The organism is Kribbella sp. NPDC050820 (assembly GCF_040653975.1).
Classification (GTDB): Bacteria; Actinomycetota; Actinomycetes; order Propionibacteriales; family Kribbellaceae; genus Kribbella.
Genome location: NZ_JBFAHB010000056.1, coordinates 1 through 53866 on the forward strand (window position 1 = coordinate 1; position 53866 = coordinate 53866).

The window sequence follows — 53866 nt, forward strand, 5'->3', positions numbered from 1 at the left end:
CGGCCGGCTCAGGTCTCCGTCGACGGTGTCCCGGGTCTCCGGGCGGACGCCGACGACACTCTCGGCTCCAAGAGCGGCGAACAGGGCGTGGTAGACGTCGACGACATCCGGGCCGAGGGCCGACGCGGTCGGCACGACCACGATCCGGGCCTTCGATCCGCCCGCGGCCTCGACGAACTCCTGCAGCACCGTGCGCTTCTTCAGCTTGTCCTCGGCGCCACCGATGGCGAACAGGGCCCCCGGCCCGCTGCTCACCCCACCCTGCTGTTCAGACATAGCCGAAGGATAGGTGCTGACCCCCTCAGGAGCCTTATCCGGTCAGCGGCCGAAGGTGAGCCAGTTGAGGTTGACGAAGTCGGCGGGTTGGCCGCTGGTGAAGGTGATGTAGACGTCGTGGACACCGGTCACACCGGAGATGTTGGCCGGGACGGTGCGCCAGGACTGCCAGCCGCCGGTGTTGGCGATCGCGAAGCTGCCGATCGGTGGGTTGGAACGACTGTCCAGCCGGACTTCGACCAGCCCACTGACCCCACCTGCGGCGCCCGACGCGACACGCCCGACGAACTGGGTCGCCGCCGTACTGCCGAAGTCGAGTCCCCTGAACAGCGCCCAGTCGCCGTTGCCGATCTGCATCAGGTTCTGGCCGCCACCGGTGTCGGTCGTCGTCTCCACGCCCATGCCGGACTGCTGGCTGTTCGACTCGGCCTGGATCGTGCTGTAGGCGCTGCTACCACCGGGCGGCGGAGTGGTCGGGGGAGGAGTCGTGCCACCACCGCGTGACCAGACCGCGACGTAGTCCACGACCATCGGGTGGCCCGGAACGGTCTCCGGTCGCGGGGTCGGTCCGTTCAGCGCATCCGGGAAGGCGCCGCCGATGGCGACGTTCAGCAGGATGAAGTAGCCGGCGTGCGAGGTCATGTTCGTCCACGTGTCCGCGGGCAGCTGGCCCTGGCTGACCGCGTGGTACTGCTGTCCGTCGACGTACCAGCGCAACTGGTTCGGCGTGCTGCTGGTGTCCCACTCGAAGCGGTAGGTGTGGAAACCGGACTGGCAAGTCGAGCCCGGGCACGCGCGGCTGGCGCCGAGGCCGCTGGTCTCGTTGCACGGGCCGCCGGGGTTCACGCCGCAGTGCAGCACGCCCCAGACGGAGTTGATCCCGTTGACGTTCTCCATGATGTCGAACTCGCCGATGCCCGGCCAGTTCCAGTAGTTCCCCCGGTACGGCGCTCCGAGCGCCCAGAAAGCAGGCCAGTAGCCGAGGGCCGCGTTGCCCGTCACGTTCGGCATCTGGATCCGGCTCTCGATCGCGAGCACGCCACCGGACGGCGGCTTGAAGTTGCTGCGCTGGGTCTCGATCCGGGCCGACGTCCAGTTGCCGGCCGCGTCCCGGCGGGGCGTGATCCGCAGGTTCCCGGTGCCGTCGAGGGCCAGGTTGTTCGTGCTGCTCGTGTAGTTCTGGATCTCGCCGGTACCCCAGTTCGCGGGGCCGCCGGGGTAGCCGTGGCCGGTGTCGATGATCCAGTTGGCACTCGACGGCAACGTGCCGCTCGGGCCGTCGAAGTCGTCGCTCCAGACGGTCGTCCAGCCGGACGCGGGCGGCGGCACGCTGGCGTCAGCGGCGACCACTGCGCCGGTGACCGCGCCGGTGACTGCGCCGGCGACGAGTAGTGGGGTGAGCAATGCGGCGATCAAGGGGCGGGAACGCATAGCGACCTCCAGGGGTTGGTGAGGTCAATGTGAGCGCTCTCATGGCAACGTGTCAACAGCTCGTCACGGTCCGGATCAGAGCTGGCGGCGGTAGACCGTCGTACTGCGGCGGACCCGCATGCCGAGGTGTTCGTACATGGCGAGCGCGCCGGTCCCGGAGTGCGTCCAGAGGATGCAGTCCTGCCGGCCGAGCCGGCCGAACTCGGCGCAGGTCGCGTCGAGCATGGCGCGGGCGACGCCCTTGCGGCGCTGGTCCGCGCGGACGGCGAGCTGCTCGACGTACCCCTCTTCGGTCTCCGGCAGGTCGAGCGCGACGACGGCGCCGACGAGCTCGTTCCCGGCGTAGGCCAGCGTCGAAGCGTTCGGGAGGAAGGTCTCCCGGTCCACGGTCAGCCGGGCCCACTCGTCGTACGACTTCCGGCGCGGCTGGAACTCGGAGAACGCTGCCTCGATGAGCTCGTGCACTGCGTGCGCCTGCGCCTCGTCGTACCGGCTGATCGTGATGCCGTCCGGTGCCTGGAAGGAAGCCGCAGCCGCGATGGGCCGCTCCAGCAGCCAGTTGGTCGCGAGCACCTCGTAGCCGCGCGACCGCAGCAGGTCCGTCCCCGCCTTGTCTGCGTCGTCGACCGCCTGCGCCAGCCACTCGCTGCCCACCTCGCGCGACCGCGCCTCCGCCCACTCGACCAGCGCCGTACCGATCCCAAGACCCCGGTACGACGGATGCACGTCGATCTGACCGCGTTTGCCCAGATGCAGCCAACCCCATCCCGCCAGCTCACCGTCGGCGGCGTGGACGACGAGCGTGTCGCGCTCGACGTCGAGCTCCGGCCGCTGGAGATCCGCGGCGACCCCGTCCGGGACCACCTCGGCGCGGCCGTGCCACTGGATCTCGCCGGCGGCCAGCAGCCGGTAGATCGCCTCGGCGTCCGCGATCGTCGTGGATCGGCTCGTGAACCCCGGTGGCAACATGCCTCGATCATCCCGCACCCGCGCGGGAATCCCGCTCAGGCCGGGTGATCGGCGTCCGCGGCTTCCACTTCCTCGCGGCTGATGCCGAGCAGGTACAGGATCGTGTCCAGGTACGGCACGCTCACGTGGGTGTCGGCCGCCTCGCGGACGACCGGCTTGGCGTTGAACGCGACGCCGAGCCCGGCGGCGGCGAGCATGTCGAGGTCGTTGGCCCCGTCACCGATCGCGACCGTCTGGGACAGCGGCGTGCCGGACTTCTCGGCGAAGCGCCGCAGCGCGACCGCCTTGCCGGCCCGGTCGACCACGTCGCCGATCACCCGGCCGGTCAGCTTGCCGTCGACGATCTCCAGCTGGTTCGCCGCGGCGTAGTCGATGCCGAGGTCGGCGGCCAGCTTGTCGGTGATCTGGCTGAACCCGCCGCTGACGATCGCGAACTGGTACCCGAGCCGCTTCAATGTCCGCACCAGCGTCCGAGCTCCGGGCGCCAGCTGGATCGCCTCGTACACCTCGTCCAGCGCGGACACCGGCAGGCCTTCCAGCGCCGCGACCCGGTGGTGCAGGGACTCGGCGAACTCCAGCTCACCGCGCATCGCCCGCTCGGTGACCGCGGCGACCTCCTCCAGCCGGCCGGCGTGCCCGGCCAGCATCTCGATGACCTCGCCCTGGATCAGCGTCGAGTCGACGTCCATCACGATCAGCCGCTTGGCCCGCCGGTACAGCCCGCCGGCCTGGACGGCGACGTCCAGCTTCTGCCGGACCCCTTCCAGCGCGAGGACGGTCCGCAGCGCTTCCGGATCGACGCCGGAGACGGCGATCTCCATCGCGGTCACCGGGTAGCGCGCCATCCGGCTGATCCGGTCGATGTTCGCGCCGGTGTCGGCGATCCGGCCGGCCACCGCGGCCAGCCCGGCCGCGGTCAGCGGGTGCCCGATCACGGTCACCTGGCTGCGGCCCTCGCGCCGCGGCTCGTTGTCGCCGATCCCCTTCTTGACCGAGATGTCGACGTCGAGGATCGGTTCGAGCGCCTTGAGCTCTTCCTTGAGGGTCTTGTGGTCGCGCGGCGCCGACACCAGCACGCCGAGCACCAGGCGACCTCGTAGCACGACCTGCTCGGCATCGATGACCTCGACCCCGCGGGTGGCGAGCGTCGAAAGCACAGCGGAGGTCAGGCCCGGGCGGTCCGTGCCGGTCAGAGTGACCAGCAACGTCGGGCGATCGGGCGGTGGCGTCTCGAGCTCAGCCTGTCCTGTCATGGCACCACGAACGCTACCCACATCAGCTGTACGGCGTCGGTCCGGTCCATATCTCAGTCGTGAACGGGAGGCGCGCAGGCCGCGACCAACGCCCGGCGAGCGGCGGCCGCCAGGTCCGTCAGCGCGCGGCGGCGGGCATCTGCCTCGGCGCCGGTGACCGCCGCGCCGTCGTCCTCGAGCGCCGCGTCGGCGATGGCCAGACAGCGGCGAGCAGTCGCGGCCGTCTTCACGGCGCGCGGCTGGTACCCGGGCGCCAGGTCGTCGTTGCGACCGCTGCCGATCTTGCGGATGTCGATCAGCGCGTCCGCGATCTCCGGCTTCCACCGCGCCACGTCCAGCGCGGCCAGCGACTCGGCCGCGTCGATCAACGCCATCCGCAACCCGCGATCCGCCTCGCCGAAGTCGGCCGCCGGCGGACTCGTCGCCGCCATCACGGTCCACTGCACGGCCGGACCGACGTACGCCGGAACCAGCCCGATCTCGGGCCCGGTCAGTACGACGGCCTCACCCGACTCCAGCGCGGCTTCGTTGAACGGCGGCGGTCCGGCCAGGCCGATCGGGTCGCCGGGGACCGGCAGCGCGAGGTGTGCCTGGGTGGCGCCGGCGGCGCGCAGCAGGTTCAGCGCCACCGGCAACGTGGCAGGCGCGGGATGCGCGGCCAGGCCCGCGACGTGGTGCCCGACGTCGTCGCCGAGGATCTTCTGCGCGGCGGTGTCGGGGTCGCAGGCGCCGGTCAACATCGCGTTCGTCCACACGGTGAACCGAACCGAGGCGGAGGTCGTCAACACGCCCGCCAGTCTTGCACCACGTCGTCCGCCGGACGACATCAGCGGGCCGGGAGCGAGCGCGGCGGAGCGACCCCGTAGGTTTTGGGCATGACTGCAGTGGTGGAGCTGGCCGGTGTGTCGATCGTTCGTGGTGGGGCGCTGCTGCTCGACGGGATCGACTGGACCGTCGACGAGGCCGACCGGTGGGTGGTGATCGGCCCGAACGGCGCCGGCAAGACGACGCTGCTGCAAATCCTCGCGGCCCAGATCCACCCGACCGCAGGTGTCGCCGGCCTGCTCGGCGAGGTGCTCGGCGCGGTCGACGTGTTCGAGCTCCGGCCGCGGATCGGACTCACCAGTGCCGCATTGGCCGACCGGCTGCCGCGCGGCGAACGGGTGTCGGACGTCGTGGTCTCCGCGTCGTACGCAGTACTCGGCCGCTGGCGGGAGGAGTACGACGAGCTGGACCACCAGCGGGCCAAGGAGTTGCTGACCGAGCTCGGCATCGGCCACCTCGGCGACCGGACCTTCGGCACGCTGTCCGAGGGCGAGCGCAAGCGGGTCCAGATCGCCCGCGCGCTGATGACGGACCCCGAACTGATGCTGATGGACGAGCCGGCGGCCGGCCTCGACCTCACCGGGCGCGAGCAGTTGGTCCGGTCGCTCAGCTCAATCGCGACCGCGGTCGGCGCGCCGGCGATGGTGCTCGTCACCCACCACGTCGAAGAGGTCCCGCCGGGCTTCACCCACGCCCTGCTGCTCAAGCAGGGCCGGATCGTCGCAGCCGGCCCGATGGACGAGGCGCTCACCTCCGAGACCCTCAGCGAGACCTTCGACCTGGCCCTGTCCCTCAAGCAGGAGGACGGCCGCTACACCGCCCGAGCCCTCTGACCCGGGATCCCGCGGCGGACGGCGCGCGTCCAACAACCTGCTAGGAGCCCTCAACCTGGATAGGCTTGGCAGATGATGGATTGGCTGCGGGACAACATCTGGGCGGCGTGGCTGACTGCGGCCGCCGTCCTCGGTCTGGCCGAACTGGCTTCCCTCGACTTCACCTTGCTGATGCTGGCGGCCGGCGCGCTGACCGCCGCCGGGGTGGCGGCGATCTTCCCGGGGCTGCTCTGGCTGCAGATCGTCGTCGGGCTGATCACGGCCGCGGCCATGCTGGCGGCGATCCGTCCGCTGCTGGCCCGCAAGTTCCATCACGGCGGCGAGCTGAAGACCGGCTCGGCGCACGTCATCGGCCGCACCGGCACCGTGGTCAAGGAGATCCACCCCGACGGCGGCGGCTCGATCCGGATCGGCGGCGACCTGTGGACGGCCCGCCCGTTCGACGAGGTGTCGACGATCGCGCCCGGGACCCGGGTGGAGATCATGGCGATCGACGGCGCCACCGCCGTCGTCTACCCGGTCGGGGACTCACTGCACCAGCTCCCGAATCCGCAGCCGACGCACCAGGATCCGAAGCCCACCGATCCGCCGCCGAGCTGACCCGCGCCGTACCGTCGAGCATCCCGGTTGAGTGACCGGGTGGCCGCAGTACTGTCGACTGCAGAGGACGACAGAGATACCTGCGCGAACAGGCACCCGGCGCGCCGGGAACCGGTACGGCGAGTGGACCGTCGATAGGAAAGACTGTCCGTCCTGAGGGTTCTGTTCGAGTGGAGGGTCAAGTGACCGCGTTCCTCGTAGTGCTGGCAGTGGTCGCCTTGCTGGTGATCGTCACACTGATCAAGTCCGTCCGGGTGGTGCAGCAGCAGACCGTCGGGATCGTCGAGCGGTTCGGCAAGTTCAAGACCGGGTTGCAGCCCGGCCTGAACCTGTTGACGCCGTTCGTCGACAAGGTCCGGTACACCATCGACATGCGCGAGCAGGTCGTCGCGTTCCCGCCCCAGGGCGTCATCACCGAGGACAACCTGATGGTGTCGATCGACTCCGTCATCTACTTCCAGGTGAACGACCCGGTCCGGGCGACGTACGAGATCTCCAACTACATCCAGGCGATCGAGCAGCTCACCATGACGACGCTGCGCAACATCATCGGTGGCATGGACCTCGAGCAGACGCTGACGTCTCGCGAGGAGATCAACGAGAAGCTGCGGTACGTGCTGGACGAGGCGACCGGCAAGTGGGGCATCCGGGTGAACCGGGTCGAGCTCCGCTCGATCGACCCGCCCCCGTCGATCCAGGACTCGATGGAGAAGCAGATGCGCGCCGACCGCGACAAGCGCGCCGCGATCCTGACCGCCGAGGGTATGCGGCAGTCCGCCGTCCTGTCGGCCGAGGGCCAGAAGCAGTCCGCGATCCTCACCGCCCAAGGTGACAAGGAGTCCCGGATCCTGCGGGCGCAGGCCGAGCGGGAGGCCCGGATCCTGAAGGCCCAGGGTGAGGCGCAGGCCATCACCACGGTGTTCAACGCGATCCACGCCGGCAAGCCGGACCAGGGCCTGCTCGCCTACCAGTACCTGCAGATGCTCCCGTCGATCGCGCAGGGCGACGCCAACAAGCTGTGGATCGTGCCGAGCGAGATCGGCGACGCGCTCAAGGGGCTCGGCAGCGCGGTCGGCCAGGTGGCCGGCATCCCGCAGAAGGCCGAAGGCTCGTGGGAGGCGCCGGAGTTGGCCAACGGCGAGGTCCCGGCGATCGACACCGGCGCCGAACCGGATGCCGCCGTCGCCGAGGCCGACCACGCCGTCGCGGAGGCGATCGCCGCCGCGCAGAAGGCAGCGGTCAGCAGCCGCAGCCAGCAGCAGGCTCCGCCGTCGGTCGGCCAGACCCCGGAGCCCCCGGCTCCGCCGTCGGCCGAGCCGCCGCTGGAGCGCTGAGACAGCAGTACACAAAGCCCTCCCGGGTCGCCCGGGAGGGCTTCGTGCTGTCCGGGCGGATGGAACGATCGAAAGGTTGCCCGCTCAACGGATGGACCGATGAGCGGGGGAGCCTGTCAGGTGCGTAGAGTCTGGCAGCGATGACATGGTTCGAGGCGCTGTTCGTCCTGGTGGCGGGGATGGGCGCGGGCACGATCAACGCCGTGGTGGGGTCGGGCACGCTGCTGACCTTCCCCGCGTTGCTTGCCGTCGGCATCCCGCCGGTGCTGGCGAACGTGAGCAACAGCGTCGGCCTCGCTCCCGGTACGGCGGCCGGCGCGATCGGCTACCGGCGTGAGCTGGAGGGCCAGCGCGGCCGGATGATCCGGCTGATCCCGGCCTCGCTGACCGGCGGCATCCTCGGCGCTGTGCTGCTGCTGACGTTGCCCGATTCGGCTTTCCATGCCGTCGTACCGGTGCTGATCCTGCTCGGCTGTGTGCTGGTGGCCTTTCAGCCGTGGCTGTCGCGGTGGATCAGTGTGCCGTCGCACCACCACCGGGGTGCCTGGTGGGTGATTCCCGCGGTGTTCGCCACCGGCGTGTACGGCGGGTACTTCGGCGCCGCGCAAGGTGTCTTGTTGATGGCCATCCTGGGTCTGGGGCTGGACTCGAACCTGCAGCGGATGAACGGCTTGAAGAACGTGCTGGCGACGTTCGTGAACTCGGTCGCCGCGATCCTGTTCATCATCGTCGCCGACGTCGACTGGCTGGCCGCCGCCCTGATCGCGGTCGGTTCCACCATCGGCGGTTTCCTCGGCGCCCGCTACGGCCGCAAGCTCCCGCCGGTTGCCCTGCGCGCCCTGATCGTCTGCATCGGAATCGTCGCCATCGTCACGATGGTGTTCTGAGCCGCAGCCCGGCCAGCAACAGGTCCAGGCCGTAGTCGAACTGTTCGTCGCCACCCGTCGTCCGGGCCAGCTCCGGCGCGAGCTCGACGACGGACGGGAAGTCGCGGGCGGACAGCGATTCCATCGTCATCCGCAACCGCCGCCAGGCCTCCGGGTCGCGGCGCTCGGCGGCCATCTGGATCTCCCAGGACGTTGCCCCGAGCACGTAAGTGAACAACGTGGTGTGCGTCCGCGCCGCCGTCTCCGGGTCGAACCCGGCTCGCCGCAGCACGCCGAGCAACCCTTCGGCGACCCGCGCCGTCTCGTGACCGCTCAACGGCCGCCCGGACAGTAGTTGCGCCAGGCAAGGATGCTGCAACATCAGCAACCGCAGGCTCCGGCACACGAACCGCACCTGCTCCGGCCACTCCACATCCTCAGGTACGGCGGGCAGCAGCCCCATCAGGTGGTCGCGGACAGCGTCGTACAGGTCGTCCTTGTTGCGGAAGTACGTGTACAGCGCCATCGGCCCGACCCCGAGCTCCGCGGCCACCCCGCGCAGGCTGAAGCCGTCGGTGCCCTTGGACTCCATCAACTCCAGGGCAGTCCGGACGATCAGCTCCGAGCTCAGCGTGTTCCGCGGCGTCCTCGCCATGTGACGCACCTCCCTTCGACATCCATAACGTACAGTGTATAGTACGGTGTATGCGTGCGATAGAGATCACCGAGTTCGGCGGACCCGAGGTCCTCAAGGTCAGCGACGTCGCGGAGCCGGTCGCCGGCGACGGGCAGGTCCTGATCACGGTCGACCGGGCCGGCATCAACTACGCGGACACCCATCAGGTCGAGAACTCGTACCTGTCCAAGACCGTGCTCCCGCTGATCCCGGGCGGCGAGGTCGTCGGCACGACCGGCGACGGTCGCCGGGTCGTCGCGCTGGTCGGGTCCGGCGGCTATGCGGAGAAGGCTGTCGCGCACGCGCCGTACGCCTGGGATGTTCCGGAAGGTGTGACCGACGGGCAGGCGCTCGCCCTTGTTTTGCAGGGCACCACGGCCTGGCACTTGCTGAAGACCTCGACGCATCTGCAGCCGGGGGAGTCCGTGCTGGTGCACGCCGGAGCCGGTGGTGTCGGGTCCCTCGCCGTACAGCTCGCGAAGCTGTGGGGCGCCGGTCGGGTGATCGCGACCGCGTCCAGCGAGGAGAAGCGCAAGCAGGTGCTCGAGCTCGGTGCGGACGCCGCGATCGACGGTGAGCCGGAAGGGCTGAAGGACCGCATCCTCGAGGCGAACGGCGGCAAGCCGGTCGACATCGTGCTGGAGATGGTCGGTGGACCGACGTTCGACGAGTCGTTCGCGGCGCTCGCGCGGTTCGGCCGGCTGGTCACCTTCGGCGCTGCGTCCCGGCAGGCCGCTCAGCCGATCGACGCGAGCCGGTTGATGAAGGGCTCGAAGACGATCGCCGGCTTCTGGCTGGCCGACTGCTTCAAGGAGCCGGCGCTGCTCGGCGACCCGCTGGCCGAGCTGTTCGACCTGACCGCGAGCGGCAAGCTCCGCCCGATCGTCGGCGGCGAGTACGCGCTGTCCGAGGCCGCCACCGCCCACGAAGACCTGCGAGCCCGCCGTACCGTCGGCAAGCTCGTCCTCGACCCCACCCGCTGAACCCCCCAGGAGACGCAGATATGACGATCGCCGTAGAGAAGGTTCTGTACACCGCCAAGGCCACCGCGCGGGGCGGCCGGGACGGCAAGGTCGCAACCAACGACGGCAAGCTGGACGTCGTCGTCGCGCCGCCGGTCGAGATGGGCGGCAACGGCAAGGGCACCAACCCGGAGCAGCTGTTCGCTGCTGGGTACGCCGCCTGCTTCCACAGCGCGCTCAAGCTGGTGGCCCGCAAGGCCCGCCAGGACGCCGACGGCTCGACCGTCACCGCGCAGGTCGGCATCGGCCCGATCAACGGCGGCGCCGGCTACGGCCTGGAGGTCGTCCTCGAAGTCAGCCTGCCGGGTGTCGAGCGCGCCGTCGCCGAGGAGCTGGTCGCGAAGGCCCACGAGGTCTGCCCGTACTCCAACGCCACCCGTGGCAACATCAAGGTCGACCTCACGGTGGCCTGAGGTCAGTCCATCCGGGCCAGGGCCTCCTTGAGGAGGCTCTCGGTCTGGGAGATCGGCGCGGCCGCGATCGTGAGGGCTTCCATGATCGCGACGTACTCGTCGACCTCTTCGAGCTTGTCCAGGTACAGCGCGCTGGCCGCGTGCTCGATGTAGACGATGTCCGGCAGGTCGCCCTCGGGGAACCGCAGGATGCTGAACGCGCCACCCGCGCCCGGGTAGCCGAGGCTGCTGAACGGCATGATCTGCAGGGTGATGTTCGGCTGCTGCGCCCACATCATCAGGTGCTCGATCTGGGCCCGCATGATGTCCTCACCGCCGACCGGGCGGCGCAGCACGGACTCGTCGACGACCACCCACAGCCGGGCCGGGTTGGGCCGGTTCAGGATCTGCTGGCGGGTCACCCGCAGCGCGACCCGCTGCTCGATCTCCTCGGCCGGCAGGTACGCCTTGCCCATCTGGACGACGGCCCGCGCATACTCCTCGGTCTGCAGCAGGCCCGGGACGAACATCACCTCGTAGGTCCGGATCAGCGTCGCCGCGACCTCCAGGCCGACGTAGTTGGTGAACCAGCTCGGCATCACGTCGCCGTACCGGGACCACCAGCCCGGGTTGTTCGCGGCCCGGGCAAGCTCCATCAGCCGGAAGCGCTCTTCCTCGTCCTGCATGCCGTAGAGCTCGAGCAGGTCGCTGACGTCGCGCTCCTTGAACCCGACCCGGCCGAGCTCCATCCGGCTGACCTTGGACTCGGAGGCGCGGATCTGCCAGCCGGCGTCGGCGCGACTGATCCCGGCCTGCTCCCGCATCCGCCGCAGCTGTCCGCCCAGCATGATCCGGAGAGCGGTCGGTCCACCCTCGCCACCCGACACCGTCACTTGGTCACCCAACCCAGCACCCGTCCACGCACCCATTTCAGCCCGCGATGCTACCGCCTGTCCACGGCAACAGGCAGTAACCCGTCCACAGACTTCCTTGCCGCACCTCCTACAGTGGCCCGCATGGAGAACGAGATCAGCGTGGTGGACGCCAAGGAGCGCAGCCGGTACGAGGCGGTCGACTCCGAGGGCAACCTGATGGGCTTCGTCGACTACAAGCTGTACCCCGAGGTCATCAGCTTCTTGCATGCCGAGACGATTCCGGAGTTCCGCGGGCGCGGCGTGGCCGGGCGGATCGCCATCAAGTCGCTGGAGGACGCCCGGGACGCGGGCCTGCGGGTGAAGCCGGCCTGCCCGTTCTACCAGGAGTTCCTCGCCGAGCACCCGGAGTACGAGGACCTGACGAAGCGGAAGTCGGAGTGACCGGGCCGGTGCTGGGCAAGCTCGACTGGCAGCCCGCCGCCGAGGTCCCCGAGCTGCTGGCCGAGCCGGTCCGCGACGCGCTCGGGACGATCCCGGGGTACGCCGCCGCGATCGATCCCGGTCTCGCGGACACGGCCGCCTTCTGCGCGGAGTACGACGTACCGATGGCCGCCTCGGCGAACTGCGTGATCGTGCACGGCAAGCGCGCCGGCGAGTCGACGTACGCCGCGGTGATGGTGCTCGCCACCCACCGGGCCGACGTGAACGGCGTGATCCGCAAGCACCTCGGGGTGCGGAAGATCTCCTTCGCCGCCCAGGACGACGCGGTCAGCGCGACCAGGATGGAGTACGGCGGCATCACGCCGATCGGACTGCCCCCGGACTGGCCGGTCCTGGTCGACGAGGCGGTCGTGAACGCCGGACCGGTCGTGATCGGCAGCGGCGTCCGCGCGTCCAAGCTGCTCGTCGAAGGCGCCGACCTGGCCAAACTCGCCACCGCCGAGGTGCTGCAACTCGCGTCACCCACTGACTGACCGGTTCGTCACTCTTGCCGTCGACGGCGTCGAGTAGGTGTCAGCCGAGTGCCCGGCGGAGGGCGGCCAGCTTGTCGGCCTCCATCCGCTGGGTGACGGCAGCGCCGCGGACCATCGACGAGCCGTGGAACGTGCCCGGGTAGTGGTGCAGCTCCGTGCTGACACCGGCCGCGAGCAGGCGCTGCGCGTAGATCAGCCCTTCGTCGCGCAGCGGGTCGAACTCGCAGGTCGACACGAACGCGGGCGGCAGTCCGGCAAGGTCCTCGGCCCGCGCCGGAGCGGCGTACTGCAACCCGAGCTTCTCGGGATCCCCGGACAGGTAGTACTTCCAGCTCAGGACGGCGGCCGGACGGTTCCACAACGGCGTGTCGACGAAGGTTGTCATCGACTCGGTGTCGAGCCGGTCGTCGAGCTCGGGAATGTCGAGCATCTGGAAACACAGCGCCGGGCCCTGGCGGTCGCGAGCGAGCAGTGCGACAGCAGCAGCCAGACCACCGCCCGCGCTCTCCCCACCGACCGCGATCCGGTCCCGATCGACACCCAGTTCGTCGGCGTTGGCAGCGAGCCACTCCAAGGCGGCGTAGCAGTCCTCGAGCCCAGCTGGGAACGGATGCTCCGGAGCAAGCCGGTAGTCCGGGGCAACGACCACGGCACCACAGGTCGCGGCGACGTCGACCGGCGCCTGCTCGAACGTGTCGAGGTCACCCAGCACGAATCCACCGCCATGGATCTGGACGTACCCCGGCCGCAACGCGTCGCTCGCCTCAGTGGGCGCATAAACCCGGGCGGTGATGTCGGGTGCGCCGTCCCGGCCGGGGATCGACACGTCACGGATGCCGATGCCGTCCGGCACCTGCACCGGCGGGAGCTGGCTGAGCAGCTCGTCGGTCTGACTGCGGCTGGCCACGATGTCCGCCAGGTCGATCTCGGGCAGCATCGCGAGCCAGGGCTGGAGCTCGGGGTCGAACGGGTAGTCGGTCATCGCGGTCTCCTTGCTCGAGGGTGAGTCGAGCATGCGGGTCCACCCTGCCATGCCACAGCCGCCGGATGGCGGTAGTCCGGCGCCGGGATTCCGCCGTCTGGCGGAGCGGTGAGCCGGTAGCCTCGATTCATGAAGGGCCTGTTGCTGCGGCTGTCCGCGCTGGACGCGGACGCGGAGAGCGCCGTGCGCGTGATCGGCTTCTTCGACGCCCTGATGACCGGCAAGGCCGACCTCACCACGCTTCTGAAGAGTACGGCGGCACTCGCCGAGAGCCCGGTCGGCATCGAGGCCGCCGGTCGTGGCCTGGTGCTCCGGGCCGACCCATCCGGCGCCGTTGACATCGCCGGACCACCTGCCGCCGCCCAGGTCCGCGAGTACGGCGACGCCGTCTTCTGGTTGGCCCGCGACGGGGCCGCGCTGTCCCTCGACGAGATCGTGCTCGAGCGGTTCGCGCTAGCGGGCTCGGTGCTGCTCGACCGGACCGTGAGTGGCCTGCCTGCGGTCGGCGATCCGGCTCTGGTCGAGCTGGTCGTCTCGGGTTCCGCAGGGATCGCCGAGCGGTCCCGTGCCCTGCACCTGCTCGGCGTCGGTCCGACCGCGTCGCTGCGAGTCGCCGTGTCAACCGGTCCGCCCGCGATGCGCACGCTCTCCGCAGTTGTCGGCGACCGCGTGGTCACCTTGTGGCCGGGAGACGTACCGGTTGAGGCGGCCAGCGGAGTGCGGACCGGCGTCGGACCGGCGCTGCCTGCGATTCGTGCGGCCGAGTCCTGGCGGGACGCCTGTACTGCGCTGCGCCTCACCTCACCGGAGGAGCCAGTCGTCAGGACCGACGCTCTCGGCGGTCTGCTGGTCCTGGCCGAGCGGCTGCGTCCCGAGGACATCGTGGCCTCGCCGGACGTCGCCGCACTCGATCGGATCGCGGCCGAGCCGGGCGGTGACGATCTGCTCGCGATCCTCCGCGCGTACTGCTTCACCGACTCGGTCCGGAAGGCGGCCGCGCTGGTCTACCGGCATCACAGCACGGTGGCCTACCGCCTCGAGCATGCGGAGAGCGTGCTGGGCTTCGAGCTGGGCAATCCCAACGGCCGCTTCCGCCTCTACCTTGCACTGGTGATGCGCGCACTAAGGTAGGCCGGGTGGGTTCGCTGCTGATTGCCGGTACGACGTCCGACGCGGGCAAGACGACCGTGGTGACCGGGCTGTGCCGGTGGCTGGCTCGTCAGGGTGTCCGGGTGGCGCCGTACAAGGCACAGAACATGTCGAACAACTCGATGGTCTGCGCGGACGGCGCCGAGATCGGCCGGGCGCAGTGGATCCAGGCCGTCGCCGCGGGTGCCGAGCCGGAGGCCGCGATGAACCCGGTGCTGCTCAAGCCGGGCAGCGATCGCCGCAGTCACGTCGTCCTGATGGGGGAGCCGTGGGGCGAGCTGAGCGCCCGCGGCTTTCTCACCGAGCGGGCCGAGCTGGCCAAGGCGGCGTTCGCGGCGTACGACGATCTGGCGTCCAGGTACGACGTGGTGATCAGCGAGGGTGCGGGCAGCCCGACTGAGATCAACCTGCGGCAGTCCGACTACGTGAACATGGGACTCGCGCAGCACATCAAGGCGCCGGTCGTCGTGGTCGGCGACATCGACCGCGGGGGAGTGTTCGCGTCGATGTTCGGGACGGTCGCGCTGCTGGACGCCGCGGACCAGGCGTTGCTCAGCGGGTTCCTGGTGAACAAGTTCCGCGGTGACGTGTCGCTGCTGCAGCCGGGGATCGACATGCTCACGTCCGCGACCGGCCGGCCGACGTACGGGGTGCTCCCGTGGTTGCCCGAGCTGTGGCTGGACAGCGAGGACGCCCTCGACATCCCGGTACGGCGGAGCGCCCCGGCCGACCTGCTCACGATCGCGGTGGTCCGGTTCCCGCGGATCAGCAACTTCACCGACCTGGACGCGCTCGCGGTCGAGCCGACGAACAGCGTGTTCTTCACGACCAGCCCGGCCGAGATCCGGGACGCCGATCTGGTCGTGCTGCCGGGGTCGCGGGCGACCGTGGCGGATCTGCAGTGGCTGCGTGAGCACGGCCTGGCCGAGGCGGTGGCGGCTCGCGTCGCGGCCGGGCGGCCGGTGCTCGGGATCTGTGGCGGGTACCAGTTGCTGGGCGGTGCGATCTCGGATCCGCACGGCGTCGAGGGCGGCGGGGATCACAGCGGTCTTGGGCTGTTGCCGGTGGCAACTGCGTTCGCGGCCGAGAAGGTGCTGGCTCGGCCGGCGGCGACGGCGTACGAGATCCACCACGGCGTGGTGACGGTCACCGGGGTGGCGGATGCGTTCCCGGGCGGGTGCCGGGTCGGGAACACCTGGGGGACGATCTGGCACGGGCTGCTCGACGACGACGCGGCCCGGCACGCGTTCCTGACCGAGGTCGCCGGCCTGACCGGCAAGCCGGCGCCGGACGGTACGGTCTCGTTCGCCGCGCTGCGTGAGGCCCGGCTCGACCGGCTGGCCGACGCGATCGACGCGTACGTCGACACGGCTGACCTGATGAAGCTGATCGAGCACGGACCGAGCGCCGTACCCTTCGTCCCGCCGGGTGCGCCGGAAACTGTCTGAGGTCTCGGTTAGCGTGCTCAGTCATGAAGGCTGAGCTGCAGAAGTACCTCCAGGCCACCCGTGCGCTGATGCTCGCGAAGCTCGACGGACTGAGCGAGTACGATCGCCGCCGCCCGCTGGTGCCGTCCGGGACGAACCTGCTCGGCCTGGTCAAGCACCTCACCGGGATCGAGTACGTCTACCTCGGCACGAGCGTCGGCCGCCCGCCGGAGAAGCCGCTGCCCTGGGAGGAGGACGGCTCGGTCTGGGAGGGCGCCGACATGTGGGCGCTCCCGTCGGAGAGCACGGAGTACATCTCCGATCTCTACCGGGCCGCCTGTGCGCACAGCGACCGCAGCATCGCCGACCTCCCGCTCGACGCGCCGGCCGAGGTCCCGCACTGGGCGGAGGGCAAGCGCAGTACGACGTTCGGCGCCCTGCTGGTCCGCGTCGTCGACGAGACCGCCCACCACGCCGGTCACGCCGACATCGTCCGCGAGCTGATCGACGGCCAGGGCGGCGCCGACGCCGACATGATGGACCAGGCCGCCTGGACCGACTTCTACACCAAGATCCAGCGCGCCGCCGAGACCTTCCGCTGACGCCCGAACCCGATGCGGAACACTGGGCAGCGTGGATGACTTCGAGCGCCTGCGTGGGCGGTTGTTCGGGATCGCCTACCGGATGATGGGTACGGCGGCCGACGCCGAGGAGATCGTCCAGGAGGCCTGGCTGCGCTGGCAGGGTGTGGACCAGGACACGGTCAAGGACCCCGACGCCTACCTGGCGAAGATCGTCACCAACCTGTCGATCAAGCAGCTCAGCTCGGCCCGGGTACGGCGCGAGACGTACGTGGGTGAGTGGTTGCCCGAGCCGGTGCTCACCGGAGGGCGCTTCGAGGAGCTCGGCCCGCTGGACGTGGTCGCCGAGCGCGACTCGGTGTCGATGGCGTTGCTGGTCGTGCTCGAACGGCTCACGCCGGCCGAGCGGGCGGCGTACGTACTGCGCGAAGCCTTCGCCTACAGCTACCGCGAGGTCGCCGAACTGATCGGCACGTCCGAGGCCAACGCCCGGCAACTGGTCTCCCGGGCGTCGAAGCGGGTGGCTGCCGAGCCGCGGCGCGAGCGCCGGGTCGACCGGAAGGAGTGGCATCGCCTGGTCGAACGGTTTATCGCGGCCGCCCAGCAGGGCGAGCTAGCCGAGCTGGAGGCGCTGCTCGCCGAGGACGTGGTGTCGCGGGCCGACGGCGGCGGCAAGGTGTTCGCGGCGCGGAACGCGCTCACCGGCCGGGAGCGGGTCGCGCGCTACCTGGTCGGTGCCCTGCAGAAGTTCGGCGAGGGCCTCGAGGTCCGGTTCGGCGAGGCGAACGGGCAGCCGACGTTCCTTGCCGTCAGCCCCCGTGGCGTCGAGGCGGTCTGCTTCGTCGACTTCGGCGACGACGGCGGGGTGACCGACCTCCGGTTCGTGATGAATCCGGACAAACTCACGTTCGCGGCCGCACAACTGTCACGAATCGGAGGGCTGTCAGATCTTCCTTGGTGACCGAAAGGACACCAAAGATGACAACCCTCCTCGTCACCGGCGGCACCGGGTCCCTGGGCCGGCCGACGGTCGAACAGCTGCGCGCCGCCGGGCACACCGTCCGGGTGCTCAGCCGCCGGACCGGACCGGGCCTGGTCACCGGCGACCTGACCACCGGCAACGGCATCCGCGCGGCCGCCGACGGCGTCGACATGATCGTCCACCTCGCCACCGCGCAGGGGAAGAAGGACATCCAGCAGACCCGCAACCTGCTCGACGCCGCGCCGGCGTCGACGCACGTGCTGTACATGTCGATCGCCGGCATCGACCGGATCCCGCTGGCGTACTACCAGCACAAACTCGAGGCCGAGCGGCTGATCGAGGCCCGGGCGTCGTACACGATCCTGCGGGCCACCCAGTTCCACAACCTGCTCGACCGGATCTTCAGCATCAAGATGCCGGCCATCTTCGCGCCGGCCGCCGCGTTGCAGCCGATCGCCGTGTCCGACGTCGCCACCCGCCTGACCGAGCTCGTCGGCCGGCCGGTGATCGGCCGGGCAGCGGACATCGGTGGGCCGGAGACGCGGCCGGTGCCGGAGCTCGCCCGGGCCTGGAAGGCTGCCCGGGGATCGCGTCGGCCGGTGGTGCCGGTCAAGGTCCCAGGCAAGATGTTCGGGGCCTTCGTCGACGGCTACGCCAACGTCGTCGGGCCGCCGTACGGCACGGTCACCTTCGACGACTACCTCGGCGGCAAAGAGTGAACCTCTACGTGCGGTCCGTCCTGGTGATTTTCGCCGCGTTCGAGCTCGTGCTGGGCGTGTGGATGACGTTCCTGCCGGCCAGCTTCTACGAGATGCCGACGGTGGACTGGACGCCGCCGTACAGCGAGCATCTTTTCCGCGACCTGGGTGGCATGAAGCTCGGGATGGCCATCGTGCTCACCGCGGCCGCGGTCAGTTTCGACTGGCTGCTGACCCGGGTCGCGCTGCTGGCCTACTTGGCGTTCTCCGTGACGCACATGGTGTTCCACCTCGGGCATCTCGAGGGCGATTCGCCGGGGTGGTCGGCCGTGCTGGTCGCGATCATCACGCTGAGCGTGCTGCTGCCGCTGACCGCTCTGATCAGCGCCCTCGTCGGCACACGCAGGATGGCTTGACGACTGTGACAGTAGGACTGTCACAATAGGCGGCATGGGTCCACTCGAAGGGGTCAAGGTCGTCGAGCTGGCCGGGATCGGTCCCGGGCCGTTCGCCTGCATGGTGCTGGCCGAGCTCGGCGCCGACGTGCTCCGGATCGACCGGCCCGGCGGCGGCCTGTCCTTCGGGCCGCCTGAGCTCGACCTGGTCAACCGCGGTCGCCGCAGCGTGGCCCTGGACCTGAAGAACCCGGCGGCGATCGACGTCGTACGACGCCTCGTCGCGCAGGCCGACGTACTCGTCGAGGGGTTCCGGCCCGGGGTCGCCGAGCGGCTCGGGCTCGGGCCCGACGACCTGCTCGCGATCAATCCGAAGCTCGTCTACGGACGCATGACCGGCTGGGGTCAGGACGGGCCGCTCGCGCAGACCGCCGGGCACGACATCGACTACATCGCGCTGTCGGGCGCGCTGCACCTGATCGGTCGTGCGGGCGGCCCGCCGCAGGTGCCATCCAACGTGCTCGGCGACTTCGCCGGCGGCTCGCTCTACCTGGTCGTCGGCGTGCTCGCCGCCCTGCACGAGGCGCAGCGGAGCGGCAGTGGTCAGACTGTCGACGCGTCGATCGTCGACGGTTCCGCGCACCTGACCACGATGATGCTCGGCGCGCTGGCGGCCGGGTCGTGGCGGCAGGAACGCGGCACGAACCTGCTCGACACCGGCGCGCCGTTCTACGACGTGTACGAGACCTCGGACGGCAAGCATGTCGCTGTCGGAGCGATCGAGCAGCCGTTCTACGACGAGCTGATCGCCACGCTCGGCATCGCCGTACCGGACCGCAACGACCCGGCGAACTGGCCCGAGCTCCGCAAGGTCCTGACCGAGACCTTCCTCCAGCGCACCCAGGCCGAGTGGACGGCGGTCTTCGACGGCTCGGACGCCTGTGTCGCGCCGGTCCTCGCGCTCGCCGGCGAGCATCCGCACCTCGTTGCCCGCGGCACCTTCGTCGAGCAGGACGGCGTCCGCCAGCCCGCTCCGGCGCCACGGTTCTCCCGTACGCCGACCAGCCTCGGGCGACCGCCCGCGGCCGCCGGGAGCCACACCCGCGAGGCCTTGGCCGACTGGGGTGTCACCGACATCGACGACCTGCTGGACTCCGGCGCCGCCGTCCAGAACTGATCAGAGCCTGAGAGGAACCACCTGTGGAACGCCAGCTCTTCGACGCCGATCACGACGCCTTCCGGGAGACTGCCCGGGCCTTCTGCGACAAGGAGATCGTGCCGCACCACGACGCCTGGGAGGAGGCCGGCATCGTCCCGCGCGAGCTGTGGACCGCCGCCGGCCACGCGGGCCTGCTCGGCTTCATGATGCCGGAGGAGTACGGCGGTGGCGGCGCCCGCGACTTCCGTTTCAACGCCGTGGTGATCGAGGAGCTGACCAGGGCCCGGGCGAGCGGGGTGGGGTTTGCGATCCACACCGACATCAACTCGGCGTACCTGCTGGACTACGCGACCGACGAGCAGAAGGCGCGCTGGCTGCCCGGGTTCTGCTCCGGTGAGACCATCACGGCGATCGCGATGACCGAGCCGGGCGCCGGGAGCGACCTGCAGGGCATCCAGACCACAGCCCGGCGTGACGGCGACCACTACGTGCTGAACGGGCAGAAGACGTTCATCTCGAACGGCATCCTCGCCGACCTCGTGATCGTGGTCGCGAAGACCGACCCGGCGGCGGGCGCCCAGGGCATCTCGCTGCTGGTCGTCGAGCGCGGGATGCCCGGGTTCGAGCGCGGCCGCAACCTGGACAAGATCGGGCTGAAGGCACAGGACACCGCGGAACTGTTCTTCGACAACGTCCGGGTCCCGGTCGCGAACCTGCTCGGCGAGGAGGGCAAGGGCTTCGTCTACCTGATGGAGAAGCTTCCGCAGGAACGGCTCGCGATCGCGGTCGTCGCGGCCGCGGCCTGCGAGAACCTGCTCGCGCGAACGCTCGAGTACGTGAAGGAGCGGAAGGCGTTCGGCCGCCCGATCGGCTCGTTCCAGAACAGCCGCTTCGTGCTCGCCGAGCTGGCCACCGAGACCCAGATCGCCCGCGTCTTCGTCGACCGCTGCATCCAGGAGCTGACTGCCGGCACCCTGACGGTGGCCGAGGCCGCGATGGCCAAGTGGTGGACCACCGAGCTGCAGAAGAAGGTCGCCGACCGCTGCCTGCAGCTGTACGGCGGCTACGGCTTCATGACCGAGTACCCGATCGCCAAGGCCTACCTCGACACCCGCATCCAGACCATCTACGGCGGCACCACGGAGATCATGAAGGAGATCATCGGCCGCACAATGGGCATCTGAGCCGCGGCAGACCCGCCGTACTGCCCGGGCCTGGCGCAGAACGGCGGGGTTCTGCGCCTCGTTCCGTCAGTCGTGCGGCGGGCGTCCGCACGCTGACCTCCCTGCGCCGCGCGACCCCTCCGACGTGCGGCACCGTCGGCTGCCGGGGTCTGGGGCAGGCCTGAACAGGCTCGCTCAGAGTAACCCTCAGACCGGGCGAACGCCAGATCTGTCGCACTCCGTAAACATCAGGTGCCTGGCGTGTCCGGAGCGGACAACGAGATGCGGCCGTCGACGACGTCCTGGGCAACCTCGGTCAGGCGACGGTTGTGGTCCCGCGCGTATCTGCGGAGTGTTGCGAAGGCTGCATCGATGCCAATACCGAGGCTGTGGGTGAGGTACCCCTTGGCCTGCTCGATCAGGATCCGGCTGTTCAGGGCGGTCTGCAGCTGCTCGGTGACGACCTCCTGACGGAACATGGCGCGTTGGTGAACGATCCCGATGCTCGCCGCATCCGCCAGTGCCCGGGCGAGCGCGAGCGTGTCCGGGTCCAGCGGTCCCGCGTCGTCGCCGAACAGGTTCACGGCGCCCAGCACGACGTCGCGCAGGCGCATCGGCACCGCATGTACTGACCGGTAGCCGGCCCGGATCGCCGCCGCGGTGAACCGCGGCCAGCGCGGGTCGTCGTCGCGCAGGTCGGCGCGCTGCACAGGCTCTCCGGTGGCGAACGTGTCCAGGCATGGCCCTTCGGAGTTCTGCAGCTGGCTCAGCTCCACCAGCCGGGCCTGCTCGCTGGACGCCGCGACCAGGTTCAGTGCGCCGTGGTGGTCGACCAGCAGGATGCCGCAGGCGGTCACACCGAGGAGCTCGCTGCAACGCCCCGCGAGCCGGTCCAGGAAGTCGATGATGTCGAAGTCGTCGACGAGGGTGTCGGTCAGCTCGATGAACACCTCCCGCACCCGCCGGTCAGTCGCGCCCATCGCTCCTCCTCATATTCGTTCCGTCGTCGGGATCGCTCGCCAGGCGCAGCCGCCCGGCCATGACGTCAGCGGCGATCAGGTGCAACGGATCCCCTTGGCTGTAAGCGTGCGCCCGCAGTCGTGCGAGCGCATCGGTGACGGTGATTTTCTGTTGCGCCGCGACCATTCCGGCCGCCTGGTGGACCTCAGCCCGGCGGGTGACGAACGCGGTGTCGATGACCGCGTGCAGGTCCGCGCTGAGGCCGCGCTGTTCGTCCAGAGCTAGGACGAACAGCGCGTCAGCGAAGACCAGCGCATCCTGGAGCTCGTCGGGTCGCAGCGGTTCTGCCTGGCGCCGGTACACGTTCAGTACGCCGAGCCTGGCAGCGCCTGCGCCGACCAGGAAGGCGAACACGCCGCACACGTCCCGCTCGGCAGCGACAGGTGCGAAAGCCGGCCAGCGCCAGCCTGCCTCGGCGCCGCTCAGATCGGCGTACAGGACCGGCGCGCCGGCCACGACGGCGTCGCAGCCCGGCCCTTCCCCCAGGGTCGACTGCAGCTCGTCGAGCTCGCCGATCAGGGGTCCGGTGGCGAGCACCGGCTCCAACCCGCCGCCGTCACGGATCATGGACAATCCGGCGCCCGTCGCAGACAGAACCTGGGTGCAGGCAAGTACTGCGTGCTGCAGCGACGGCGATGCCTTCTCACGCTCGGCAACGGCGTCGATCGCCGCCCAGATCCGGGCCTTGCGGTCTTGGTCCACCCACTCCGTCCAGAATGTTGCCGCCACCGGGCGGATACGGATACTCCACCCTAGCGGCCCGACCGCTGAAACCCCGCTCATCCGCACGCAGGACCACACCCAGGACTCTCGCTGCGATCCGTTCACACCCCGTTTCGAACCACAGCCCGATAGGTCCGGTACCCAGAGGCCGACATCGTCACTCGTCGTCGGCCGCCTCCTCAGCCGGCACCGGCTCCGGGTCGGGCTCGGGCGGCGGGCGCCTCCTGATTTCCGGCTCCCGCGACTTCGGCTCGTGCACCGGTCGCAGCGCGAACCACTCACTCATCAGGGGACGCCTCCCGGGCTGCTTCCGTCGAGGGAGCCGCCAGGGGCCGGGGCAGCGACGGCAAGGAGCAGTCTATGCAAGTCGGGCCCGGGACGGGCCGAATCCGGCGTGGCCGTGATTGACTGCGCTGTAGGCGAAGAGGGGAGGTCGTGATGGGGATCGTTTCGGAGGGATTCGCCGGACGACGGCGGGGTGGAGCGCAGGTTCCGCCGGGGCAGTACCTGACCGAGGACTTTCCGGTGCTGTCGGCCGGGCCGACGCCGCACATCCTGACCGAGCACTGGGAGTTCACGGTCACGACCGAGTCGGGCGAGAAGCACCGCTGGGACTGGGCCGGGCTGCTCGGGCTGCCGGCCGAGGAGATCACGAAGGACATCCACTGCGTGACCAGGTGGTCCAAGCTCGAGACGGCCTGGAAGGGCGTCTCGCTCGACACCCTGCTGGCCGACGTCGAGACCGGGGCCGACTTCGCGCTCGCGCACAGCTACGGCGGCTACACCACCAACCTGCCGCTCGAGGACCTGCTCGACGGCCAGGCCTGGATCGCCTACGAGTACGACGGTGACCCGCTGCCGGCCGAGCACGGCGGCCCGGCCCGGCTGCTCGTACCGCACCTGTACTTCTGGAAGAGCGCCAAGTGGGTCCGCGGGCTGGTCCTGTCCGACACCGAGGACCTCGGTTTCTGGGAGACCGCCGGCTACCACGAGTACGGAGATCCATGGAAAGAACAGCGATACGCCGGCGACTGACCTGGCAGGTTGCCACGGTCACAGAGGTACGGCGGGAGACCGAGTCGGCTCGCACGCTGGTCCTCGACGTACCGGACTGGCCCGGACACCAGGCCGGGCAGCACCTCGACGTCCGGCTGACCGCGCCGGACGGGTACCGCGCCTCCCGGTCGTACTCGATCGGGTCTGCGTGGGCCGGTGGCACGATCGAGTTGACCGTCGAGGTGGTGCCGGACGGCGAGGTCTCGCCGTACCTGGTCGAGGTCGTGAAGCCCGGCGACCAGCTGGAGATCCGTGGACCGGTCGGCGGCTGGTTCGTGTGGAAGCCGGAGCAGGAAGGGCCGGTGCAGCTGATCGGCGGGGGATCGGGGATCGTCCCGCTGATGGCGATCCTGCGCGCCCACGCCGCCGCGGCCAGTACGGCGCCGGTCCGCCTGATCTACTCGGTGCGGCGTCCTGGCTCGGTGATCTACGTGGACGACCTGAAACACCATGCCGCGGCGGACCACGTCCATGTGAGTCTCGTCTACACGCGGGAGGCGCCGGAGGGTGAGCCGCGGGTCGGGCGGATCGACGCCCAGGTGATCGAGCGGCTCGCGTTCACGCCGGCCGAGAACCCGACAACCTACGTCTGCGGGCCGACGCCGTTCGTGGAGGCGGCCGCGGACCTGCTGGTCGCGGCCGGCCACGATCCGGCCCGAGTGCGAACCGAACGTTTCGGACCGACAGGAGGCTCATCGTGAAGGAGCGAAGCGAGTTCACCATCAAGCACAGTGTGCCCGGTGCCTCATCGGCGCCCGCAGCGAAGCGAGGACGACGATGAGTGAGGCGACCCACCTTGACGGCAATGCGGCTGCCGGCGCCATGAGTCAGCTGTTCGCGGTCGACATCACCGCCGCGATCGCCCGCTGTGCCGGCTGCGGCCAGACCGGCGTGTTCGCCGACACCAGGCTGTACGTCGACGCGCCCGGACTCGTCGCCCGCTGCACCGGCTGCGACAGCGTGCTGCTGCGCGTCGTGACCACCCCGACCGACACCTACCTCGACCTGCGCGGCCTCACGTACCTCAAGGTGCCGAACGAGTGATCTGCCGTCGGGTCGTCGTCCACGGACGCGTCCAGGGCGTGTTCTTCCGCGACTCCTGCCGCCGCGAAGCCCGCTCGGCAGGAGTCGCCGGCTGGGTCCGCAACCGGCCCGACGGCACTGTCGAGGCGCTGTTCGAGGGCCCCGAGGACGCCGTCCGGCGAATGATCGACTGGTCCGCCCACGGCCCGCCGTACGCCACCGTCAACCACATCGACGTAACCGAAGAACCACCCAGCGGCCGAACGACCTTCGACATCACCTTATGAACCCCCGGAGCAGCGCCGCGCCGAGTGGCGTGATCGCGTGCCGCACGAACCGTCCGTCGCGGGTCGTCACGATGATCCCGGCCTCCCGCAGTACGGCGGTGTGGTGCGTCACGGCACCCGGGGTCACGTCGAGAGCCGCGGCCAGTTCGCTGCTGCTCGCGCCGTCGGCGATGCGCCACAGCATCTCGGCCCGGGTCCGGCCCAGCAGCGAGCCCAGGCGCCGGTCGGCGTGTCCACAGGTGTGCCACGCGTCGACCGGATGCTCGATCGGGTAGACGACGACCGGCGGCAGCTTCTTGTCGGAGAGCGCGACCGGCTTGCCCCAGCAGAAGTACGACGGCACGAACGTCACGCCGCGACCGTCCAGCCGGATGTCGACCTCACACGGATAGGGCAGTTGCAGGACGTTCGCATCCCAGACCGCGTCCGGACCGAGCGACGCGAACAGCCCCTCGGCGCCGTTCGCCGTGATCGCCTGGGAGCGAACGGCCCGGTCCGCCGCAACAGCTTGTTCGACCTGGGCCAGGTGGGGCACGATCGCAGCGCGGTAGTAGGCGGCGAGCATCGTCCCGAGTGAACTCATCGCGTGGCGTTCGGACCGCGCGATCCGGCTCATCCACGGCGGCATCGGCCGGCCGCCGTACCGGCAGACCTTCTCCAGTTCGGCGGTGAGCCTTGGCCGCGGGGTGGACAGTACGGCGTCCATCCCGGACTCGAAGCCGTCGCGGGACTCGGCCGGGGTGAGGAAGTCCGGGAAGTACCGCTGCCGCGGGGCGATCGACGAGAGCACATGGACGAGGTTGCGCTGCCGCCGATCGGTGAGCCGCCGGCGCGTCGCCCGCAACCACCCGTCGAACACCAGCGCCCCAGACCTGGTCTGCAGCCGCTGCAGACTCAACACGGTCTCCCACAGTGGGTCGACACCGGGTGCGATCCGGACGCGACCGAGATCGCCCGCAGAGAAATGGACGCGCAGCATCTCGACCCCCGAGTGACTTGCCGACCATGGCGTGCAGCGATCGTACGACGCCGTACCCCCGCGGCCAACGGTTACTTCAAACAGGGTTGAAGTCTGCGTCGCGGCGCGCCGGAACTGCCTACGGTCTGCGGAAACAGTGACCGGCGAAGGGAAGAACCAATGGCGACAAAGGCGTACCGCGACTGGGTTGCAGCGGGGAAACCGTGGAAGAAGGCCACACCGATCGCGGAGCTGGAGGCGCTCGCGCGCAAGCATGGCGTGAAGGTGCTCGGCACTCTTGGAGACAAGGGTCATCTGACCGATGCGACCCCTGAGGACCACACGCCGTTCACGATCGATGCGTGGCCGGGCAAGCTGCCCGGGTACGTCGTGACGGCGATCGACCTGCAGAATGCCCCCGGCCTGGGCGCCCGGCTACTCGCCGACGCGAAGGCGGGCAAGGCGCCGTGGGTCAAGTACCTGAACTTCGGCGGCAAACAGTTCTCGGCCCGCCGGGACTGGCGGGAGCGATCGCACTCCGACCAGCACCTGCACGTCTCGATCCGGTCGGACTGGTGCAGCCGTTCGATCGGGTCCTACAACCCGTTCTCCGGAACCGGCGTGATCGGGCCTCAGCCCGGCGGCGGGAAGCTCGTGGTCGACGGCCAACTCGGCCCGAAGACGTACGCCGCGCTGCAGACAGCGCTCAACAAGCACGGATCCGGCCTGGCGGTGGACGGCAAGTTCGGTCCGCAGACGAAGAAGGCGCTGCAGAAGTACCTCGGCGTCACTCCGGACGGCGGGATCGGTCCGATCACCGTCAAGGCGTTGCAGGCGAAGGTCGGCGCCGGCGTCGACGGAACCTGGGGCAGCGCAACCACCCGCAAACTCCAGGAAGCCCTCAACGCGGGCAAGTTCTGACCCACCCGGCCGGAGCCCTCGCACGAGGTGCTCCGGCCGCGTGGTACTCAACGCCTTGGTGGTTTGGTGCCCGTGCGCCTGATGGTGTCTCGTTGGGTTTCGCCGACGGCTCGTTCGTAGGCCAGGACCAGGCCTTGGATGGTGACGGGTTTGAAGCGTTCGACGAGTTGCTGGATGTGTTCCGGGGGGCCGCCGGAGTCGCGGTAGTGGGGCCAGACCTTCGTCCGGAAGACCTCGGTCAGCTCCTCGGCGATCGCGCGGCCGTGCTCGGTGAAGATCCGGCCGGCTGCCTGCACCGCCTCGACCGGCAGGTCCAGATCGAGCAGCTCGACCCCGAGACTCAGGTGCGCGGTCGCGACCTGGAACACGTCCTCGTCGGGCGTCGGCTCGACCACGCCGAGCGCGACCAGCATCTCGATGTCGTCGTCGGTGAGCTCGCGGCCGGTACGCCGTACCAAGGTCGCCCGGTCAAGCGTCTCCGGCAGGTCCCGCATCCACGGGGTCAGCAGCGTCCGGTGCAGCGCGATGTCCTGCGGCGTCGCGTCGGCCGGGATGCGGTCCAGATAGCCCTCGATCGCCGACAGCGTGAACCCGTGCGCCTGCAACTCCCGCACCAGGTCGAGCCGCGCGATGTGCTCCGGACCGTAGTACCCGACCCGCCCACGCCGGATCGGCGGCGGGATCAACCCACGCCCGGCGTAGAACCGCAACGTCCGTACCGTCATTCCGACCCGCGTCGACAACTCGTCGACGGTCAGGGTCGCTTCGTCCCCCGCGACTTCCGACATGGCGGAGATCATAACGACCCCTACTTGACCATCGTGACACCATAACTGTCACAATCTGGAGCATGACCAGTCAAGCGTTCCTGTACGACGCGATCCGGACTCCGCGTGGCAAGGGCAAACCGACCGGCGCGCTGTACGAGGTCAAGCCGATCCAGCTGATCACCGGCCTGCTGCACGAGTTGCGGAATCGGCATCCGGACCTCGACCCGGCCGCGATCGACGACGTCGTCCTCGGCGTCGTCACGCCGATCGGCGACCAGGGCATGGACATCGCTCGTACGGCGGTGCTCGCGGCCGGCTACCCGGAGACGACCGGCGGCGTGCAGCTCAACCGCTTCTGCGCGTCCGGCCTGGAGGCAGTCAATCAAGCGGCTCAGCGAGTGCGCTCCGGCTGGGAGGACTTCATCCTGGCCGGCGGCGTCGAGTCGATGTCACGCGTCCCGATGGCCTCCGACGGCGGCGCCTGGGCGATGGACCCCGAGACCGCGCTGCAGACGAACTTCATCCCGCAGGGCATCAGCGCGGACCTAATCGCGACCCTGGACGGCTTCTCCCGCACCGACGTCGACGCGTACGCCGCTGAGTCGCACGCACGGGCCGCCAAGGCCTGGGCCAACGGCTACTTCGCCCGCTCGGTCGTCCCGGTCAGCGACCGCAACGGACTGCAGATCCTCGACCACGACCAACTGGTCCGTCCTGGTACGACGGTCGAGAGGCTGGCCGGCCTGCGTCCGTCGTTCGCGGCCATCGGCGAGCACGGCGGCTTCGACGCGGTCGCGCTGGAGAAGTACGTGACGGTGGAGCGAATCGAGCACGTCCACCACGCGGGCAACTCGTCCGGCATCGTGGACGGCGCCGCCCTGGTTGCCATCGGCAATGAGCAGGCCGGCGAGGCGCTCGGCCAGGCGCCGCGCGGCCGGGTCGTCGCGACCGGGGTCAGCGGGGCCGACCCGACCATCATGCTGACCGGTCCGGCGCCGGCGGCCCGCAAGGCGCTGGCCAAGGCGGGGCTCGCGGTCGGCGACATCGACCTGTTCGAGATGAACGAGGCGTTCGCGGCCGCCGTACTGCACTTCATGAAGGATCTCGGCGTACCGCACGAGAAGGTGAACGTGAACGGCGGCGCGATCGCGCTCGGCCACCCGCTCGGCGCCACCGGCGCGATGCTGGTCGGAACCCTGCTGGACGAGTTGGAGCGGCGTGAGCTCCGGTACGGCCTGGCCACCCTGTGCGTCGGCGGCGGCATGGGCGTCGCAACCATCATCGAGAGGCTCGCGGCATGATCTCCTGGAACAACGCCGAAGGTGTCGTCACGCTGACGATCGACGACCCGTCGGCCTCGGCGAACACGATGAACGAGGCCTACGTCGCCGCGATGGGGGAGACCGTCGACCGGCTGCGCGGCGAGAAGGACACACTCAAGGGTGTCGTGATCACCAGCGCCAAGCCGACCTTCTTTGCCGGCGGCAACCTGCAGATGCTGTCGAAGATCCAGCCGGAGAACGCGGCCGAGGTTTTCGAGACCATCGAAGAGGTCAAGCGGCAGTTGCGATTGCTGGAGACCCTCGGCGTCCCGGTGGTTGCCGCGATCAACGGCAGCGCGCTCGGCGGCGGGCTCGAGATCGCACTCGCCTGCCACCACCGCATCGTTGCCGACGACAACCGGATCGAGCTCGGCGTCCCCGAGGTGACGCTCGGTCTGCTGCCCGGTGGCGGCGGCGTGACCCGCACGGTCCGGATGCTCGGCCTGCAGGACGCGCTGATGAAGGTCCTGCTGCAGGGCCAGCGGATGAAGCCCGCGCATGCCCTCAAGGTCGGGATCGTCGACGAGGTCGTCCCGGCCGACGACTTGCTCGAGGCGGCCTACCGGTGGATCGCGTCGTACGACGGCGACGCCAAGCAGCCCTGGGATCGCGACGGATACAAGATCCCCGGCGGCACACCGGCCTCGCCGAAGCTGGCCGCGTTCCTGCCGGCCTTCCCGGCGAACCTGCGCAAGGAGCTGAAGGGCGCGCCGTACCCGGCGCCGCGGGCGATCATGAGCGCCGCGGTCGAGGGCAGCCAGGTCGACTTCGACACCGCCTCGCGGATCGAGTCCCGGTACTTCGTGTCGCTGGCGACCGGGCAGATCGCGAAGAACATGATCCAGGCGTTCTTCTTCGACCTGCAGTCGATCAACGCCGGCGCCTCGCGGCCGGACGGCGTACCGAAGTACTCGGCCCGCAAGGTCGGGGTGCTCGGCGCGGGCATGATGGGCGCCGGGATCGCGTACGTGTGCGCGAAGGCCGGGATCGAGGTGGTCCTGAAGGACGTCTCGCTCGAGGCGGCCGCTCGCGGCAAGGAGTACTCCGAGAAGCTGCTCGCCAAGCAGGTGCAGAAGGGCCGGAAGACCGCGGGCGAGGTGGAGGAGTTCCTCAGCCTGATCACGCCGACCGCGGACCCGAACGACCTGGCCGGCTGCGACCTGGTGATCGAGGCCGTGTTCGAGAGCGAGGAGCTCAAGCAGAAGGTCTTCGCCGAGATCGCCGGCGTGGTCGAGCCGGACGCGTTGCTCTGCTCGAACACGTCGACGCTGCCGATCACCTCGCTGGCCGGCGGGATCGACCGGCCGGGCGACTTCATCGGCATGCACTTCTTCTCGCCGGTCGACCGGATGCCGCTGGTCGAGCTGATCGTGGGGGAGAAGACCTCGGACCGGGCCATCGCCAAGGCCTACGACGTGGTTCGGCAGATCAAGAAGACGCCGATCGTGGTCAACGACAGCCGGGGCTTCTTCACCTCGCGGGTGTTCGGCACCCTGGTGATGGAGGGCGCCGCGATGGTTGCCGAAGGCGTCGACCCGGTGACGATCGAGCGGGCCGCGACCCAGATGGGCTTCCCCGCGCCGCCGCTGGCAATGCTGGACGAGGTCACGCTGACGCTGCCGCAGAAGATCCGCGACGCGGCCCTCGCGGCCGGCGACAGCGCGGGCGCGTTCGACGACCATCCGGGGATGGCCGTGACGGATCGGCTGGTCAACGGGTTCGACCGGCGCGGGAAGGCGGCCGGCGCCGGGTTCTACGACTACCCGGCCGATGGACCGAAGCGGTTGTGGCGGGGTCTGTGGGAGCACTTCGACCGGGCGCGGGACGCCGTACCGATGGTCGACCTGCAGGAACGGATGACGTTCGCGATGTCGCTGGAGACGATCAAGTGTCTCGACGAGGGCGTACTACGCTCCGTCGCTGACGCCAACATCGGCTCGATCTTCGGCATCGGGTTCCCGCCGCTGTACGGTGGCGCGTTGCAGTACGTCAACGCGTACGGTCTGCCGGCCTTCGTCGAGCGGGCCCGCGAGCTCGCGGCGTCGTACGGCGATCGGTTCGAGCCGCCGGCGCTGCTGGTCCGCAAGGCCGAGGCGGGCGAGACGTTCGGCTGATCCTCAAGAACTCGATTCAACAAACTCGCACAAACAAGAGCGTGTCCGGTCTTGCGCCGGACGCGCTTTTGAGCGATGGTGCTGGCACTTCTCCAACGATTCACCTGGCGAGGGAAAGGCGCCGCCGGTCCGGGTTTCCGTACCCGAACCGTCATCTGCCAAGCTCTGTTGCGATCGGTCGGTGGAGTTGTAGCGTGTGCGAAACCGGAGATGCTTAACACCGTTAAGTAACTCTCTGCAGCTCTCCTGGAAGGTGGTTTGTGCATGCCTGCTCACGTTCCGAACGCCGGTCTGACCCGGCGGGACCTGCTGAAGCGAACCGGCGGCCTGGCCGCGCTGGCCGCGTTCACCGCCGCGTGCGGGAGCAATACCGGCAGGCCGTCCGGCGGCGGGGGAGACGCCGGCGGAGCCAAGGTCACTCTGTCGCAGTGGTACCACCAGTACGGCGAGACCGGCACGAAGGAAGCAGCGCTCAAGTACGCCAAGGCGTACACCGACGCGAACGTCGCCGTGCAGTGGACCCCGGGTGACTACGGCAGCAAGCTGTCGTCCGGCCTGCTGTCCAACAAGGGACCGGACGTCTTCGAGAGCCAGCTCAACATCGGCATGGTGAAGAGCAACCAGGTGGTGGCGCTGGACGACATCATCGCCGACGTCAAGGACGACTTCCAGCCGGGCGACCTGGCCACCAACACCGTCGACGGCAAGGTCTACGGCATCCGGATGATCGTCGACCCGCAGGTCATCTACTACCGCAAGAGCCTGCTGGACAAGGCCGGAATCAAGCCGCCGGAGACCGTCGACGACCTGATCGCCGCGGCCAAGGAACTCACCACGAACAAGATGAAGGGCATCTTCGTCGGCAACGACGGCGGTCTCGCGATGGGCGGGCCGGCCCTCTGGTCGTCCGGTGGCGACCGCCTGACCGAGGACCACAAGCCCGGATTCACCGACGCCCGCGCCGCCCAGGCCTTCGGGAAGCTGCACCAGTTGTACGCCGACAAGAGCGTGCTGCTCGGTGCGCCGACGGACTGGTGGGACCCGGGAGCGATCAACCAGGGCCTGGTCGCGATGCAGTGGATCGGTATGTGGGCGGTGCCGGGGATGCAGAAGGCGCTCGGCGACGACCTCGGCGTGATCCCGTTCCCGAAGCTCGACGCGCAGGGTCAGCCGGCCGTGTACTCCGGCGGCTGGACGCAGTTCGTCTCCGCGAAGAGCCCGAACATCGACGCCGCCAAGAAGTACGTCAAGTGGCTGTGGATCGACAAGGAGGACTTCCAGGAGGACTGGTCGCTCAACTACGGCTTCCACATCCCGCCGCGCAAGAGTCTCGCCGCCAAGGCCTCCAAGCTGCAGAGCGGCGTCGCGGCCGAGACGGTCAAGCTCACCCAGGACCACGGTCACACCGACGACCCGGCCTGGACGCCGAAGATGAACACGGCGTTCAACGACATGCTCACCAACATCATCCGGAAGGGAGCCGACCCCGCCGCCGAGATCGCCAAAGCCGAGAAGACCGTCAACACCGAGCTGACGCGGCTGTTCGGATGACCAGTACCGTTCCCGCGAAGACGGAGCGCCCCGCTGCCACTGGTGAGCAGCGGGGCCGGCGGCGGAAGCAGGGGATCGCAGGCAACACCCGCTGGTTCTGGGTCTTCGTCGGGCCCTTCTTCCTCGGCCTGCTGGTCTTCTCGTACCTGCCGATCATCTGGAGCCTGGTCCTCAGCTTCTTCGAGGCCTACAACACGGTCACGCCCTCGAAGTTCGTCGGGCTGCAGAACTACATCGACATGCTGACCGACCAGGCGTTCCTGTCCAGCCTGGGCACGTTCACGGTCTTCGCGGTGTTCATCGTGCCGCTGACGTTCGTGCTGTCACTGGGGCTGGCGCTGCTGGTCAACCAGGTGAACGTGGCGCGGGCGTTCTTCCGGTCGGTGTTCTTCCTGCCGACCGCCTGCTCGTACGTGGTCGCCTCGCTGATCTGGCGGTTGTCGATCTTCAACGGCGTCCGCTTCGGTCTCGCGAACACCGTGCTCGGCTGGTTCGGCATCGAGAACATCGCCTGGCTGTCCACGGTCGACCCGCCGTGGTACTGGATCCCGCTCATCACCGTCCGGCTCTGGCTGCAGCTCGGGTTCTACATGATCCTGTTCATCGCCGGGTTGCAGCGGATCTCGCCGACGCTCTACGAGGCGGCGTACGTCGACGGCGCCCGGCCGGGATGGCAGGTGTTCCGGTACATCACGTTGCCGCAGCTGCGGACGACGTCGGTCGCCGTACTGATCCTGAACCTGATCGCGGCGTATCAGGCGTTCGACGAGTTCTACAACCTCGTCGGCAACGTGAACTTCGCCCGGCCGCCGCTGGTCTACCTCTACGGCATCTCGCTCGGGTCCATCCAGGACCTCGGCCACGGCTCGGCCGGCGCGCTGATCCTGGCGGTGATCATCATGCTCGTCACGCTGCTGCAGAACAGGATCTTCGGATTCGGGAAGGCGAGTGACTGATGGCCGTCACCGAGCGTACGACGGGAACCCCGCAGCCGATCGGCTTCAGCCGCAGCACCGCCGGCCGGGTCGGGCTGGCGCTCCGGTGGGTCGCGCTGGTCGTGGCGGTGGTGCTGTTCCTGCTGCCGTTCTACCTGATCCTGCGCAACGCGCTGGCCACCGAAGCCGACATCACCGCGCCGGACTGGACGCTGTTCCCGCGTGAACTGCAGTGGGGCAACATCAGCGAACTGTTCAACGACACCGAGGTGCCGATGGCGCGCTCGCTGTACAACTCCGCCGTCGTCGGCATCGTCGGCACGGCCGGACAGTTGCTGCTGGCATCAATGGCCGGCTACGGCCTGGCCCGGATCCCGTACCGGCACGCCGACAAGGTGTTCTACGCGATCGTCGCCACGCTGATGATCCCGGCCGCGGTCACGTTCATCCCCAGCTTCATCGTGGTGTCGTCGCTGGGCTGGGTCAGCTCACTGCGCGGGCTGATCATTCCTACGCTGTTCAGTGGGTTCGCGGCGTTCCTGTTCCGGCAGTACTTCCTGAACTTCCCACGGGAGTTGGAGGAGGCGGCGCGGGTGGACGGGGCCGGGCACTTCGGGGTGTTCTGGCGGATCGTCGTACCGAACTCCCTGCCGTTCTTCGCGGCGCTCGCTGCGATCACCTTCATCGGCAACTGGAACTCGTTCCTCTGGCCCCTGGTGATCGGCCAGGACTCCTCCTCCTGGACCGTCCAGGTCGCCATGTCCACCTTCGTCACCGCCCAAACCATCAACATCCACGAACTCTTCATGGCCGCGGCCGTGTCCATCCTGCCGCTGGTCCTGATCTTCCTGTTCCTGCAGCGCTATTTGATTCAAGGAGTAACCCAATCCGGCCTGAAAGACTGAAGGACTCCGCCTTCGGCGGCGGCAGTTCTTCCGGCCGACGCCGTCGGCACCGCGATCCGTGGACCCGCCCCGGCGCCTCCGGCGAACAACTGAGACCCCGGCGGGGAGTCCACCAGGCTCCCCGCCGGTCGGCCCCATCAGCACCGGAGCATCGAGGCGATCCGTCGTTCAGCCTGCGCGCCGATCGTGACGGGCAGTGGTTCGAGCTCTTCGCGAGCCAGTTCGAGACGTTGTGGGAGAGCGCCCGTACGTTGCCGCTCGTGTCAGCGGACCGAGGCGAGTAGGCCTCACCTGCAAGGGATGAGGTGAGGGCGGGGGTGGTCCGGGAGGGTGGGAGTTGGAGGTGGCGGATGGCGACGTTGACGGTGTGGAAGTTCGGTACGTGGAATGGGGCGAATCAGGCGATCGGCACTTTGGAGGGGTTGGCCAAGCAGGGGCTGATCAAGGTGCATGATGCCGCGTCGGTGTCGTGGCAGCCGGAGGCCAGGCGGCCGAAGACTCGGCAGGTGCGGAATCTGACCGGAGTCGGTGCGATCGGCGGCATGTTCTGGGGGATGTTGTTCGGGATGATCTTCCTGATGCCGTTCGCCGGTGCTGCGATCGGGGCCGCGTCAGGTGCGATCGCCGGATCGCTGGTCGACGTGGGGATCAGCGACGACTTCATCAAGTCGGTGCGCGATCAGGTCACACCTGGTACGTCGGCCCTGTTCCTGCTGTCGAGCGACGCCGTACAGGACAAGGTCAGAGCCGCCTTCGCCGCCACCGGCCTCCAGATGCCACAACTCATCCAGTCGAACCTCACAGCCGAACAGGAAGCTGCCCTCCGCGAGATGTTCGCCGGTTAGGTCTCGCGCCAGGTTTCGGCGAATGCTAAGGCGGCGGAGCTGCCGAACCAGCCTTCGGGTTGGTGGATTTCGCCGCGGGCGGTGGTGCTGTTCACGCGGACGTCGGCTGCGGCGCATGGGCAGGCGACGGCGTACGTGTCGAAGCCGGTGAGTTGTGTTCGCACCTCGAAGCAGTCGAGTACGTCGCGCCACTCGAGCTCGATCGTGGTCGCAGCGGCGACGCACGTGATCCGGTGGAACCGCTCGCCGCCGGAGACCTCGACGAACCGGGCCGGAACCGGCGGGCCGGTCTCGATCCCGCGTCCGCGGATCAGGTCGTAGTCGCGATAGAAGTGCTCCCAGACGTACCCGGCCAACTCCGGGTTGTCGGCGTACATCCCGACCGGCGCGTCGGACCCGAGTCCCGACCCGTCCGGATCGGTCCAGATCAACAGCGCCCGCCCTGCACCGACAGGCGAGTACCGCGCTGTCCACATGCTCACCAGTACGACGATGTCGTCGCTGCCCGGGCGATACAGAACGATCATCGGATTCTCGCCGGCGATCTTGATGCCGCGCTGAATGATGGGCTCGACCATCCTCGATGCTCCCACGGCGCGTGCAGCTGAAGTTGCGGGGATGGCAGAAGTTCCGGAACCGGGAGAGTCCCGGGCGAGGTGGTCGGACACCGCTGCGCGGTGGCTGTCTTGTCGGCCGCCTCCGGCGGCGTCGCACACCGCAACCCGGGTCCGGCGGAGTGCGGAGGACACGGGGCGGGGCCTTGAACAGGGAGCGGTTGGCGAGCACGCGTAATTTCCGGTGGTTGCCCACTGCGGGGGTGTCAAGGTCTCGATTCGCGCCCACGCCGTCGCGGGACTGCTCGGTCAGCTCCGGGCCTCAGCGCTACGTCGTACGGCGGATTGTTGCTAGCCAGGCGGGGGCGGTGGTGGTGTGGGGGAGGTTGGCTCGGATTTCGGTTGGGGTGACTGTGATGACGGACCAGGCGGTGGTGAAGGGGGCCTCAAGAGCTGCCTGGGTGAGGGGGTGTGGGCCGCTGGTGGGGCCGGCGTCGCGGAAGCACAGGATGTAGAGGGTTGCGCCGGGCTGGGTGACTGCGGCCAGGCTTGCGACGTACTCCTGGCGCTCGTCGGCGTCGAAGGTGTGGAAGAGGCCGCAGTCGAGGACCGTCTGGAAGCTGCGGCCCAAGCGGTCGAGGTGAAGGGCGTCGGCGTACGCGAACTCGGCCTTGAGCCCCCGCGCAGCGGCCTTCTCGCGGGCGAGGGCCAGCGCGGTCTCGGCGACGTCGATGCCCAGCACGGGCAGACCGAGTGACGCCACGTGCAGGGCGTTCTCGCCGGTCCCACAGCCGGCGTCGAGCACCGGGCCTGTGAAACGGGAAGCTGCCTGTACGACGGCCGGCTGCGGTCCGCCGAAATCCCAAGCGGGCGGTCCGTCCTGGTACGACGCATCCCAAGGCTGCCCCGCCATCCGCTCATGACTCGTTGGCGGCCGTCCCTCATCGGCTGAGACCATCGCGATCGCCTCCCGCAGCCGATCCTGCCACGAGCCGGGCGACCACCACTTGCACCCGCAACGAGGTCGCCCATCGTCAGACCGGTGGGCGCAGCGCCCCGACGAGGGCGGTCCTACCGTGGGGCCGGTGGGCGCCAACGCCTCGACGAGGGCGCGCGCGGCCACCGTCAGGGGGTTGCGTCTACTACGGCGGTCCAGTCGTTGAGGTCGTGGGGGATTGAGATGTGTTCGTGGGTGATCAGCCAGTGGTTGTTGATGTGGCGTAGGCAGACGGTTGAGTGGACCCAGACTGCGAGTTCGAGGCCGTTGCGGCGGGTGCCGCTGTCCAGGTGGAGCATGTGGGCGAAGGCGACGTCTCCGCTGACGGCCACGCGCTGGTCCTGGGTTTCCAGGCCGATCGGGCCGTCGTACTCGTCGAACCAGCGGACGAAGTTGCGCCGTACCTCGTCTGTGCCGATGAACTGCAGCGGCGCGATCACGTCGTAGTACACGATGTCGTCGGCGTACAGCGACATCAGCGCGTCGATGTCCTTCGCCCGGCAGGCCTCGACCCGCCGCTCCAGCAACTCGTCGATTGCCACGTCATAGCTCGTCTGTGTCATACCGGTACGACGATGCAGCCGGCCCAACTGTGAGGCTAGCTGGACGCGCTCGCGTACGAACGTATCCCGTGCCGCCAAAACAGACGCACGAGTACGACGGCCACGAGCGCCAACCCGACTCCGCCCGCAACCGGCGCCCACCCGATCCCACCGGCCAGCGCCTGCACGGGGAACGTCGTCGCGAACGCCACCGGGAACGCGAACGTGAGAAACGCGCGCACCGCAGTCGGGAAGAACACCAGCGGATAGCGCCCCGCCTCGACCAGGTTCAGGAACACGAACCCGATCGGGCTCACCGACTGCAACCAGAACGCGAGGAAGGACATCGCACTCCACACGCAGACGAGCAGCACCAGGCCGGCCGCGGCGAGCACCACCGCCTGCAGGATGTCCACCGCGCTCGGCCCGGCGTCGGCCTGCACCAGGCCGACGACCAGCACAACGATGCCGCTGGCAACATTGCTCAGCTCCGCGACGTTGATCCACCGCAGCGTCAAGTAGAACTGGCTCGACACCGGCCGCAGCAGCACGCCGTCGAGCTCGCCCTCGGTGATGTACGACGTCATCCGGTTCAGGTTCGGGGCGACGAACGTCGCCAGCAGACCGGTCGCGATCTGGTACATCCCTACTAGCGCGATCACTTCGGCCCGCGACCAGCCGTGCACCTCGTCGGTGTATCCGTACAGCAAAAGGATCGGCACGGTCCCGAGCCCGAGCTGGACCAACCCGACCAGCAACGTGGTCAGGAAGTGCGCCCGGTAGTGCGTCTCGCGGACGATCGCCTGCGCGAGGAACCGCCGCCACAGCCGGAGGTGCCGCAATTGCACATGCAGCCAGGTGCGATCCAGCGGCCGCCGTTCGTCGGCGTGGGTACGGAGGTCGCTCATGCGCCGACCGCCGAGTACGCGCGGATCCCGACCGACCAGACGAGTCGAGCGAGTACGCCGAACACGACGACGTACCCGAGCTGAAGCCCCAACCCCACCAGGAGCTCCGCCCCGGACAACGACCCCGCGACGATCTCGACCGGGAACGACACCGTGAACCGGAACGGCTGGTTGTCGACGAACCCACGCGACCAGTCCGGCATCAGCGCCAGCGGTACGACGGCGCCGGACAGGACGCCCGCGATGATCACCCGGGCCTGTGCGAGTGCGGTCACGTCGTCCATCCAGAACGCGAGCGACGCGATCAGGATGTCGATCGTGAACACCAGGATCGCCCCGAGCACCAGGCTGACCCCGAACAACGCCCAGTGGCCCGGGCCGGCCGGGATACTCATCGAGTCCTGGAAGATCCACCACAGCACGCCGATCATCGGGACCAGCGCGATCATCTTCAGGAACTTCTCCGACAGGTTGTTCGCGACGAACCCGATCAGCAGCGACGCCGGCCGCACCATCCAGCTGGACAGCTTGCCGAGCCGGATGTCGTTGGCGAGGAAGCCGGTCATCCACGAGGAGGTCGCCATCGTGACGAAGCTCAGCAGCACGAAGTACGTCGTGAGGTAGCTCTCGTCGACCGGGAGGCGGGCCCCGTTCGCGATCGCCGTACGCCAGATCAGCAACGAGATGATCGGCACGCAGATGTTGGCCGCCATGAAGATGACCCAGGCGCCGCGGTAGATGGACTGCTGCGCGATCTCGGCCGCGGTCATCCGGCGCAGTACCCGGAGGTTGCGGACCAGTGCGCTCACGACGGGTCCGCCAGCGTGCTGCGGCGCAGGAACAGGTCGCGCATGATCTCCTCGATGTCGGCGTCCGCGACGTCGAGGTCGACGAGCGGGCCAAGCCGCGTGAGCTGTTCCAGCACCTGGCCGGCGCGCTCGCGATCCACCTCGAGCTTGACCACCAGGCCGGAGCTCTCGACCGCAGTCACATCGTCCAGCGTTGCCAGCGGGCCGGCGTCGACCTCGTTCGCGTACGTCGCCCGGACGAGCTTGCGGGGTCGCGCCGTACGCACGAGATCGTCGAGACCGCCGTCGTACTGCAGGCGCCCGTGGTCGATGATCATCACCCGCGAGCAGAGCGCCTCGATGTCGTCCATGTCGTGGCTGGTGACGAGGATCGTCGTACCGCGAACTCGGTTCAGGTCCTCGAGGAACGTGCGGACCCGGGCCTTGGCGACGACGTCGAGCCCGATCGTCGGCTCGTCCAGGAACAGGATCTCCGGCCCGTGCACGAGCGCCGCCAGCAACTCGAGCTTCATCCGCTCACCGAGGGACGTCTTGCGAACCTGGACATTCAGCAGGTCCTGTACGTCGAGCAGCTCGGCGAGCTCGGCAACGTTCCGCTCGAACTCCGCCGCCGGCAGCCCGTACATGTCCCTGTGCAGCAGGAGGCTCTCCATGGCCGGAACGTCCCACCACAGCATCGTCTTCTGGCCCATGACGAGCGCGATCCGTCGCAGGTAGTCGTACTTCCGGTCCGACGGCCGGCAGCCGAGCACCTGCAACTCGCCGGACGTTGTGTAGAGCAACCCCGACAACATCTTCAGGGTCGTCGTCTTCCCCGCCCCGTTGGGCCCGAGCAGGCCGACGACTTCGCCCCGCTCGATGCTGAACGACACCGCGTCGACCGCGAGCCGCGTCTCGTACTTCCGCCGTACCAAACTCTTGATCGCCCCACCCAGCCCGGCGCCCTGCTGGTGGAACGTGTACGTCTTGGTGAGATCGCGCGCCGCGATCACCGGTTGATCACTCACGATGGGTGCACCGCCTTCGAGAGTCGGTTGCCTGCCGGACCGGGCAGCACCACCGCGCACAGCGCGGAAGTCTCCCGCGACGTGCGGCCACCACCCCGAACGTATGGCACCCCGGAAACCGCTGTCCACCCATTTGCATTGGCCCACGCGCCGCTACGCCTGCTCCTTCGTCGCGTGCTTCGCCACCGCTCCCACCCCACCCAACCTTCCCTGCGGGGCCTCGCGCCCAGCCGGGCTCCTTCGTCGCCGGCGTTCAACCGCCACGTGGTCGCGCCAGGAGGCGATCCGTCGTGAGCCGGTGCGCACCCGGGCCGGCCACCAGACTGAGCGTCGACGGGGACCTGCCTCGTCGGAGGTTCCCCGCTGGGTTCGTACAGCTGCTCGGGGCCTCGGACATCTGACTTGGTGTCCGAGGTCCCCGCATGGTGTCCGAAGGTCCGGCCAGGTACTACTCGGTTACCTGGTAGGTGGGGGTGATCAGGGCTCGGGCGAGGGTGTGGAAGGCGAGGTTGAAGCTGACTACGGCGGGGGTGGCGTCGGAGTCGACGTCTAAGGCCTCTACGTCGATGGCGTGGACGGCGAAGTAGTAGCGGTGGACCTGGTCGCCGGCGGGTGGGGCGGCGCCGCCGTAGTTCTTGGTGCCGAAGTCGTTGCGGACGTGGAAGGCGCCGTTGTCGAGGCGTTCGGTGGTGCCGGCGCCGGTGTCGAGGGAGGTGACGGTTGCGGGGAGGTTGACCAGGACCCAGTGCCAGAAGCCGGAGACGACAGGGGCGTCGGGGTCGAAGCAGGTGACGACGAACGCCTTGGTCTCCTCGGGGAACCCGGACCAGCTCAGCTGCGGCGAGGTGTTGCCGCCGGCGAAGGCGTGGTCGTCCGACAGCGGCTCGCCGTCGGCGACGTCGGTGCTGGTGACGGTGAAGGTGCCGGCCTTCGGGAGCAGTGCGTACGGGTCCGGTGCGACGGGGCGATCGAGCGACATCTGGGAGCCTCCGGGGTCTCGCGACGTGTGGTGATTCCGACATTACTGTCCACATCACACGGATTCGTCCAGGGGCACCCGGGTGGAGATGCGAAGATCGGACCAGGCGACGAGTGGAGGACGTGCGGTGGAGGAGTACCTGGCCCGGATCGGCCCGGCGGACGCGGTGGCGATGCGGGCTGCCGCGGAGCGTCAGCTCGCGTTGACGAAACCGGCCGGTTCACTTGGCGTGCTGGAGGAGTTGTCGGTCCAGGTGGCCGGGATGACCGGCACTTGCCCGCCCGCCGTACCGGCGCCGGCCGTGGTGACCGTCTTCGCGGCCGACCACGGCGTCCACGCACAGGGCGTGTCGCCCTGGCCGCAGGAAGTGACCGCCGCGATGCTGGCGAACTTCGCCGCCGGCGGCGCCGCGGTCAACGCTTTCGCGGCGAACAACCGGGTCGACGTCCGCGTGGTCGACGTCGGCGTGGCGGCCGACGTGGACGAGTTGGACATCGTGCACGCCAAGGTCCGCCCCGGCACCCGCGACCTGTCCGTCGAGCCGGCCCTGACCGAGGACGAGGTGATGGCGGCGATCGCGGTCGGCTTCGACCTCGCGAACACCCTGGTCAAGGACGGCTACCGCTGCCTCCTGACCGGCGACATGGGCATCGCGAACACGACCGCCTCGGCCGCCTTGATCGCGACCTTCACCGGCTCGACCGCGGACGTGGTCACCGGCCGCGGCACCGGCATCGACGACGCCACGCTCGCCCACAAGACCAAAGTGATCGCGGAGGCTCTCGCGCACCACGACGTACCGGCGACGGAGCCGCTCAAGGCCCTCGAGGCGTACGGCGGCCTCGAACACGCAGCCCTGGCCGGGTACATCCTGGGCGCCGCGGCCAACAAGGTCCCGGTCATCCTCGACGGGGTGATCGCGGGCGCCGCCGCCCTGGTCGCGCAGGCGTTCCATCCGGCCGTGATCGACTACTGCGTCGCCGGCCACCGCTCGGCCGAGGCGGGCCACGCGATCGCGCTGAAGACGCTCGGCCTGCAGCCGCTGGTAGACCTCGATATGAGGCTGGGCGAGGGGACAGGCGCGGTGGTGGCGTACCCGATCCTGACCTGCGCCGTCCGCGCGCTCGGCGAGATGGCCACCTTCGAGTCCGCTGGGATCAGCTCGTGACGAGTCAGTACCTGTCCGGCCTGGTGCTCGAGGGACGCCGCGTGGTCGTGGTCGGCGGCGGCGGTGTCGCCCAGCGACGGCTGCCGCGGCTGATCGAGTCCGGCGCGCAGATCGACCTGATCTCCCCGGCGATCACCCCGACCATCGAGGGCCTGCTCTCCAACCCGTCGCTGACCTGGGTCGAGCGCGGCTATCAGTACGGCGACCTCGACGGAGCCTGGTACGTCGTCGTGGCGTCCGACGACTCCGATGTCAACGACCGGGTGTCGGCCGAGGCCGAGGAGCGCCGGATCTTCTGCGTGCGGTCCGACGACCGGTCCAGGGCGACTGCGTGGACGCCCGCGTCCGGGCAGCACGACAACGTGACGATCGGCGTGCTTGGTGGTGGTGATCACCGGCGTTCGGCCGCGGTCCGGGACGCGATTCTGGAGGAACTGCGCTCGGGTGCGTTGGCTGCGCGCGAGGTCGACAGGCGGCCGGGTGTCTATCTCGTGGGTGGGGGACCGGGGGATCCGGATCTGATCACGGTCCGCGGGCGCAGGTTGCTCGCCGAGGCCGACGTCGTCGTGGCGGACCGGCTGGCGCCGCAGCAGTTGCTGGACGAGTTGCACCCGGACGTGGAGCTGTTCGATGCGGCCAAGTTGCCTCGGGGGCGGGCGGCTCAGCAGGAGGAGATCAACCGGATCCTGGTCGATCGCGGTCGGCAGGGGAAGGTCGTCGTACGGCTGAAGGGCGGCGATCCGTACGTGTTCGGTCGCGGCTTCGAGGAGGCGCTGGCCTGCGCGGAGGCCGGCGTGCCGTGGACGGTCGTGCCGGGGATCACCAGTTCGATCTCGGTGCCGGCGGTGTCCGGGATCCCGGTGACGCATCGCGGCGTGACGCATGAGTTCACCGTGGTGTCGGGTCACATCCCGCCGTCGCATCCGGACTCGCTGATCAACTGGGACGCGCTGGCGCAGCTGTCCGGCACGCTGGTCCTGCTGATGGCGGTCGAGAACCTGCCTGCGATCACCGAGCGGCTGATCGCCGCCGGTCGCCCGGCGAGCACCCCGGCCGCAGCCATTGCCGACGGCACCCTTCCGGGTCAACGGATGGTGACGTCCGACCTGGCCGGGATCGCCGACACGATGCAGGAGGCAGGCGTCGGAGCGCCCGCGATCGTTGTCATCGGCAACGTAGTCGAGGTCGCAGCACAAGTCGGCGGCGCTGCCGCCGCGGAGCCGGGTGCGGGAGCGGAGGCGGGCGGGGCGGGATGAGTCGGCTCGTGGGGGTGGAGGATGCGGGGGACGAGCGGCTGGCTGATTATGTGCGGTTGCGGGAGGTGAACCTGCGCCGGCTCCTCGAGGAGGAGCACGGGCTGTTCATTGCCGAGGGCGACAAAGTGATCCGCCGGGCCGCGGAGGCCGGTTTCGAGCCGCGCTCGTTCCTGCTCGCACCGCGCTGGCTCGACTCCCTGCACGACGTACTCGCGAAATGGCCCGACACCCCCGTGTACGTCGTCTCCGAGGAGTTGGCCGAGCAGGTCACCGGCTTCCACGTGCACCGCGGCGCGCTCGCGTCGTACCGGCGTCAACCGGCCGTCCCGCTGCCCGACTTGCTGACGAACGACGTACGACGGATCGCGATCTTCGACGACATCGTCGACCACACGAACGTCGGCGCCGGGTTCCGCGCCGCCGCCGCGATGGGCGTCGAGCTCGTGCTGGTCACGCCGACCTGCGCGGACCCGCTGTACCGGCGGTCGATCAAGGTCTCGATGGGCACGGTCTTCCAGGTCCCGTGGACCCGGCTCACGTCCTGGCCCGGCGACCTGGACACCCTGCAGGACCGCGGGTTCGTCGCGGCCGCGTTCGCGCTCACCGACGACTCGATCAGCCTCGACGACCTGGTCGCCCGCCGCGACGACCGGCTCGCGCTGATCTTCGGCACCGAAGGGCACGGCCTCAAGCCGCACGTGCTCGAAAAGGCAGATCTGACCGTGCGCATCCCGATGGCTGGGGGTGTTGACTCCCTGAACGTGGCATCCTCGGCCGCAGTCGCCTTCTACGCGACGCGACGTTAAGGGGGAGTCATGCGTACGACGGAACGCCTGCTGCTGCGCCCGTTCCGCGACGACGACCTGGAGCCGTGGGCCGCGTTGAACACGGATGCCGAGGTGATGAAATACCTCGGGAAGCCGTTGAATCGGCAGGAATCGGACCGGATCGCGTCGGGCGTCAACAAGCGGTTCGCCTCGGACGGCACCGGGTTCCTGGCGATCGAGCGCCGTACCGATGGTGCCTTCGTCGGCGCCTGCGGGCTGCAGTTCACGCCGTGGTACCCGGACGACTTCGAGATCGGCTGGCGACTCGCCCGCGCGTACTGGGGACACGGTTACGCGACTGAAGCGGCGGCGTCCTGGCTGGAGTACGGGTTCACCACGCTGGGGCTCCCCCGCGTCATCTCGGTCACGGACACGCCGAACCTGCGCAGCATCGGCGTGATGCGCCGGCTCGGCATGAGCTTCGACCACGAGGCGAGGCTGGAGGAGGACGGCGAGCAGTTCGACGCCACCATCTACTCGATGACGGCCGCGGCCTGGAGTGCGAGAACCGGTGGACGCGGGTGATCTGATGGGGGCATGCCGAAGGTAGTGCTCGTCACCGGGATGCAGGCCGCGGGGAAGTCGACGATCGCGCCGCTGCTCGCCGCTCGGCTCGGACCGCCCGCCGCGACGCTCGACGGTGACGTGTTCTACCGCGGCGTCGTCGCCGGCGCCGACATCATGACGCCCGATCCGTCGCCAGAGGCGCTACGTCAGCTGCACCTCCGGTACGACGCTTCCGCGCTGATCGCTCAGCACTACGCCGACGCCGGGTTCGACTTCGTCTGCAGCGACAACATCTTCGAGGACGACGTCGAGCGCTGGTTCGGCCGGCTGCACGACGTCGATCCGTACTTCGTCATGCTGACCCCGTCGGTCGAGTCCGTCGTGGAACGCGAGCTCGCCCGCGGCGGCAACAACGCCTACCGCGACTGGCAGGACGCCGACGGCGGCCTGATCAACGCCGTCCGGGCCTTCCAGACGTACGTCGACAACACCCCACGCCGAGGCCTCTGGCTCGACACCACCAACCTGACCCCGGACGAGTCGGTCGAGGCGATCCTCGCGGACCTGGACAAGGCCCGCTGGTAGGTCAGGTCGCCGGGGTGCCTTCGTGGTCGGTTTCGTGTTCGATCATGGGGGAGACGGGCCAGTCGGCGGGGTAGTCGGGGGCCAGCTCCTCGGCTTCGCCGAACAGGCGCTTGCGGTACTTGCGGGAGAGCCGGTCGCCGAAGACGGTGCCCTGGGTGTGGTCGGTCTCGTGCTGCAGGCAGCGGGCCAGCAGGCCGGTTCCCTCGAAGGAGACCGGCTCGCCGTGCTGGTCGAGGCCGGTGACCCGAGCGAAGTCGGGACGGGCGCACTTGGTGAAGGCGCCCGGCAGTGACAGGCAGCCCTCGTCGCCCTCGTCGAGGCGGCGGTCCTTGCCCTCGGGCAGCTCGATGACCGGGTTGCAGACGACGCCCTGGACCCGGTTCCCGTCCTTGTCCGGGCAGTCGAACACGAACACCTGCAGGTCCACGCCGACCTGGTTCGCGGCCAGTCCGACACCCTCGGCCGCGTTCATCGTGGCGACCATGTCCGCGATCAGCGTCTGGAACTCGTCCCCGAAGTCGGTCACGGGCTGGTTGATCCGGTGCATGACGTCCTCACCCCACCGGGTGATAGGCCGCACCGAACCGTTCTCAGGCAACGTAGACATGCCGGAAATCCTATCGACTCCGGCGACCACCCTGCCGGGTGGCTCGCGCCACCCGGCAGCGGCTGCTACTTGGCGTTGACCTCGTCGCGCCAGGCGACCCACTCGCGAAGCAGGCCGAGGTCGTAGTCGGGCCCCGACGAGTGCACGGTGAACAGCCGGGTGCCGACGTCGAGGAACTTCTTGCCGACGTCCTCGGGCTTCTTGTCGCCGACGCCCACCGAGCGCTCGATCTCGCCCGGGTCGCGGCCGATCGTCCGGCAGTGTTCGTCCAGTACGGCGTGCTTGTGCGCGATCGTCTCGGCGTCGCCGAAACCGTGCCAGATGTTCGCGTGCTGCGCGACCAGCTTCAGCGTCTTCTTCTCGCCGCCGCCGCCGATCAGCACCGGGATGTCCCGGGTCGGGCGCGGGTTGAGCTTGGCCCACCGCTTCTCGATCCGCGGCAGCGCCTCGCCGAGCGCGTCCAGCCGGCCGCCCGCCGTACCGAACTCGTAGCCGTACTCGTCGTAGTCCTTCTCGAACCAGCCCGAGCCGATGCCGAAGATCAGCCGGCCCTCGCTGATGTGGTCGACCGTGCGGGCCATGTCGGCCAGCAGGTCGGGGTTGCGGTAGGAGTTGCACGTGACCAGGGCGCCGAACTCGATCCGCTCGGTCGCCTCCGCCCAGGCGGCGAGCATGGTCCAGCACTCGAAGTGCAGGCCCTCCGGCTCACCGGACAGCGGGTAGAAGTGGTCCCAGTTGAACGCCACGTCGACGCCGATCTCCTCGGCCGCGGCCACGGTCCGCCGGATGTCGGCGTACTGGGCGTGCTGGGGCTGGACCTGCAGGCCGATCCGGACCGGGAAGGCGGCGTACGGACGGTCGGTGGACTCGGAATCTGTCATGGTGGAGATCCTATCCGGCTTTTCGGAGGACCCTCCGGATCAGGCCGGTATCCGAACGAGGCGGGGGTAGTGCGGGATGGAGAACGGCGACGAGATCGACGAGTTCGCGCGACTGTTCACCGGGTTCCTGGAGCGGATGCAGCAGCATCGCCGCGCGGGCGACCGGGAGAACCTGCTGGACCGGTTGCGGGCGCATCTCGGCGCCGACCCCGACCAGCTGCCGGTGGTGTCGTCGAGCTTCGCGCCGTACGACCTGCCGAACGTGCAATTCGCGATCGAGGCATGGTTCGACTCGTTCGAGTTGATCGGGCTGGCCGGGTCGAACCGCGGTCACCACTCGCTCGGTGAGGTGCTGGAGCTCGCGCAGTACGACCGGTTCGGCATCGGGTCGGTCGACTACGAGCGGCTGCCGATCGACGTGGACGAGGAGATGGACTGCGTCTCGTTCGGGTTCTACCTCGGGGTGCGGGGTTCGGAGCGGTACGTCGCGCTGCTGCGCTCGGCGAATCCGCAGTACGGGCGGATCCGGGTCGATCTGGAGGTGCTGGCGACCGGGAAGGCGGACAGCTTCCTCGATGCGCTGCCGGAGCTGATCCGGAAGAACAACATCTTCCGCGGGAAGGTGGTCTCTTTCGAGGGGCACGAGTTCGGGCAGGGGGTCGGGCCGTTCCGGCTGCATCCGCGGCCGGGCATCACGCGGGCGGACGTCGTACTGCCGGCCGGGGTCTTGGAGCGGGTCGAGCGGGAGGTGATCGGGATCGCCGACCATCGGCAGACGCTGCTGGACGCGGGTCAGCACTTGCGGCGCGGCGTGCTGCTCTACGGGCCGCCTGGGACCGGGAAGACGCACACCGTGCGGTACCTGCTGTCGCGGTTGCCGGCGTTCACCGTCGTACTGCTGGCGGGGACGAGCATCGGGTTCATCTCGCAGGCGTGTGCGTTGGCGCGGTTGCTACAGCCTGCGCTGATCGTGCTGGAGGACTGCGACCTGGTGGCCGAGGCCCGCGACTACTCGCGCGGGATGGAGAACCCGCTGCTGTTCCAGGTGCTCAACGAGATGGACGGTCTCGCGGAGGACGCCGACGTCGCCTTCCTTCTCACCACCAACCGCGCCGATCTCCTGGAGCCGGCGCTCATGCAACGCCCCGGCCGCGTCGACCTCGCCGTCGAGGTACCTCTGCCGGACGCCGACGGCCGCGCCCGCCTCCTGCACCTCTACGGCCCCGGCCTCGACCTCAGCCCCGACGTCATCGACCAGATCGTCACCCAGACCGAAGGCACCACCGCCTCCTTCACCAAAGAGCTGGTACGCCGAACCATCCTGCTGGCAGCCGAGTCAGGCACACCCCCCGACGCCGACCACCTCCGCAAGGCAACCGCCGAGCTCCTCTCGTCCCAAGACGCCCTGACCCGCCGCCTCCTCGGCGCCACCAACGGCGAAACCCCCGACTACACCCCACCTCCGCCGGCCGGCCCCGCCCTCTACCCGGGCTGACCGCGAGGGGTGTCTGTGCGGTCCAGCCGTCAGGGCTGTGGCCTCAGCCACCGTTCGAGTCGCACCTGAATCCAGTCGCGCAGGGACGTCCGGGTGCTGTTCAGTCGCGCCACCAGTACTCCAAGCGCCAGCCCGACCAGCAGGGCTGCGGATCCTAGGCCGGCGAGCACCACAACCCACCACGAGGCATCGCCTCCCAGCAGCGCCGCGAGTAGCAACGCGGCGCCGAGCAGAGCAGCAGCGAACCAGACCGCGGAGCGCAGTAGTGCCACCGCGCCGCCTTGTGCGCGGGCGGACTTCACCTGGCCTGCCGTCAGGACGCTCCACACGAGATCGCGCGTCGGCTCGGTGAACCACCGGACGAGTTGCTCCAGGGTGCTGTTGCTCCTGGTCTCGCGGCCTGCGACGACCTTGATCCACTGCCCGGGTCGCTTGCCGAGACCACCCGAGACGTGCACCAGTCGGTCGCCTAGACCGGTGGTGGTCGACGCTGGCTTGTTGCGGTCCTGGTCAGCATCGTTGAGCGCATCGATCATCCGGCCCAGTCCACCCCAGACGGAGGCGGACAGGAAGTCATCCCGCAGGCTGTGAAGCCGTTTGGCGACCGCTACGTCTTCCCAGTTCTCGGCAGCCAGTACTTCGCGTTGGGTTGCACCTACCCACTCCTCCGCTGCCTGGGCGTCTTGACCTGCGTGCAGCAGCGTGCCGATGTGCGCGACCGCGTGCAGCCGGCCCATCAGCCAGTCCCAACGACGCCAGTCTGCCGCTCCGAACGCGCCGAAGTGACCGACCTGTGTCCCATACAGGATCCGGTCGCCCAGATCGGTGGCAAGTTTCCGATCCGGAGCGCTCAGCACAGGCAACGCGACGTCCGGACCAAGCCGAACGAAGCGGAATGGGGCACTGCGCCGATCGGGTGTGCGGGACGACGTGCAGCGGGAGACCACCTCCGTCGCGAGTGCCAATTCGACCAGGTCCGCGCCGTCTGGGATGGATTCCTCGAGTCGGCGGATCTCCTGGCCCAGTGCCTCGGGCACCCGGTGATCGGAGAAGATGCGGTTGAGCGCGGTGGCGACTTGGACCTCGGGTGTCCGGGTGGTCAGTTGCGCTGCCTTGACGGCCGGAGTAAGTGCCTCCCGAACGGCGAGGATGTTGCGCAGCACCTCGCTGGCCTTCGAGATGTCGTCCTCCAGTTCGGGGACCGAACGGGGACGGCTCAGGTCGCCGACCTTGGCGGCGTTGAACGCGTCGGCCAGGTTGGACCGCAGCCACCGCAGGACCAGACGCGTCACCCGTTCGGCCGGGCCGAGACCCCACGGCCACACCACCTGTCCGCTGGTCGCGACGAGCGTCGGGGCAACTGCGGCGCCTTCAGGCGGTGTCCAGGTCAGATCCAGCTTGAGGATCTCCTTGACCGCCTCGTCCGAGACTGCGGCGGCCTTGTCGAGCACTGTCGTGCGTCCGGATCTGGAGACCGTGACTGCTTCCCATACACCACCTGCCGCGCGGCCCCGGGTGTAGGTGGGCTGTAACTGCTCGGCCGCGAGCATGACCCGCGCCCGCTCCATGGGGTCATGACATGCCTTGTTGAACAGGCGTTGCGTATCGGACCAACTGGCGTCGGCGTCCAGCAGCAGCCGCTCCAAATCCTCCATGTCAGATCGAAAGTCCACCTCACGGGGGAACTGGATCGCTGAACCGGCAGTCTGCTTCCAAGACGGCTCGTCGTCGGACACCGCGGTGGTCGCCTTGCCGACTCCGGAGGACGGAACGACGTACACCAAGTACCGGCTGGCATGGCTCTCGACCTCGCTGCGGGACACCGTTTCCAGCACTGGGCCGAACGGCGCGTTGTCGAGTACCCCGCCGTCCATCAGCCACGACGGCGCCGTGTCGGTCCGTCGTGGCCGCTCGCGAGGTGGCCGTACTTTGTTCAACTCGTCGTCCTCGTTGACCGGCGCGAACGCGACCGGGAACGACGCCGACGCCCGCGCGGCGCGGGCCAGGAGGCTGGTGTCGCCGAACTGGGCGCCGGGATCCGGTGGCGCGGGGAACTCGATCGATCTACGGTCATAAATTCTCGGCAGGTCGGTGGTGAATCGGTACAAGAACCGGTGATCGGCCACGTCGAACGGCGTGCCGGCGTAGTCGTAGGCATCAAATCCCTGCTCGCCCAGTCCGGAGGCGGTGGTGAATAGAGTCACCGGATGGTTTGCGGTCGGTGTGCGTTTATCGGCCAAGCACGTCAGCAGTCGGGTGGCCTCCTGCAAAAAGAATCTGCCGTTCAGCACCGAACCGGTTCGTTCGCCGGCATTGTCAGGCAGTAACTTCGTCGCCTCCAATGCCCCCAGTTCGCGCCACTGCTCGCGTAGCCACGGACCACGAGTCTTGACGTCGGCTCCATCGGTCGGGTCGAGGGTTGCGTCGTGAGCGATCGCCGTTGCCAGCATCACCCCGTTCAAACCGCCGGCACTCGTGCCGGCGATCACGTCGATGACCAATCGCCGTTGCTCGTACCCCTGCTCCGGGCGCAGCAACTGCTGCCAGCGGGCGGCCACCTTCTCGTCGTACGGTTGCGCCGGAGGTGCACCCGGCGTGCTCGCGCGGCGGATCAGGTCGAGTTCGTGCGTGACGCCAGCCATCCACACCGCCAAGCTGACGCCGCCATTCATCACCAGTGCGATCCGAATCTCATGCTCGGCCATCTCGCTCCCCCTTATGAGCCCCCTTGACATCCACGTGTACTCGCGTTCGCCAGAAACTTCCAGAACGAACCTGAAACAGCACAATTCCGTGCGCAGTACGAAGCATTCCACGGCAACAGCCGACCCCGCGATAAAGCGTTTGCTGATCATGCTCCCCGGAAGTTCTGGTAGGCAGAATTTCTTGAGCAACGGTTGTGGTGGGGATCGGGTGGAGATGGCTGACGGCGCAGGGTTCAGGGGTCCCTCAGCGCGCCGGAGCGTGCGGTTACACACCGGGGGGAGGAGCGCTAGGGTCGGCGCATGAAGTCGTCGATTTCGCCTGTGCGATGGACTCCGCCTGCTGCGCCGCCGAAGCGTGAGCCGACCCGGATCGAGGTGCAGACGGTCGCGTTGCCGGGGGACGGGCCGGAGGACACGCTGATCGACGAAGACGGCAGCGTGCTCACCGGGCTGTACGACGGTCGCATCCTGCGGGTCAGCGCGGACGGCAAGACAATCACGACGCTCGCCGACACCGGCGGGCGGCCGCTGGGGCTGGAGTGGCTGCCGGACGGGAAGGTGCTGATCTGTGACGCCAACCGCGGGCTGCTGACGCTCGACAAGGACGGCCGGATCGCGACGCTGCTGTCCGAGGTCGACGGCCGGCCGATGCGGTTCTGCAACAACGCGGACATCACCCCGGACGGGACGATCTACTTCACCGACTCGTCGACGCGGTTCGGCATCGACGAGTGGATGGCGGACCTGCTCGAGCACTCCACGACCGGGAGCGTGTACCGCCTCACCCCGGATGGCGAGCTGACGCGGCTGACCACGGGCCGGGGCTTCCCGAACGGCGTGGCGCTGAGCGGCGACCGTCGTACGCTCTTCTGGGCCGAGTCGGCGACGTACGGGCTCTACAAGCTCGACCTGACGACCGACGGTGCGGAGCCGGAGCTGGTCGCGGCGATCCCGGGGTTGCCGGACAACATCGCGCGCGGGTCCGACGGACTGATCTGGGTGACGATCGGCTCGCCGCGGAACGCGCTGCTCGACTTCCTGCTGCCGAAGCAGCCGTTCCTGCGGACATTGGTGTGGAACCTGCCCGAGGCGCTGAAGCCCAAGGCGGCCGACATCATCGAGATCCAGGCGTACGACGACAACGGCACGCTGGTGCACGACCTCCGCGGCCACCACCCGAACTTCCACATGCCCACCGGAGTCCGCGAACGCGACGGCCACGTCTGGCTGGGCAGCATCGGCACCAACGCCCTGGCCACCTTCCCTACCCCCACCCGCTGAACGCGCCGCCGCCGGCTGGGTAGCCGACGACGAGGCAGCCGGCCGACAACGGTTCGGCGACGGGCAGGCCGAAGCCTTCGGAGATGCCGAGCGCGATGAAGACCGACGTCTCGCCGAGGGCTTCCGCGACCTGCTCCTCGGTCAGGCCGGAGAGCGGTAGGAGCTCGACATCCTGCGTGCGCGCGTCGTTGCGGAGGATCCGCTCGAGGACGGTCGACTCCAACGGGCGACGGCGCGGCATCCAGGCGATTCGCCGTACGGCGCGATGGCCGGGACGGAAGAGGTCGCTGTCGACGGGGTTGGGGATGTGGCTGAGGGGCAGGTGCGGGTGGACTCGGGCCAGTACGTCGATGCTCTCCCGGGAGACGGCCCAAACGTGCGGCGCGGGGGCCCAGCCCGGATAGTTGTCGGTGTGGGCGATGACTCGCACGCCGCCGCCGGGTGCCTCCGGCTCCTTGACTGCGTAAATGACGCGGCCGCTCACGTGGTGGTAACCAGAATGCGCATGGCCGGGATGCCTAACGGTTGCCAGGGGCAAACGGCCCGACGCACAAGCGCCGGCCAGGTCCTCGCCTGGCCGGCGCTCGTTCCCACAGCTCAGGGCTTGGGAGGTGGAACCTCGTCCTGGGGTTGTGGGGACTCCGGTACGTCGGTGCCGGGGGTGTCGTGGCCGTTGCCGGCGACGACCAGAGTGAAGTCGTCGCCGTGGTTGCTGACACCTTCGATGACTGCTGCCTCGACCGCCTCCGAGCCGATCGCATGCCGCAGCATCAGCGGATCCGTGCGCAGGTCCTTGGCCAGCGCGACCGCGAGCCCGACCATGACCAGCGCGAACGGAAGCGCGGCCACGATGGTCAGGTTCTGCAGGCCTTGAAGTGCCTCGGACCCGCCACCGCCGACCAGCAGCATCACCGCCGCGACGGCGCCGGTGAGCACGCCCCAGAAGATGACGACCGGCTTGCGGGGTTCGATCGCGCCGCGTTCGGACAGCGTGCCCATCACGATGGACGCGGCGTCTGCGCCGGAGACGAAGAAGATCGCCACCAGGACCACGACCACGATCGTCGTCACCGCGGCCAGCGGAATGTGGTCGAGCACCCCGAACAGCTGGCCCTCGGTGGTGGACTGCCCGGCGACGTCGACCCCGTTGCGCTGCAGGTCGATCGCCGTACCGCCGAAGATGCAGAACCAGACCAGGCTGACCAGCGACGGCACCAGCAGCACGCCGGTGACGAACTGCCGGATCGTGCGCCCGCGGCTGATCCGCGCGATGAACATCCCGACGAACGGCGTCCAGGAGATCCACCAGGCCCAGTAGAAGACGGTCCAGCCGGACAGCCACTCGGACATCGCGTCGCCGCCGCTGGCCTCGGTCCGGGCCGCCATCTCGGCCAGGTCGCGGAAGTAGTCGCCGATCGCGGTCGGGACCAGGTTGAGGATCAGCACGGTCGGGCCGGCGACGAAGA

The 53866-nt window shown here is 69.0% G+C and carries 58 protein-coding genes and 1 pseudogene (1 of these 59 cut by a window edge); 34 read left to right on the forward strand and 25 right to left on the reverse strand.

The window, feature by feature from the left end; translation table 11 throughout:
* From AB0H36_RS34470 to AB0H36_RS34490, 5 genes and pseudogenes are all read right to left on the reverse strand, one after another.
* Window positions 1-276: pseudogene (locus tag AB0H36_RS34470) on the reverse strand (cyanophycinase); the annotation flags it as partial.
* Between the two features lie 42 nt (window positions 277-318).
* Window positions 319-1707, reverse strand: coding sequence for a carbohydrate-binding protein (locus AB0H36_RS34475; protein ID WP_360533459.1), 1389 nt, complete (start codon window positions 1705-1707; stop codon window positions 319-321).
* Between the two features lie 75 nt (window positions 1708-1782).
* The gene (locus AB0H36_RS34480; RefSeq protein WP_360533462.1) at window positions 1783-2676 is read right to left on the reverse strand and encodes a GNAT family N-acetyltransferase; all 894 of its coding nucleotides are present in this window, start codon (window positions 2674-2676) and stop codon (window positions 1783-1785) included.
* 35 nt (window positions 2677-2711) lie between these two features.
* Window positions 2712-3929, reverse strand: a complete 1218-nt coding sequence (gene serB, locus AB0H36_RS34485) for a phosphoserine phosphatase SerB (protein WP_360533465.1) — start codon at window positions 3927-3929, stop codon at window positions 2712-2714.
* 53 nt (window positions 3930-3982) lie between these two features.
* The gene (locus AB0H36_RS34490; protein WP_360533468.1) at window positions 3983-4717 is read right to left on the reverse strand and encodes a hypothetical protein; all 735 of its coding nucleotides are present in this window, start codon (window positions 4715-4717) and stop codon (window positions 3983-3985) included.
* An 87-nt stretch (window positions 4718-4804) separates the two neighbouring features.
* On the opposite strand from AB0H36_RS34490, the gene AB0H36_RS34495 reads away from it, so the two are divergent.
* The 4 genes from AB0H36_RS34495 (at window position 4805) to AB0H36_RS34510 (ending at window position 8408) form a co-directional block, all read left to right on the forward strand.
* The gene (locus AB0H36_RS34495; RefSeq protein ID WP_360533471.1) at window positions 4805-5587 is read left to right on the forward strand and encodes an ABC transporter ATP-binding protein; all 783 of its coding nucleotides are present in this window, start codon (window positions 4805-4807) and stop codon (window positions 5585-5587) included.
* Between the two features lie 72 nt (window positions 5588-5659).
* Window positions 5660-6187 (forward strand): NfeD family protein, encoded by a 528-nt coding sequence (locus AB0H36_RS34500; protein ID WP_360533474.1) that lies wholly within the window; start codon window positions 5660-5662, stop codon window positions 6185-6187.
* 182 nt (window positions 6188-6369) lie between these two features.
* Entirely contained in the window at window positions 6370-7521 is a 1152-nt protein-coding gene (locus AB0H36_RS34505; protein ID WP_360533477.1) for an SPFH domain-containing protein, read from the forward strand.
* A 140-nt stretch (window positions 7522-7661) separates the two neighbouring features.
* The gene (locus tag AB0H36_RS34510; protein ID WP_360533480.1) at window positions 7662-8408 is read left to right on the forward strand and encodes a sulfite exporter TauE/SafE family protein; all 747 of its coding nucleotides are present in this window, start codon (window positions 7662-7664) and stop codon (window positions 8406-8408) included.
* Here the strand turns inward: AB0H36_RS34510 and AB0H36_RS34515 are convergent.
* Entirely contained in the window at window positions 8392-9042 is a 651-nt protein-coding gene (locus AB0H36_RS34515; protein WP_360533482.1) for a TetR/AcrR family transcriptional regulator, read from the reverse strand. The two genes, AB0H36_RS34510 and AB0H36_RS34515, sit on opposite strands and share 17 nt — an antisense overlap.
* Window positions 9043-9092: 50 nt before the next feature.
* Here AB0H36_RS34515 and AB0H36_RS34520 point away from each other — a divergent pair, with 50 nt between their 5' ends.
* Entirely contained in the window at window positions 9093-10046 is a 954-nt protein-coding gene (locus tag AB0H36_RS34520; RefSeq protein WP_360533485.1) for an NADPH:quinone oxidoreductase family protein, read from the forward strand.
* 20 nt (window positions 10047-10066) lie between these two features.
* Window positions 10067-10498 carry an organic hydroperoxide resistance protein gene (locus AB0H36_RS34525; RefSeq protein WP_360533488.1) on the forward strand — a complete coding sequence of 144 codons (432 nt, stop codon included), beginning with the start codon at window positions 10067-10069 and terminating at the stop codon, window positions 10496-10498.
* A 2-nt stretch (window positions 10499-10500) separates the two neighbouring features.
* On the opposite strand, the gene AB0H36_RS34530 is transcribed toward AB0H36_RS34525, so the two are convergent.
* A complete protein-coding gene (locus tag AB0H36_RS34530; RefSeq protein WP_360533659.1) occupies window positions 10501-11325 on the reverse strand; it encodes a helix-turn-helix transcriptional regulator in 825 nt (274 codons plus the stop codon).
* Between the two features lie 168 nt (window positions 11326-11493).
* On the opposite strand from AB0H36_RS34530, the gene AB0H36_RS34535 reads away from it, so the two are divergent.
* Together AB0H36_RS34535 and AB0H36_RS34540 are read left to right on the forward strand one after the other, a co-directional pair.
* Window positions 11494-11793, forward strand: coding sequence for a GNAT family N-acetyltransferase (locus AB0H36_RS34535; RefSeq protein ID WP_360533491.1), 300 nt, complete (start codon window positions 11494-11496; stop codon window positions 11791-11793).
* Window positions 11790-12326 carry a YbaK/EbsC family protein gene (locus AB0H36_RS34540; RefSeq protein ID WP_360533494.1) on the forward strand — a complete coding sequence of 179 codons (537 nt, stop codon included), beginning with the start codon at window positions 11790-11792 and terminating at the stop codon, window positions 12324-12326. Before AB0H36_RS34535 ends, AB0H36_RS34540 begins: the two co-directional genes overlap by 4 nt.
* 40 nt (window positions 12327-12366) lie before the next feature.
* Here the strand turns inward: AB0H36_RS34540 and AB0H36_RS34545 are convergent, their stop codons facing one another.
* Window positions 12367-13341, reverse strand: coding sequence for an alpha/beta hydrolase (locus AB0H36_RS34545; RefSeq protein ID WP_360533497.1), 975 nt, complete (start codon window positions 13339-13341; stop codon window positions 12367-12369).
* A gap of 96 nt (window positions 13342-13437) precedes the next feature.
* Between AB0H36_RS34545 and AB0H36_RS34550 the strand changes: the two genes are divergently transcribed.
* From AB0H36_RS34550 to AB0H36_RS34585, 8 genes are read left to right on the forward strand one after another with little or no spacing between them, the layout of a single operon-like run.
* The gene (locus tag AB0H36_RS34550; RefSeq protein WP_360533500.1) at window positions 13438-14439 is read left to right on the forward strand and encodes a helix-turn-helix domain-containing protein; all 1002 of its coding nucleotides are present in this window, start codon (window positions 13438-13440) and stop codon (window positions 14437-14439) included.
* Between the two features lie 5 nt (window positions 14440-14444).
* Window positions 14445-15905, forward strand: coding sequence for a cobyric acid synthase (locus tag AB0H36_RS34555; RefSeq protein ID WP_360533503.1), 1461 nt, complete (start codon window positions 14445-14447; stop codon window positions 15903-15905).
* 23 nt (window positions 15906-15928) lie between these two features.
* Window positions 15929-16486 (forward strand): DinB family protein, encoded by a 558-nt coding sequence (locus tag AB0H36_RS34560; protein ID WP_360533506.1) that lies wholly within the window; start codon window positions 15929-15931, stop codon window positions 16484-16486.
* A gap of 31 nt (window positions 16487-16517) precedes the next feature.
* Entirely contained in the window at window positions 16518-17426 is a 909-nt protein-coding gene (locus AB0H36_RS34565) for an RNA polymerase sigma-70 factor (RefSeq protein WP_360533509.1), read from the forward strand.
* Window positions 17427-17443: 17 nt separating this feature from the next.
* On the forward strand, window positions 17444-18166 hold the full coding sequence (locus tag AB0H36_RS34570; protein WP_360533512.1) for an NAD(P)H-binding protein: 723 nt from the start codon (window positions 17444-17446) through the stop codon (window positions 18164-18166).
* Window positions 18163-18561 carry a hypothetical protein gene (locus tag AB0H36_RS34575; protein WP_360533515.1) on the forward strand — a complete coding sequence of 133 codons (399 nt, stop codon included), beginning with the start codon at window positions 18163-18165 and terminating at the stop codon, window positions 18559-18561. The genes AB0H36_RS34570 and AB0H36_RS34575 overlap by 4 nt, the downstream gene beginning before the upstream one ends.
* 34 nt (window positions 18562-18595) lie before the next feature.
* Complete coding sequence (locus AB0H36_RS34580) at window positions 18596-19717, forward strand: CaiB/BaiF CoA-transferase family protein (protein ID WP_360533518.1); 1122 nt, start codon at window positions 18596-18598, stop codon at window positions 19715-19717.
* Between the two features lie 23 nt (window positions 19718-19740).
* Window positions 19741-20883, forward strand: coding sequence for an acyl-CoA dehydrogenase family protein (locus AB0H36_RS34585; protein WP_360533521.1), 1143 nt, complete (start codon window positions 19741-19743; stop codon window positions 20881-20883).
* 227 nt (window positions 20884-21110) lie between these two features.
* Here AB0H36_RS34585 and AB0H36_RS34590 read toward each other — a convergent pair whose 3' ends face one another.
* From AB0H36_RS34590 to AB0H36_RS34600, 3 genes are all read right to left on the reverse strand, one after another.
* Window positions 21111-21842, reverse strand: a complete 732-nt coding sequence (locus AB0H36_RS34590; RefSeq protein WP_360533524.1) for a GAF and ANTAR domain-containing protein — start codon at window positions 21840-21842, stop codon at window positions 21111-21113.
* Window positions 21829-22611 carry an ANTAR domain-containing protein gene (locus AB0H36_RS34595; protein WP_360533527.1) on the reverse strand — a complete coding sequence of 261 codons (783 nt, stop codon included), beginning with the start codon at window positions 22609-22611 and terminating at the stop codon, window positions 21829-21831. The genes AB0H36_RS34590 and AB0H36_RS34595 overlap by 14 nt, the downstream gene beginning before the upstream one ends.
* A gap of 151 nt (window positions 22612-22762) precedes the next feature.
* Complete coding sequence (locus AB0H36_RS34600) at window positions 22763-22891, reverse strand: hypothetical protein (RefSeq protein WP_360533530.1); 129 nt, start codon at window positions 22889-22891, stop codon at window positions 22763-22765.
* Between the two features lie 152 nt (window positions 22892-23043).
* Between AB0H36_RS34600 and AB0H36_RS34605 the strand changes: the two genes are divergently transcribed.
* The 4 genes from AB0H36_RS34605 (at window position 23044) to AB0H36_RS34620 (ending at window position 24971) form a co-directional block, all read left to right on the forward strand.
* The gene (locus tag AB0H36_RS34605; RefSeq protein WP_360533533.1) at window positions 23044-23640 is read left to right on the forward strand and encodes a sulfite oxidase-like oxidoreductase; all 597 of its coding nucleotides are present in this window, start codon (window positions 23044-23046) and stop codon (window positions 23638-23640) included.
* Window positions 23610-24362 carry a ferredoxin reductase gene (locus AB0H36_RS34610; RefSeq protein ID WP_360533536.1) on the forward strand — a complete coding sequence of 251 codons (753 nt, stop codon included), beginning with the start codon at window positions 23610-23612 and terminating at the stop codon, window positions 24360-24362. The genes AB0H36_RS34605 and AB0H36_RS34610 overlap by 31 nt, the downstream gene beginning before the upstream one ends.
* A 76-nt stretch (window positions 24363-24438) precedes the next feature.
* Window positions 24439-24705, forward strand: coding sequence for a DUF6510 family protein (locus tag AB0H36_RS34615; protein ID WP_360533539.1), 267 nt, complete (start codon window positions 24439-24441; stop codon window positions 24703-24705).
* Window positions 24702-24971: an acylphosphatase gene (locus tag AB0H36_RS34620; protein WP_360533542.1), complete on the forward strand. Its 270-nt coding sequence runs from the start codon at window positions 24702-24704 to the stop codon at window positions 24969-24971. Before AB0H36_RS34615 ends, AB0H36_RS34620 begins: the two co-directional genes overlap by 4 nt.
* Here AB0H36_RS34620 and AB0H36_RS34625 read toward each other — a convergent pair.
* Window positions 24961-25950: a helix-turn-helix domain-containing protein gene (locus AB0H36_RS34625; protein WP_360533545.1), complete on the reverse strand. Its 990-nt coding sequence runs from the start codon at window positions 25948-25950 to the stop codon at window positions 24961-24963. The genes AB0H36_RS34620 and AB0H36_RS34625 overlap by 11 nt on opposite strands.
* Window positions 25951-26109: 159 nt before the next feature.
* Here AB0H36_RS34625 and AB0H36_RS34630 point away from each other — a divergent pair, with 159 nt between their 5' ends.
* Window positions 26110-26850: a peptidoglycan-binding domain-containing protein gene (locus tag AB0H36_RS34630; RefSeq protein ID WP_360533548.1), complete on the forward strand. Its 741-nt coding sequence runs from the start codon at window positions 26110-26112 to the stop codon at window positions 26848-26850.
* 47 nt (window positions 26851-26897) lie between these two features.
* On the opposite strand, the gene AB0H36_RS34635 is transcribed toward AB0H36_RS34630, so the two are convergent.
* Window positions 26898-27638: a MerR family transcriptional regulator gene (locus AB0H36_RS34635; RefSeq protein ID WP_360533551.1), complete on the reverse strand. Its 741-nt coding sequence runs from the start codon at window positions 27636-27638 to the stop codon at window positions 26898-26900.
* 62 nt (window positions 27639-27700) lie between these two features.
* Between AB0H36_RS34635 and AB0H36_RS34640 the strand changes: the two genes are divergently transcribed.
* The 6 genes from AB0H36_RS34640 (at window position 27701) to AB0H36_RS34665 (ending at window position 35292) form a co-directional block, all read left to right on the forward strand.
* Window positions 27701-28921 (forward strand): acetyl-CoA C-acetyltransferase, encoded by a 1221-nt coding sequence (locus AB0H36_RS34640; RefSeq protein ID WP_360533554.1) that lies wholly within the window; start codon window positions 27701-27703, stop codon window positions 28919-28921.
* Complete coding sequence (locus AB0H36_RS34645) at window positions 28918-31056, forward strand: 3-hydroxyacyl-CoA dehydrogenase NAD-binding domain-containing protein (RefSeq protein ID WP_360533557.1); 2139 nt, start codon at window positions 28918-28920, stop codon at window positions 31054-31056. The genes AB0H36_RS34640 and AB0H36_RS34645 overlap by 4 nt, the downstream gene beginning before the upstream one ends.
* A 264-nt stretch (window positions 31057-31320) precedes the next feature.
* On the forward strand, window positions 31321-32607 hold the full coding sequence (locus tag AB0H36_RS34650; protein ID WP_360533560.1) for a sugar ABC transporter substrate-binding protein: 1287 nt from the start codon (window positions 31321-31323) through the stop codon (window positions 32605-32607).
* Window positions 32604-33563: a sugar ABC transporter permease gene (locus AB0H36_RS34655; protein WP_360533563.1), complete on the forward strand. Its 960-nt coding sequence runs from the start codon at window positions 32604-32606 to the stop codon at window positions 33561-33563. The genes AB0H36_RS34650 and AB0H36_RS34655 overlap by 4 nt, the downstream gene beginning before the upstream one ends.
* The gene (locus AB0H36_RS34660; protein ID WP_360533566.1) at window positions 33563-34447 is read left to right on the forward strand and encodes a carbohydrate ABC transporter permease; all 885 of its coding nucleotides are present in this window, start codon (window positions 33563-33565) and stop codon (window positions 34445-34447) included. Before AB0H36_RS34655 ends, AB0H36_RS34660 begins: the two co-directional genes overlap by 1 nt.
* A gap of 350 nt (window positions 34448-34797) precedes the next feature.
* Window positions 34798-35292 (forward strand): DUF1269 domain-containing protein, encoded by a 495-nt coding sequence (locus tag AB0H36_RS34665; RefSeq protein ID WP_360533569.1) that lies wholly within the window; start codon window positions 34798-34800, stop codon window positions 35290-35292.
* On the opposite strand, the gene AB0H36_RS34670 is transcribed toward AB0H36_RS34665, so the two are convergent.
* From AB0H36_RS34670 to AB0H36_RS34700, 7 genes are all read right to left on the reverse strand, one after another.
* The gene (locus tag AB0H36_RS34670) at window positions 35289-35870 is read right to left on the reverse strand and encodes a hypothetical protein (protein ID WP_360533572.1); all 582 of its coding nucleotides are present in this window, start codon (window positions 35868-35870) and stop codon (window positions 35289-35291) included. The genes AB0H36_RS34665 and AB0H36_RS34670 overlap by 4 nt on opposite strands.
* 304 nt (window positions 35871-36174) lie before the next feature.
* A complete protein-coding gene (locus tag AB0H36_RS34675) occupies window positions 36175-36759 on the reverse strand; it encodes a class I SAM-dependent methyltransferase (protein WP_360533574.1) in 585 nt (194 codons plus the stop codon).
* A 212-nt stretch (window positions 36760-36971) separates the two neighbouring features.
* Entirely contained in the window at window positions 36972-37406 is a 435-nt protein-coding gene (locus tag AB0H36_RS34680; protein ID WP_360533577.1) for a nuclear transport factor 2 family protein, read from the reverse strand.
* A 35-nt stretch (window positions 37407-37441) separates the two neighbouring features.
* Window positions 37442-38293, reverse strand: coding sequence for an ABC-2 family transporter protein (locus AB0H36_RS34685; RefSeq protein ID WP_360533580.1), 852 nt, complete (start codon window positions 38291-38293; stop codon window positions 37442-37444).
* The gene (locus AB0H36_RS34690; protein ID WP_360533583.1) at window positions 38290-39102 is read right to left on the reverse strand and encodes an ABC-2 family transporter protein; all 813 of its coding nucleotides are present in this window, start codon (window positions 39100-39102) and stop codon (window positions 38290-38292) included. The genes AB0H36_RS34685 and AB0H36_RS34690 overlap by 4 nt, the downstream gene beginning before the upstream one ends.
* Complete coding sequence (locus AB0H36_RS34695) at window positions 39099-40109, reverse strand: ATP-binding cassette domain-containing protein (protein ID WP_360533586.1); 1011 nt, start codon at window positions 40107-40109, stop codon at window positions 39099-39101. Before AB0H36_RS34695 ends, AB0H36_RS34690 begins: the two co-directional genes overlap by 4 nt.
* Window positions 40110-40557: 448 nt before the next feature.
* A complete protein-coding gene (locus tag AB0H36_RS34700; protein ID WP_360533589.1) occupies window positions 40558-41088 on the reverse strand; it encodes a YbhB/YbcL family Raf kinase inhibitor-like protein in 531 nt (176 codons plus the stop codon).
* 127 nt (window positions 41089-41215) lie between these two features.
* On the opposite strand from AB0H36_RS34700, the gene cobT reads away from it, so the two are divergent.
* From cobT to AB0H36_RS34725, 5 genes are read left to right on the forward strand one after another with little or no spacing between them, the layout of a single operon-like run.
* Complete coding sequence (gene cobT, locus AB0H36_RS34705) at window positions 41216-42256, forward strand: nicotinate-nucleotide--dimethylbenzimidazole phosphoribosyltransferase (protein WP_360533592.1); 1041 nt, start codon at window positions 41216-41218, stop codon at window positions 42254-42256.
* The gene (cobA, locus tag AB0H36_RS34710) at window positions 42253-43512 is read left to right on the forward strand and encodes a uroporphyrinogen-III C-methyltransferase (RefSeq protein ID WP_360533595.1); all 1260 of its coding nucleotides are present in this window, start codon (window positions 42253-42255) and stop codon (window positions 43510-43512) included. Before cobT ends, cobA begins: the two co-directional genes overlap by 4 nt.
* On the forward strand, window positions 43509-44318 hold the full coding sequence (locus AB0H36_RS34715) for an RNA methyltransferase (protein WP_360533598.1): 810 nt from the start codon (window positions 43509-43511) through the stop codon (window positions 44316-44318). The genes cobA and AB0H36_RS34715 overlap by 4 nt, the downstream gene beginning before the upstream one ends.
* Window positions 44319-44327: 9 nt before the next feature.
* Entirely contained in the window at window positions 44328-44864 is a 537-nt protein-coding gene (locus AB0H36_RS34720; RefSeq protein WP_360533601.1) for a GNAT family N-acetyltransferase, read from the forward strand.
* Between the two features lie 12 nt (window positions 44865-44876).
* On the forward strand, window positions 44877-45431 hold the full coding sequence (locus tag AB0H36_RS34725) for an AAA family ATPase (protein ID WP_360533604.1): 555 nt from the start codon (window positions 44877-44879) through the stop codon (window positions 45429-45431).
* Between the two features lies 1 nt (window position 45432).
* Here AB0H36_RS34725 and def read toward each other — a convergent pair whose 3' ends face one another.
* Together def and AB0H36_RS34735 are read right to left on the reverse strand one after the other, a co-directional pair.
* A complete protein-coding gene (gene def, locus AB0H36_RS34730; protein ID WP_360533607.1) occupies window positions 45433-46038 on the reverse strand; it encodes a peptide deformylase in 606 nt (201 codons plus the stop codon).
* A 65-nt stretch (window positions 46039-46103) separates the two neighbouring features.
* Window positions 46104-46919 carry an LLM class F420-dependent oxidoreductase gene (locus AB0H36_RS34735; RefSeq protein WP_360533611.1) on the reverse strand — a complete coding sequence of 272 codons (816 nt, stop codon included), beginning with the start codon at window positions 46917-46919 and terminating at the stop codon, window positions 46104-46106.
* 76 nt (window positions 46920-46995) lie between these two features.
* Here AB0H36_RS34735 and AB0H36_RS34740 point away from each other — a divergent pair, with 76 nt between their 5' ends.
* A complete protein-coding gene (locus AB0H36_RS34740; RefSeq protein ID WP_360533614.1) occupies window positions 46996-48414 on the forward strand; it encodes an ATP-binding protein in 1419 nt (472 codons plus the stop codon).
* Window positions 48415-48443: 29 nt separating this feature from the next.
* Here AB0H36_RS34740 and AB0H36_RS34745 read toward each other — a convergent pair whose 3' ends face one another.
* The gene (locus AB0H36_RS34745) at window positions 48444-51119 is read right to left on the reverse strand and encodes a DUF3376 domain-containing protein (protein ID WP_360533617.1); all 2676 of its coding nucleotides are present in this window, start codon (window positions 51117-51119) and stop codon (window positions 48444-48446) included.
* A 300-nt stretch (window positions 51120-51419) separates the two neighbouring features.
* Here AB0H36_RS34745 and AB0H36_RS34750 point away from each other — a divergent pair, with 300 nt between their 5' ends.
* Complete coding sequence (locus tag AB0H36_RS34750) at window positions 51420-52400, forward strand: SMP-30/gluconolactonase/LRE family protein (RefSeq protein WP_360533620.1); 981 nt, start codon at window positions 51420-51422, stop codon at window positions 52398-52400.
* Here AB0H36_RS34750 and AB0H36_RS34755 read toward each other — a convergent pair.
* Together AB0H36_RS34755 and AB0H36_RS34760 are read right to left on the reverse strand one after the other, a co-directional pair.
* Window positions 52384-52884, reverse strand: coding sequence for a glycosyltransferase (locus tag AB0H36_RS34755; protein ID WP_360533623.1), 501 nt, complete (start codon window positions 52882-52884; stop codon window positions 52384-52386). The two genes, AB0H36_RS34750 and AB0H36_RS34755, sit on opposite strands and share 17 nt — an antisense overlap.
* A gap of 113 nt (window positions 52885-52997) precedes the next feature.
* Window positions 52998-53866: the end of a BCCT family transporter gene (locus tag AB0H36_RS34760; RefSeq protein WP_360533626.1), read on the reverse strand. 904 nt of this gene lie beyond the right edge of the window; the window shows 869 of its 1773 coding nt (coding positions 905-1773); its start codon lies off the right edge, out of view; its stop codon occupies window positions 52998-53000.

What these genes read in the sequence shown, in the direction of transcription:
- AB0H36_RS34550 (WP_360533500.1), top strand. Translation starts at nt 13,438, where the DNA reads ATGAAGGGCCTGTTGCTGCGGCTGTCCGCGCTGGACGCGGACGCGGAG.
- AB0H36_RS34580 (WP_360533518.1), top strand. Translation starts at nt 18,596, where the DNA reads ATGGGTCCACTCGAAGGGGTCAAGGTCGTCGAGCTGGCCGGGATCGGT.
- AB0H36_RS34525 (WP_360533488.1), top strand. Translation starts at nt 10,067, where the DNA reads ATGACGATCGCCGTAGAGAAGGTTCTGTACACCGCCAAGGCCACCGCG.
- AB0H36_RS34605 (WP_360533533.1), top strand. Translation starts at nt 23,044, where the DNA reads ATGGGGATCGTTTCGGAGGGATTCGCCGGACGACGGCGGGGTGGAGCG.
- AB0H36_RS34660 (WP_360533566.1), top strand. Translation starts at nt 33,563, where the DNA reads ATGGCCGTCACCGAGCGTACGACGGGAACCCCGCAGCCGATCGGCTTC.
- AB0H36_RS34630 (WP_360533548.1), top strand. Translation starts at nt 26,110, where the DNA reads ATGGCGACAAAGGCGTACCGCGACTGGGTTGCAGCGGGGAAACCGTGG.
- AB0H36_RS34590 (WP_360533524.1), bottom strand. Translation starts at nt 21,842, where the DNA reads ATGGGCGCGACTGACCGGCGGGTGCGGGAGGTGTTCATCGAGCTGACC.
- serB (WP_360533465.1), bottom strand. Translation starts at nt 3,929, where the DNA reads ATGACAGGACAGGCTGAGCTCGAGACGCCACCGCCCGATCGCCCGACG.
- AB0H36_RS34535 (WP_360533491.1), top strand. Translation starts at nt 11,494, where the DNA reads ATGGAGAACGAGATCAGCGTGGTGGACGCCAAGGAGCGCAGCCGGTAC.
- AB0H36_RS34610 (WP_360533536.1), top strand. Translation starts at nt 23,610, where the DNA reads ATGGAAAGAACAGCGATACGCCGGCGACTGACCTGGCAGGTTGCCACG.
- AB0H36_RS34520 (WP_360533485.1), top strand. Translation starts at nt 9,093, where the DNA reads ATGCGTGCGATAGAGATCACCGAGTTCGGCGGACCCGAGGTCCTCAAG.
- AB0H36_RS34500 (WP_360533474.1), top strand. Translation starts at nt 5,660, where the DNA reads ATGATGGATTGGCTGCGGGACAACATCTGGGCGGCGTGGCTGACTGCG.
- AB0H36_RS34510 (WP_360533480.1), top strand. Translation starts at nt 7,662, where the DNA reads ATGACATGGTTCGAGGCGCTGTTCGTCCTGGTGGCGGGGATGGGCGCG.
- AB0H36_RS34480 (WP_360533462.1), bottom strand. Translation starts at nt 2,676, where the DNA reads ATGTTGCCACCGGGGTTCACGAGCCGATCCACGACGATCGCGGACGCC.
- AB0H36_RS34640 (WP_360533554.1), top strand. Translation starts at nt 27,701, where the DNA reads ATGACCAGTCAAGCGTTCCTGTACGACGCGATCCGGACTCCGCGTGGC.
- def (WP_360533607.1), bottom strand. Translation starts at nt 46,038, where the DNA reads ATGTCTACGTTGCCTGAGAACGGTTCGGTGCGGCCTATCACCCGGTGG.
- AB0H36_RS34680 (WP_360533577.1), bottom strand. Translation starts at nt 37,406, where the DNA reads ATGACACAGACGAGCTATGACGTGGCAATCGACGAGTTGCTGGAGCGG.
- AB0H36_RS34675 (WP_360533574.1), bottom strand. Translation starts at nt 36,759, where the DNA reads ATGGCGGGGCAGCCTTGGGATGCGTCGTACCAGGACGGACCGCCCGCT.
- AB0H36_RS34600 (WP_360533530.1), bottom strand. Translation starts at nt 22,891, where the DNA reads ATGAGTGAGTGGTTCGCGCTGCGACCGGTGCACGAGCCGAAGTCGCGG.
- AB0H36_RS34735 (WP_360533611.1), bottom strand. Translation starts at nt 46,919, where the DNA reads ATGACAGATTCCGAGTCCACCGACCGTCCGTACGCCGCCTTCCCGGTC.
- AB0H36_RS34665 (WP_360533569.1), top strand. Translation starts at nt 34,798, where the DNA reads ATGGCGACGTTGACGGTGTGGAAGTTCGGTACGTGGAATGGGGCGAAT.
- AB0H36_RS34615 (WP_360533539.1), top strand. Translation starts at nt 24,439, where the DNA reads ATGAGTGAGGCGACCCACCTTGACGGCAATGCGGCTGCCGGCGCCATG.
- AB0H36_RS34745 (WP_360533617.1), bottom strand. Translation starts at nt 51,119, where the DNA reads ATGGCCGAGCATGAGATTCGGATCGCACTGGTGATGAATGGCGGCGTC.
- AB0H36_RS34685 (WP_360533580.1), bottom strand. Translation starts at nt 38,293, where the DNA reads ATGAGCGACCTCCGTACCCACGCCGACGAACGGCGGCCGCTGGATCGC.
- AB0H36_RS34650 (WP_360533560.1), top strand. Translation starts at nt 31,321, where the DNA reads ATGCCTGCTCACGTTCCGAACGCCGGTCTGACCCGGCGGGACCTGCTG.
- AB0H36_RS34530 (WP_360533659.1), bottom strand. Translation starts at nt 11,325, where the DNA reads ATGCTGGGCGGACAGCTGCGGCGGATGCGGGAGCAGGCCGGGATCAGT.
- AB0H36_RS34720 (WP_360533601.1), top strand. Translation starts at nt 44,328, where the DNA reads ATGCGTACGACGGAACGCCTGCTGCTGCGCCCGTTCCGCGACGACGAC.
- AB0H36_RS34715 (WP_360533598.1), top strand. Translation starts at nt 43,509, where the DNA reads ATGAGTCGGCTCGTGGGGGTGGAGGATGCGGGGGACGAGCGGCTGGCT.
- AB0H36_RS34670 (WP_360533572.1), bottom strand. Translation starts at nt 35,870, where the DNA reads ATGGTCGAGCCCATCATTCAGCGCGGCATCAAGATCGCCGGCGAGAAT.
- AB0H36_RS34740 (WP_360533614.1), top strand. Translation starts at nt 46,996, where the DNA reads ATGGAGAACGGCGACGAGATCGACGAGTTCGCGCGACTGTTCACCGGG.
- AB0H36_RS34645 (WP_360533557.1), top strand. Translation starts at nt 28,918, where the DNA reads ATGATCTCCTGGAACAACGCCGAAGGTGTCGTCACGCTGACGATCGAC.
- AB0H36_RS34700 (WP_360533589.1), bottom strand. Translation starts at nt 41,088, where the DNA reads ATGTCGCTCGATCGCCCCGTCGCACCGGACCCGTACGCACTGCTCCCG.
- AB0H36_RS34750 (WP_360533620.1), top strand. Translation starts at nt 51,420, where the DNA reads ATGAAGTCGTCGATTTCGCCTGTGCGATGGACTCCGCCTGCTGCGCCG.
- AB0H36_RS34545 (WP_360533497.1), bottom strand. Translation starts at nt 13,341, where the DNA reads ATGCTCGACTCACCCTCGAGCAAGGAGACCGCGATGACCGACTACCCG.
- AB0H36_RS34655 (WP_360533563.1), top strand. Translation starts at nt 32,604, where the DNA reads ATGACCAGTACCGTTCCCGCGAAGACGGAGCGCCCCGCTGCCACTGGT.
- AB0H36_RS34725 (WP_360533604.1), top strand. Translation starts at nt 44,877, where the DNA reads ATGCCGAAGGTAGTGCTCGTCACCGGGATGCAGGCCGCGGGGAAGTCG.
- AB0H36_RS34515 (WP_360533482.1), bottom strand. Translation starts at nt 9,042, where the DNA reads ATGGCGAGGACGCCGCGGAACACGCTGAGCTCGGAGCTGATCGTCCGG.
- AB0H36_RS34570 (WP_360533512.1), top strand. Translation starts at nt 17,444, where the DNA reads ATGACAACCCTCCTCGTCACCGGCGGCACCGGGTCCCTGGGCCGGCCG.
- AB0H36_RS34625 (WP_360533545.1), bottom strand. Translation starts at nt 25,950, where the DNA reads ATGCTGCGCGTCCATTTCTCTGCGGGCGATCTCGGTCGCGTCCGGATC.
- AB0H36_RS34560 (WP_360533506.1), top strand. Translation starts at nt 15,929, where the DNA reads ATGAAGGCTGAGCTGCAGAAGTACCTCCAGGCCACCCGTGCGCTGATG.
- AB0H36_RS34635 (WP_360533551.1), bottom strand. Translation starts at nt 27,638, where the DNA reads ATGTCGGAAGTCGCGGGGGACGAAGCGACCCTGACCGTCGACGAGTTG.
- AB0H36_RS34475 (WP_360533459.1), bottom strand. Translation starts at nt 1,707, where the DNA reads ATGCGTTCCCGCCCCTTGATCGCCGCATTGCTCACCCCACTACTCGTC.
- AB0H36_RS34495 (WP_360533471.1), top strand. Translation starts at nt 4,805, where the DNA reads ATGACTGCAGTGGTGGAGCTGGCCGGTGTGTCGATCGTTCGTGGTGGG.